Annotated in this window: 45 protein-coding genes and 1 tRNA gene (1 of these 46 cut by a window edge); 21 read left to right on the top strand and 25 right to left on the bottom strand. The window is 74.5% G+C overall.

What is annotated here, in order from left to right:
- Nucleotides 1–830, top strand: partial view of an IclR family transcriptional regulator gene (locus RF644_RS17545; RefSeq protein ID WP_368797465.1) — the 3' portion only. It extends 1 nt beyond the left edge of the window; 830 of the gene's 831 nt are visible here — the last part of the coding sequence; only part of the start codon is in view: it crosses the left edge, with 2 bases visible at nt 1–2; its stop codon occupies nt 828–830.
- A gap of 12 nt (nt 831–842) precedes the next feature.
- On the opposite strand, the gene RF644_RS17540 is transcribed toward RF644_RS17545, so the two are convergent.
- Nucleotides 843–2015: an acyl-CoA dehydrogenase family protein gene (locus RF644_RS17540; RefSeq protein ID WP_368797464.1), complete on the bottom strand. Its 1173-nt coding sequence runs from the start codon at nt 2013–2015 to the stop codon at nt 843–845.
- On the bottom strand, nt 2012–2686 hold the full coding sequence (locus RF644_RS17535) for a TetR/AcrR family transcriptional regulator (RefSeq protein WP_251355590.1): 675 nt from the start codon (nt 2684–2686) through the stop codon (nt 2012–2014). Before RF644_RS17535 ends, RF644_RS17540 begins: the two co-directional genes overlap by 4 nt.
- A gap of 123 nt (nt 2687–2809) precedes the next feature.
- Here RF644_RS17535 and RF644_RS17530 point away from each other — a divergent pair, with 123 nt between their 5' ends.
- The 7 genes from RF644_RS17530 to RF644_RS17500 all read left to right on the top strand — a co-directional run bounded on the left by RF644_RS17530 (nt 2810) and on the right by RF644_RS17500 (nt 11121).
- Complete coding sequence (locus tag RF644_RS17530) at nt 2810–4417, top strand: carboxyl transferase domain-containing protein (RefSeq protein WP_368797463.1); 1608 nt, start codon at nt 2810–2812, stop codon at nt 4415–4417.
- Nucleotides 4414–6567, top strand: coding sequence for a biotin carboxylase N-terminal domain-containing protein (locus tag RF644_RS17525; protein WP_368797462.1), 2154 nt, complete (start codon nt 4414–4416; stop codon nt 6565–6567). Before RF644_RS17530 ends, RF644_RS17525 begins: the two co-directional genes overlap by 4 nt.
- Nucleotides 6564–7724: an acyl-CoA dehydrogenase family protein gene (locus RF644_RS17520; RefSeq protein WP_368797461.1), complete on the top strand. Its 1161-nt coding sequence runs from the start codon at nt 6564–6566 to the stop codon at nt 7722–7724. The genes RF644_RS17525 and RF644_RS17520 overlap by 4 nt, the downstream gene beginning before the upstream one ends.
- 10 nt (nt 7725–7734) lie before the next feature.
- Nucleotides 7735–8223, top strand: coding sequence for a MaoC family dehydratase (locus RF644_RS17515; RefSeq protein ID WP_031282867.1), 489 nt, complete (start codon nt 7735–7737; stop codon nt 8221–8223).
- A gap of 59 nt (nt 8224–8282) precedes the next feature.
- On the top strand, nt 8283–9104 hold the full coding sequence (locus tag RF644_RS17510) for a CoA ester lyase (protein WP_368797460.1): 822 nt from the start codon (nt 8283–8285) through the stop codon (nt 9102–9104).
- 100 nt (nt 9105–9204) lie between these two features.
- A complete protein-coding gene (locus RF644_RS17505) occupies nt 9205–10029 on the top strand; it encodes an electron transfer flavoprotein subunit beta (protein WP_368797459.1) in 825 nt (274 codons plus the stop codon).
- A 66-nt stretch (nt 10030–10095) separates the two neighbouring features.
- The gene (locus tag RF644_RS17500; protein WP_368797458.1) at nt 10096–11121 is read left to right on the top strand and encodes an electron transfer flavoprotein subunit alpha/FixB family protein; all 1026 of its coding nucleotides are present in this window, start codon (nt 10096–10098) and stop codon (nt 11119–11121) included.
- A 36-nt stretch (nt 11122–11157) separates the two neighbouring features.
- Here RF644_RS17500 and selB read toward each other — a convergent pair whose 3' ends face one another.
- From selB to RF644_RS17485, 3 genes are all read right to left on the bottom strand, one after another.
- Nucleotides 11158–12948, bottom strand: coding sequence for a selenocysteine-specific translation elongation factor (selB, locus tag RF644_RS17495; protein ID WP_368797472.1), 1791 nt, complete (start codon nt 12946–12948; stop codon nt 11158–11160).
- A 2-nt stretch (nt 12949–12950) separates the two neighbouring features.
- On the bottom strand, nt 12951–14288 hold the full coding sequence (gene selA / locus RF644_RS17490) for an L-seryl-tRNA(Sec) selenium transferase (RefSeq protein ID WP_368797457.1): 1338 nt from the start codon (nt 14286–14288) through the stop codon (nt 12951–12953).
- 65 nt (nt 14289–14353) lie between these two features.
- Nucleotides 14354–14448 (bottom strand) — tRNA-Sec (locus RF644_RS17485).
- A gap of 41 nt (nt 14449–14489) precedes the next feature.
- On the opposite strand from RF644_RS17485, the gene selD reads away from it, so the two are divergent.
- Nucleotides 14490–15509 (top strand): selenide, water dikinase SelD, encoded by a 1020-nt coding sequence (selD, locus tag RF644_RS17480; protein ID WP_368797456.1) that lies wholly within the window; start codon nt 14490–14492, stop codon nt 15507–15509.
- A 27-nt stretch (nt 15510–15536) separates the two neighbouring features.
- Here the strand turns inward: selD and nrfD are convergent, their stop codons facing one another.
- From nrfD to RF644_RS17460, 4 genes are all read right to left on the bottom strand, one after another.
- Nucleotides 15537–16628, bottom strand: coding sequence for an NrfD/PsrC family molybdoenzyme membrane anchor subunit (gene nrfD / locus RF644_RS17475; RefSeq protein WP_368797455.1), 1092 nt, complete (start codon nt 16626–16628; stop codon nt 15537–15539).
- Nucleotides 16625–17629 (bottom strand): 4Fe-4S dicluster domain-containing protein, encoded by a 1005-nt coding sequence (locus RF644_RS17470; protein ID WP_368797454.1) that lies wholly within the window; start codon nt 17627–17629, stop codon nt 16625–16627. The genes nrfD and RF644_RS17470 overlap by 4 nt, the downstream gene beginning before the upstream one ends.
- Nucleotides 17629–20982, bottom strand: a complete 3354-nt coding sequence (gene fdh / locus RF644_RS17465; protein ID WP_368797453.1) for a formate dehydrogenase — start codon at nt 20980–20982, stop codon at nt 17629–17631. The genes RF644_RS17470 and fdh overlap by 1 nt, the downstream gene beginning before the upstream one ends.
- An 81-nt stretch (nt 20983–21063) precedes the next feature.
- Nucleotides 21064–22305, bottom strand: coding sequence for a heparan-alpha-glucosaminide N-acetyltransferase domain-containing protein (locus tag RF644_RS17460; protein WP_368797452.1), 1242 nt, complete (start codon nt 22303–22305; stop codon nt 21064–21066).
- A gap of 433 nt (nt 22306–22738) precedes the next feature.
- On the opposite strand from RF644_RS17460, the gene RF644_RS17455 reads away from it, so the two are divergent.
- From RF644_RS17455 to RF644_RS17430, 6 genes are all read left to right on the top strand, one after another.
- Complete coding sequence (locus RF644_RS17455; RefSeq protein ID WP_368797451.1) at nt 22739–23194, top strand: hypothetical protein; 456 nt, start codon at nt 22739–22741, stop codon at nt 23192–23194.
- A 279-nt stretch (nt 23195–23473) separates the two neighbouring features.
- A complete protein-coding gene (locus RF644_RS17450; protein WP_368797450.1) occupies nt 23474–25105 on the top strand; it encodes an ABC transporter substrate-binding protein in 1632 nt (543 codons plus the stop codon).
- Between the two features lie 81 nt (nt 25106–25186).
- Nucleotides 25187–26110 carry an ABC transporter permease gene (locus RF644_RS17445; RefSeq protein ID WP_368797449.1) on the top strand — a complete coding sequence of 308 codons (924 nt, stop codon included), beginning with the start codon at nt 25187–25189 and terminating at the stop codon, nt 26108–26110.
- A complete protein-coding gene (locus tag RF644_RS17440) occupies nt 26103–27071 on the top strand; it encodes an ABC transporter permease (RefSeq protein WP_081994050.1) in 969 nt (322 codons plus the stop codon). Before RF644_RS17445 ends, RF644_RS17440 begins: the two co-directional genes overlap by 8 nt.
- Nucleotides 27068–28135 (top strand): ABC transporter ATP-binding protein, encoded by a 1068-nt coding sequence (locus RF644_RS17435; protein ID WP_368797448.1) that lies wholly within the window; start codon nt 27068–27070, stop codon nt 28133–28135. Before RF644_RS17440 ends, RF644_RS17435 begins: the two co-directional genes overlap by 4 nt.
- Nucleotides 28128–29162: an ABC transporter ATP-binding protein gene (locus tag RF644_RS17430; protein ID WP_368797447.1), complete on the top strand. Its 1035-nt coding sequence runs from the start codon at nt 28128–28130 to the stop codon at nt 29160–29162. Before RF644_RS17435 ends, RF644_RS17430 begins: the two co-directional genes overlap by 8 nt.
- 40 nt (nt 29163–29202) lie before the next feature.
- On the opposite strand, the gene RF644_RS17425 is transcribed toward RF644_RS17430, so the two are convergent.
- Complete coding sequence (locus RF644_RS17425) at nt 29203–30192, bottom strand: DNA-3-methyladenine glycosylase (RefSeq protein ID WP_368797446.1); 990 nt, start codon at nt 30190–30192, stop codon at nt 29203–29205.
- 199 nt (nt 30193–30391) lie between these two features.
- Here RF644_RS17425 and RF644_RS17420 point away from each other — a divergent pair, with 199 nt between their 5' ends.
- The gene (locus tag RF644_RS17420) at nt 30392–31645 is read left to right on the top strand and encodes an NRAMP family divalent metal transporter (protein ID WP_368797445.1); all 1254 of its coding nucleotides are present in this window, start codon (nt 30392–30394) and stop codon (nt 31643–31645) included.
- Between the two features lie 71 nt (nt 31646–31716).
- Entirely contained in the window at nt 31717–32460 is a 744-nt protein-coding gene (locus RF644_RS17415) for a putative hydro-lyase (RefSeq protein ID WP_368797471.1), read from the top strand.
- Here the strand turns inward: RF644_RS17415 and RF644_RS17410 are convergent.
- Nucleotides 32423–33157, bottom strand: coding sequence for a GntR family transcriptional regulator (locus RF644_RS17410; RefSeq protein ID WP_368797444.1), 735 nt, complete (start codon nt 33155–33157; stop codon nt 32423–32425). The two genes, RF644_RS17415 and RF644_RS17410, sit on opposite strands and share 38 nt — an antisense overlap.
- Nucleotides 33158–33269: 112 nt before the next feature.
- On the opposite strand from RF644_RS17410, the gene RF644_RS17405 reads away from it, so the two are divergent.
- A complete protein-coding gene (locus RF644_RS17405; protein ID WP_017833158.1) occupies nt 33270–34232 on the top strand; it encodes an ABC transporter substrate-binding protein in 963 nt (320 codons plus the stop codon).
- Nucleotides 34233–34275: 43 nt separating this feature from the next.
- On the opposite strand, the gene RF644_RS17400 is transcribed toward RF644_RS17405, so the two are convergent.
- Genes RF644_RS17400 through RF644_RS17390 form a run of 3 tightly spaced genes read right to left on the bottom strand, consistent with a single transcriptional unit; the run spans nt 34276 to nt 38439 of the window.
- On the bottom strand, nt 34276–36027 hold the full coding sequence (locus RF644_RS17400) for a biotin carboxylase N-terminal domain-containing protein (RefSeq protein WP_368797443.1): 1752 nt from the start codon (nt 36025–36027) through the stop codon (nt 34276–34278).
- 4 nt (nt 36028–36031) lie between these two features.
- A complete protein-coding gene (locus RF644_RS17395; protein WP_368797442.1) occupies nt 36032–37678 on the bottom strand; it encodes a 5-oxoprolinase/urea amidolyase family protein in 1647 nt (548 codons plus the stop codon).
- Nucleotides 37675–38439, bottom strand: a complete 765-nt coding sequence (locus RF644_RS17390; protein ID WP_368797441.1) for a LamB/YcsF family protein — start codon at nt 38437–38439, stop codon at nt 37675–37677. The genes RF644_RS17395 and RF644_RS17390 overlap by 4 nt, the downstream gene beginning before the upstream one ends.
- Nucleotides 38440–38645: 206 nt before the next feature.
- On the opposite strand from RF644_RS17390, the gene RF644_RS17385 reads away from it, so the two are divergent.
- Nucleotides 38646–39152, top strand: a complete 507-nt coding sequence (locus RF644_RS17385) for a PTS sugar transporter subunit IIA (protein WP_368797440.1) — start codon at nt 38646–38648, stop codon at nt 39150–39152.
- A gap of 141 nt (nt 39153–39293) precedes the next feature.
- On the opposite strand, the gene xylB is transcribed toward RF644_RS17385, so the two are convergent.
- Together xylB and xylA are read right to left on the bottom strand one after the other, a co-directional pair.
- Nucleotides 39294–40718 carry a xylulokinase gene (gene xylB, locus RF644_RS17380; RefSeq protein ID WP_368797439.1) on the bottom strand — a complete coding sequence of 475 codons (1425 nt, stop codon included), beginning with the start codon at nt 40716–40718 and terminating at the stop codon, nt 39294–39296.
- A gap of 151 nt (nt 40719–40869) precedes the next feature.
- Nucleotides 40870–42093, bottom strand: coding sequence for a xylose isomerase (xylA, locus tag RF644_RS17375; protein ID WP_368797438.1), 1224 nt, complete (start codon nt 42091–42093; stop codon nt 40870–40872).
- Nucleotides 42094–42241: 148 nt separating this feature from the next.
- On the opposite strand from xylA, the gene RF644_RS17370 reads away from it, so the two are divergent.
- Nucleotides 42242–43408: an ROK family protein gene (locus RF644_RS17370; protein WP_368797437.1), complete on the top strand. Its 1167-nt coding sequence runs from the start codon at nt 42242–42244 to the stop codon at nt 43406–43408.
- 82 nt (nt 43409–43490) lie between these two features.
- Here RF644_RS17370 and RF644_RS17365 read toward each other — a convergent pair whose 3' ends face one another.
- The 5 genes from RF644_RS17365 to RF644_RS17345 all read right to left on the bottom strand — a co-directional run bounded on the left by RF644_RS17365 (nt 43491) and on the right by RF644_RS17345 (nt 50307).
- Nucleotides 43491–44660, bottom strand: a complete 1170-nt coding sequence (locus RF644_RS17365) for an endo-1,4-beta-xylanase (protein ID WP_368797436.1) — start codon at nt 44658–44660, stop codon at nt 43491–43493.
- Between the two features lie 86 nt (nt 44661–44746).
- Nucleotides 44747–47104, bottom strand: coding sequence for a glycoside hydrolase family 3 N-terminal domain-containing protein (locus RF644_RS17360; RefSeq protein ID WP_368797435.1), 2358 nt, complete (start codon nt 47102–47104; stop codon nt 44747–44749).
- A 29-nt stretch (nt 47105–47133) separates the two neighbouring features.
- Complete coding sequence (locus RF644_RS17355; RefSeq protein WP_368797434.1) at nt 47134–48048, bottom strand: carbohydrate ABC transporter permease; 915 nt, start codon at nt 48046–48048, stop codon at nt 47134–47136.
- A 4-nt stretch (nt 48049–48052) separates the two neighbouring features.
- Nucleotides 48053–48958 carry a carbohydrate ABC transporter permease gene (locus RF644_RS17350; RefSeq protein WP_368797433.1) on the bottom strand — a complete coding sequence of 302 codons (906 nt, stop codon included), beginning with the start codon at nt 48956–48958 and terminating at the stop codon, nt 48053–48055.
- Nucleotides 48958–50307, bottom strand: coding sequence for an extracellular solute-binding protein (locus tag RF644_RS17345; protein WP_368797432.1), 1350 nt, complete (start codon nt 50305–50307; stop codon nt 48958–48960). Before RF644_RS17345 ends, RF644_RS17350 begins: the two co-directional genes overlap by 1 nt.
- 193 nt (nt 50308–50500) lie before the next feature.
- Between RF644_RS17345 and RF644_RS17340 the strand changes: the two genes are divergently transcribed.
- Complete coding sequence (locus tag RF644_RS17340; RefSeq protein WP_017834652.1) at nt 50501–51541, top strand: LacI family DNA-binding transcriptional regulator; 1041 nt, start codon at nt 50501–50503, stop codon at nt 51539–51541.
- Here RF644_RS17340 and RF644_RS17335 read toward each other — a convergent pair.
- The 4 genes from RF644_RS17335 to RF644_RS17320 all read right to left on the bottom strand — a co-directional run bounded on the left by RF644_RS17335 (nt 51528) and on the right by RF644_RS17320 (nt 56820).
- Nucleotides 51528–52745 (bottom strand): MFS transporter, encoded by a 1218-nt coding sequence (locus RF644_RS17335; protein ID WP_368797431.1) that lies wholly within the window; start codon nt 52743–52745, stop codon nt 51528–51530. The two genes, RF644_RS17340 and RF644_RS17335, sit on opposite strands and share 14 nt — an antisense overlap.
- Nucleotides 52746–52872: 127 nt before the next feature.
- On the bottom strand, nt 52873–53850 hold the full coding sequence (locus RF644_RS17330; RefSeq protein WP_368797430.1) for an AEC family transporter: 978 nt from the start codon (nt 53848–53850) through the stop codon (nt 52873–52875).
- A gap of 19 nt (nt 53851–53869) precedes the next feature.
- Nucleotides 53870–55198 (bottom strand): enolase C-terminal domain-like protein, encoded by a 1329-nt coding sequence (locus tag RF644_RS17325; RefSeq protein WP_368797429.1) that lies wholly within the window; start codon nt 55196–55198, stop codon nt 53870–53872.
- Nucleotides 55195–56820: an aldehyde dehydrogenase (NADP(+)) gene (locus RF644_RS17320; protein ID WP_368797428.1), complete on the bottom strand. Its 1626-nt coding sequence runs from the start codon at nt 56818–56820 to the stop codon at nt 55195–55197. Before RF644_RS17320 ends, RF644_RS17325 begins: the two co-directional genes overlap by 4 nt.
- Between the last annotated feature and the right edge of the window lie 151 nt (nt 56821–56971).

Below are 56971 nucleotides of genomic sequence, written 5' to 3'. Positions count from 1 at the left end.
TGACTGAATCACCGGCCAGCGCCTCCTCGAGCGAAGCCCGCGCGGCGTCCGTCGTCTCCCACGCCCTGCGGGTGCTGCGGTGCTTCTCCGCGGCCGAGCCCACGCTCGGGGTGACCGAGATCGCGGCGCGCGTGGGCCTGCACAAGAGCACCGTCTCCCGGCTCCTGACCACCCTGGAGCGGGAGGACGTGGTGGAGCGGGACCCGCAGACGCGGCGCTACCGCCTGGGGCTCGGCCTGATCTCCGTGGCCGGCCCGCTGCTTGCGGAACTGGACGAGCGGCGGGTGGCGTACCCCGTGCTGCTCGAGCTGACCGAGCAGACCCAGGAGACCAGCGCGCTGCTGGTCTGGAACGGCGACCAGGCCGTGTGCGTGGAGCAGATCCCCAGCCCGCGGCAGATCAAGCACACCACCCCGCTGGGCACCCGGTACGACACGGCCCTGAGCGCCTCGGTGCAGATCTTCCTCGCCGAGCAGCCGCCGGAGCGGGTCCGGGCGCTGCTGCTGTCCGGGATCGTCGAGCTGCCCGATCCCACCGAGGCGGGCATCGAGCTCTACCTGGAGTCCCTGCGGCAGGTCGCCGAGGACGGGGTGGCCCTCAACTACGGCAAGACCTCCGTGGAGGAGGTCGGGGTCGCCGCCGCCGTCCGTGACCACCGGGACCAGCTGGTGGCGGCCGTCATGGTCGCCGCGCCCCGCTACCGGGTCACGCCGGAACAGGCCGAGCTGCTCGCGGCCGCCGCCGTGGCGGCGGCCCGGGAGGTGTCCCAGCGGCTCGGCGCGGCACCGGCGGCCCGCCGGACCGGGCGGGCGTCCCTGGAGGTGCGCTGACCGGGGCGATCCTCACGCCTCGCCGGCCACGGCCCGCCCGATGGTCTCCCGCAGGATCTCGCTGGTGCCCCCGAAGATCGTCAGCAGCCGGGCCGCGAGATAGGCCTGCGCCACCGGGTAGTCGAGGATGTACCCGTAGCCGCCGTGCAGCTGGAGGCACCGGTCGGTGACGGACCGCGCCCGCTCGCCGGCCCAGTACTTGGCCTTGGAGGCCCCCACCACATCGAGGGTCCCCGCGTTGAACGCGTGCACCGCCCGCTGCACGTAGGCCTCGACGACCTCCACCTCGACCGTCAGCTCCGCGAGCTCGAACCGGGTGTGCTGGAAGTCCAGCACCCGGGAGCCGAAGGCCGTGCGCTCGCCGGTGTACCGGAGGGTGTCCGCCAGGGTCGAGCGGGCGACGGCGCTCGCGGCCACGGCGACCGCCAGCCGCCCCTGCGGCAGCACCTGCTGGATCTGCCGCAGCCCGCCGCCCTCGGCGCCGACGAGGTTCGCCGCCGGGACCCGGACGTCCTCGAAGAACAGCTCGGCGGTGTCCGAGGCCCTGACCCCCATCTTGTCGAGCTGCTTGCCCGTCTCGTAGCCGGGGGAGTCCGCCTTGTGCACCAGGAACAGGCTGAGGGCATCCTCCCCGGCGCGCCCGGTCCCCCCGTCCGTGCGCGCCAGGACGAGGGCGGCGTCCCCGCTGATCCCGTTGCCGATGAACGTCTTCTGACCGGTGAGCACCCACTCCTCGCCGTCGCGCACGGCCCGGGTGCGCACCCCGCGCAGGTCGGAGCCCGCGCCCGGCTCGGTCCAGGCCACGGAGGTGACGAGCTCCCCCGTGAGCATGCGCGGCAGCCACCGCCGCTTCTGCTCGTCGGTGCCGTGGGCGAGCAGGTGGGGCAGCACCCAGTCGTCGTGCAGGTGCAGGGCCAGGGCCACGCCGAGGGCGCCCTGGCGGACCAGCTCCTCGTCGAGCACGGCGCGGAACCGGTAGTCCGTCAAGCCCATGCCGCCGAACTCCTCGGGCACGGCGAGGCCGAGCAGGCCGGCCCCGCCGGCGGCCGTCCACAGGCTGCGGGGCATCATGTGCTGGGCGTCCCACATGGCGTAGTGCGGGGCCACCTCGCGGGTCGTGAACTCGCGGGCCACCTCGCGGAACTCCTCGTGCTCCTCCTCGTAGAACGCCGGGGTCTCGGTCACGGGGTGCCTCCTGTGCTGGTGGGGGTCGGGGCGAACGCGGTGCGCAGCGCGGCCCAAGTCATCTCCTCGAGGGCGGCCCGGGCCGCGTCGAGCCGCCCCGCGTCCTGCGGGGCGCGCAGCCGGTGGGCCGTCCGCAGGGAGTGGGGGGTCGAGTTGATGAGCCCGAAGGCGGCCTGGGCGCGCAAGGTGAGCTCCGCGACGTCGCGCGCCGGGGCCAGCTCCTGCAGGGCGTCCACCCACAGCGTCACGTAGCCGCGCTGCAGGACGCGGACCGCGCGGCGGTCCTCCTCGGTCAGGTTCGGCAGCTCCCGGTCCTGCACCACGATCACTGCGGGACGGTGCAGCGCGAACTCCACCTGGAAGGAGATCAGCGCCCGCAGCCGCCGGGCCGGATCGGGGGAGCGGGCCACCACCTCGCGGCCCCGGTCGAGCAGGTCGTGGCTGACCTCGAGCAGGATCGCGCCCAGGACCGCCTGCTTGCTCGGGAAGTGCCGGTAGACCGCGGGCCCGCTGACCCCCGCGGCGGCGCCGATGTCGTCGATCGAGACGCCGGCGAAGCCGCGCTCGGCGAAGAGCGTGGCGGAGGCGGCCAGGAGGTCCTGGCGCCGCCGAGCCTTGGCCTGCCCGCGCACGGTGGTGGACGGGCCGGGGCCGCGCTGGGTCTGGGTCACGGATCCTGCTCTCGGGGTCGGATTCCTGGACATTCTAGTGAGCCACCACTAACCTGAACCCCAAGTTAGTCGCGATTAACCGAAATGGCATCCCGGACGGCCGGCCCGGAGCGGAGGGAACCCATGCGCGTGCTGAGCACCCAGGTCGATCCGGGCGGCGCGGAGTTCGCCGCCAACGCCGCCGCACAGCAGGGACTCGCCGAGGAGCTGAACCTGCGCCTGGAGCGGGCGGCGCAGGGCGGGCCCGAGGCCTCCCGGCGGCGGCACGTGGCGCGCGGCAAGCTGCCGCCGCGCGAGCGGGTGGATCACCTGCTGGACGAGGGCAGCCCCTTCCTGGAGCTCGGCGCCCTGGCCGCGGAGGGGATGTACGACGACGAGTGCCCGGGGGCCGGCCTGATCGCCGGGATCGGCCTGGTCCACGGCCGGCAGGTGATGGTCGTGTGCAACGACGCCACGGTCAAGGGCGGCACCTACTACCCGATGACGGTCAAGAAGCACCTGCGCGCCCAGGAGATCGCCCTGGAGAACCGGCTGCCCTGCGTCTACCTCGTCGACTCGGGCGGGGCGTACCTGCCGCTGCAGGACGAGGTCTTCCCGGACCGGGAGCACTTCGGGCGGATCTTCTTCAACCAGGCCCACCTCTCGGCGGCGGGCATCGCGCAGATCGCGGCCGTGCTCGGCTCCTGCACCGCGGGCGGGGCCTACGTCCCGGCGATGAGCGACGAGACCGTGATCGTGCGCGGGCAGGGCACGATCTTCCTGGGCGGGCCGCCGCTGGTGAAGGCCGCCACCGGCGAGGAGGTCACCGCGGAGGAGCTCGGCGGCGGGGAGCTGCACGCCCGGACGTCCGGGGTGGTCGACCACCTCGCCGAGAACGACGCCCACGCCCTGCAGATCGTCCGGGACATCGTGGCGACCCTGCCGCCGCCGGGCCCGCGGGCCTGGCCGGTGGGGGAGCCCGCGCCCCCGGCCGTGGCCGAGGACGAGCTCCCCGGGGCGGTGCCGGTCGACCCCAACTCCGGCTACGACGTGCACGAGGTCATCGCCCGGCTCGTGGACGGCAGCCGCTTCGCCGAGTTCAAGGCCGAGTACGGCACCACGCTGGTCACCGGCTTCGCCCACGTCCACGGACACCCCGTGGGCATCGTGGCCAACAACGGGGTGCTCTTCGCGGAGTCGGCGCTGAAGGGCGCCCACTTCGTCGAGCTGTGCGACCAGCGCGGGATCCCCCTGCTGTTCCTGCAGAACATCACCGGCTTCATGGTAGGCCGCGACTACGAGGCCGGAGGCATCGCCAAGCACGGCGCCAAGATGGTCACGGCCGTGGCCACCACCCGGGTGCCCAAGCTCACCGTGGTGATCGGCGGCTCCTTCGGGGCCGGCAACTACTCCATGTGCGGGCGGGCCTACTCCCCGCGCTTCCTGTTCCTCTGGCCCCAGGCGCGGATCTCGGTGATGGGCGGGGCCCAGGCCGCCTCGGTGCTGGCCACAGTGAAGGCCGACCAGGTGGCCGCCCGCGGGCAGGAGTGGGACCCGGCCGAGCGCGAGGCGTTCATGGCGCCCGTCCGGGCCCGGTACGAGGCCCAGGGCAGCCCCTGGTACTCCACCGCCCGGCTCTGGGACGACGGCGTGATCGCCCCCACCGACACCCGGGAGGTGCTCGGGCTGGCCCTCGAGGTCTGCTCCCGGACCCCGCTGCCCGAGCCGGCCTTCGGCCTCTTCAGGATGTGATCCCCGTGACCGCCGGCACGCCGCCGCGCCGCTTCGACGTCGTCCTCGTGGCCAACCGCGGGGAGATCGCCCGCCGGGTCCTGCGCACGCTCCGGGCGCTGGGGATCCGCTCGGTCGCGGTCTACAGCGAGGCCGACCGGGACGCGGTGCACGTGCGGGAGGCCGACACGGCCGTGTGCGTGGGCCCGGCGGCCCCGGCCGCGAGCTATCTGCGCATCGACGCCGTGATCGGGGCGGCGCGGGCCACCGGCGCGCAGGCGATCCACCCCGGCTACGGGTTCCTGTCCGAGAACGCCGCCTTCGCCCGGGCGTGCGCCGACGCGGGGATCGTGTTCATCGGCCCCGGCGTGGAGGCCCTCGAGACGATGGGCGACAAGATCCGCGCCAAGCGGCACGTGTCCGCCGCCGGGGTGCCCACGGTCCCCGGGGTCTCCGAGCCCGGTCTCGACGACGACGCCCTGGCGGCCGCGGCCGCCGGGATGACGTACCCGATCCTGATCAAGCCCTCGGCCGGGGGCGGCGGCAAGGGCATGCACGTGGTGGCGGCCCCGGACGAGCTGCCGGAGGCCCTGGCCACGGCCCGCCGGGTGGCCGCGGCCGCCTTCGGGGACGACACCCTGCTCCTCGAGCAGCTCGTCGAGTCCCCGCGGCACATCGAGGTGCAGGTCCTCGCCGACGCCCACGGGGCCGTGGTCCACCTGGGGGAGCGGGAGTGCTCCCTGCAGCGGCGGCACCAGAAGGTCATCGAGGAGGCGCCCTCGCCGCTGCTGGACCCCGCCACCCGGGAGCGGATCGGGGAGGCCGCCTGCCGGGTGGCCCGCTCCGTGGACTACACCGGTGCGGGCACCGTGGAGTTCCTGGTGCCCGCCGCGCAGCCCGGGACCTTCTACTTCATGGAGATGAACACCCGCCTGCAGGTGGAGCACCCCGTCACCGAGCTGGTCACCGGCACGGACCTCGTGGCGCAGCAGATCCGCGTCGCCGCGGGGGAGCCGCTGGACCTGGTGCAGCAGGACGTGGTGCTCACCGGCCACGCGGTCGAGGCCCGGCTCTACGCCGAGGACCCGGCCCGCGGCTTCCTGCCCACCGCCGGCACCGTGCTGGCCCTGGAGGAGGCCTTCGGCCCGGGGATCCGCGTGGACTCCGCGCTGGCGCCGGGGCTGACCGTGGGCTCGGACTACGACCCGCTGCTCGCCAAGGTCGTCGCCTGGGGCGCCGACCGGGCCCAGGCCCTCGACCGGCTCGACCTGGCCCTGGCGGACACCGTGGTGCTCGGGGTGGGCACCAACACCGAGTACCTGCGCGCCCTGCTGGCCGATCCCGGGGTGCGCGCCGGGGTCATGGACACGACCCTCATCGAGCGGCGCCTGCCGGAGCTGGAGTTCACGGCACCCGACGAGAGCCACTTCGCCGCCGCGGCCGCCCACCTCGCGCGGCACCGGCCCGCTGACCCGCGCCCCGCCGGGGACACGGGCCCCTGGTCCCGCCCGGACGGCTGGCGGGCCGCCGGCCGCGCCCGGCCCGCGGTGGTGCTGGCCCACGGGCTCGAGGAGCCCCGGCGGACCGCCGTGGACCCCGCCGTGCGCCTGACGCCGATGCCTGGCCGCCCGGCCGCGCACCTGCTCGAGAGCGGCGGGGCCGCGCGGGTGGTCCACGTGGCCGCGGGCACGGACAGCGTTTGGGTGGGCGAGGACGGCTGCGCCTACGAGCTCCGGGTGCTGACCCGCGAGGCCCGGCTCGAGCGGTCGCTGGCCGCCCTCGAGCGCACGGCCGGGCCCGCCGCCCCGGAGCTGCACTCGCCCATGCCCGGCACCGTGGTCGCCGTCCCGGCCGCCACCGGGGACCGGGTCGCCGAGGGGCAGACCGTGGTGGTGGTCGAGGCCATGAAGATGGAGCACCGCCTGACCGCCCCCACCGCCGGCACCGCCGAGCTCTCCGTGCGGGCCGGTGACCGCGTGGCGCTGCACCAGCTGCTCGCCCGAGTGGTCCCCGACGTCGTCCCCGAGGGCGTGACCGCACCGGTCCCCGGGGACGCCCGCGACGACGTGCCGGACGGCGCTCTCGACGGGACGCCCGGCGGCGCCCCGGAGGCCCCCGGCACCCGCCCGCAGACCGACCCCCGTCCGACCGACCAGGAGCGCACCCCATGAACTTCGAGCTCGACGAGGAGTACCAGGACCTCTCCGACACCGTCCGCGACTTCGCCGACGAGGTGATCGCCCCGGTCTCCGCGCGGTACGACGCCGCGCACGAGTTCCCCTACGACATCGTGGCGCAGATGGGGGAGATGGGCCTGTTCGGCCTGCCCTTCCCCGAGGAGTACGGGGGGATGGGCGGGGACTACTTCGCCCTGTGCCTGGCGCTGGAGCAGATCGCCCGCGTCGACCAGTCCGTGGCCATCACCCTCGAGGCCGGGGTGTCGCTGGGCGCCATGCCCATCCACCGCTTCGGCACCGAGCAGCAGAAGCAGCGGTGGCTCCCCGACCTCGCCGCGGGCAAGGCGCTCGCCGGGTTCGGGCTCACCGAGCCGGAGGCCGGCTCGGACGCCGGCGGGACCCGCACCACCGCGAAGCGGGAGGACGGGCAGTGGGTGATCGACGGCGCCAAGGAGTTCATCACCAACTCCGGCACGGCGATCACCCGCCTGGTGAACGTCACCGCGGTCACCGGCACCACGGAGCTGCCGGACGGGCGGGTGCGCAAGGAGATCTCCACGATCATCGTCCCCACGGACACCCCCGGCTTCCGCGCCGAGAAGGCCTACGACAAGGTCGGCTGGAACGCCTCGGACACCCACCCGCTGTCCCTCCAGGACGTCCGCGTCCCCGAGGAGAACCTGCTGGGGGAGGAGGGCCGCGGCTACGCCAACTTCCTGTCCATCCTCGACGAGGGCCGCATCGCCATCGCGGCCCTGGCCACGGGCGCGGCCCAGGGCTGCGTCGAGGAGTCCGTGCGCTACGCGCGGGAGCGGCAGTCCTTCGGACGGCCCATCGGGGACAACCAGGCCGTCTCCTTCAAGATCGCCCGGATGCAGGCCCGCGCCCACACCGCCCGGCTGGCCTACTACGACGCCGCGTCCCGGATGCTCGCCGGGCGGCCGTTCAAGACGCAGGCCGCGATCGCCAAGCTCGTGGCCGGGGAGGCCGCGATGGACAACGCCCGGGACGCCACCCAGGTCTTCGGCGGCTACGGGTTCATCAACGATTTCCGGGTGGCCCGCCACTACCGGGACGCCAAGATCCTCGAGGTCGGCGAGGGCACCACCGAGGTGCAGCTCATGCTCATCGCCCGCGAGCTCGGACTCTGAGGGGGCCGTCGTGACCGAGGAGCGCCGGGTGGTCCGCCAGCGCGGGCTGTGGTTCGAGGAGTTCGAGGTCGGCACCGTCTACGAGCACGCCCCGGGCCGGACCGTGACCGAGGCGGACAACGTGCTGTTCACGACCCTCACCATGAACACCCAGTCCCTGCACCTGGACGCCGCGTGGTCCGGGCGCCAGCCCTTCGGCCGGCGGCTCGTGAACTCCATGTTCACCCTCTCGACCATCGTGGGGGCGTCCGTGGCCCAGCTGACCCAGGGCACCATCGTGGCGAACCTGGGCTTCGAGGAGGTCGCCTTCCCGCACCCGCTCTTCCACGGGGACACCCTGTACTCGTCCTCCGAGGTACTCGGCGCCCGCCCCTCGGCCTCCCGGCCCGGGCAGGGCATCGTCCGCGTGAAGCACGTGGGCCGCAACCAGGAGGGGGTCGTGGTGGCCGAGTGCACCCGCTCGGTGCTCGTGTGGTCCCGCGACGCCGCCCCGCAGTGACAGCACACCGTGAAGCCCCACCGCGACACCCCGCCGCGACCCCCGGCCAAGGAGCCCCGATGACCGACCCGTTCACCCTCGGACCCGCCCTGCTGTTCTGCCCGGCCGACCGCCCCGATCGCTACGCCAAGGCGGCCGAGCGCGCCGACGCCGTGATCCTGGACCTCGAAGACGCCGTGGCGCCCTCCGCCAAGCCCGCCGCCCGGGACGCCCTCGTGGCCACGCCCCTGGACCCCGCCCGCACGGTTGTGCGGATCAACGCCGAGGACACCGAGGACTTCGCCCACGACCTCGTCGCCCTGCGGCACACCGGGTACACCACCGTGATGCTGCCCAAGACCGCCTCCGCGGAGCGGCTCGCCGTCGCCGCCGAGCTGGGCCTGCACCGCGTCGTCGCGCTGTGCGAGACCGCGGAGGGCGTGGTCAACGCGGCCGAGATCGCCCGGTCCCCCAACGTGGTCGCGCTGATGTGGGGCGCCGAGGACCTCGTGGCCTCGCTCGGCGGCAGCTCGTCCCGGCGCCGGGACGGCGCCTACCGGGACGTGGCCCGCCACGCCCGCTCCGCCGTCCTGCTCGCGGCCGGCGCCGCCGGCCGGCCCGCGATCGACGCGGTGCACGTCGACCTCGCCGACCACGACGGGCTGCGCGAGGAGGCCCTCGACGCGGTGGCCTCCGGCTTCGCGGCCACCGCCTGCCTCCACCCCGGGCAGGTCGGGACCGTCCGCGCCGCCTACCGGCCCGGCCCCGAGGAGGTCGCCGCGGCCCGGGAGCTGCTCGCCGCCGCCCGCCGCACCCCCGGCGTCTTCGCGTTCCGCGGTCGGATGGTCGACGAACCCCTGATCCGCCACGCCGAGCGCCTCGTGCGCCGCGCGGACGCCTGAGACCCCGTCCGTCCGCGCGGACGCCTGAGACCCCGCCCGTCCGCACGGACCGCCCGTTCCCGCCCCGTCCCGCCCATCCCCGTCCCGTCCGGAGGAGACCATGAGCCAGCCCCTGACGATCGTCGTCCCCGTCAAGCACGTTCCCGACGCGGCGGGGGACCGCGTGCTCGCCGGGAGCCCGCCCCTGCTCGAGCGCGCGTCCGGGATCCTCTCCGAGCTCGACGAGTACGCCCTCGAGGCCGCCGCGCAGATCGTCGAGACGCACGGGGGCGCGGCGGCCGGGCACCGCGTGCTCGCCCTCACCCTGGGACCCGCGGGCGCGACGGACGCGCTCAAGCGCGCCCTGCAGCTGGGCGCCGACGCCGGGTTCCACGTGTTCGACGACGCCCTGGTCGGCTCCGACGCCTGGGTCACCGCGCGGGTGCTCGCCGCGGCGGTGCAGCGGATCGCCGCGGCGGAGGACCGGGCCGTGGACCTCGTGCTCACCGGCATGGCCTCCACCGACGGCGAGACGTCCCTGGTCCCCGGTCAGCTCGCCGAGCGGCTCGGTCTCGCCCACGTCGGCTTCGCGAGCTCCCTGGCGCTGGCCGAGGACGGCGCCTCGCTCACGGCCGTCCGGCACACCGAGACCGAGGCCCTCCGGGTCGCCGCGGAGCTGCCGGCGCTCGTGGCCGTGACGGACCAGGTCAACACCCCGCGCTACCCCAACTTCAAGGCGATCATGGCGGCCAAGAAGAAGCCCGTGCAGACGTGGTCCGTCGCCGACCTCGGCCTGGACGCCGGGGACGTGGGCCTCGCCGGCTCGCTCACCGAGGTGCTCGACGCCGTGCCGCGCCCGCCCCGGACCGCCGGGGAGGTCGTGGCCGACGACGGCGAGGGCGGCATCCGCCTCGCCGAGTTCCTCGTGGCCCGGAAGCTCGTCTGAGCACCCGGCCGACCCCGCCGGACCCCCATTGCACGCGCCCGCCCGCCGGGCAGGAGGAGGACGACCATGACCACGACCACGACCACGACCGTCGCACTGGTGGTGCTGGCCACCACGGACCGGCTGCGCCGCGCCGACCGGGAGCTGCTCGTGCTCGCCGGCACGCTGGGCGAGACGCACGTCGTCGTGCCGGACGCGCCCGGCGACGCCCTGCTCGGCGAGCTCGCCGCCCACGGGGTGGGCACCGTGCACGCCCCGGAGGGCGGGCCCGGCGACCGGCTCACCACGCCGGCGGTCGCGCTCGCGGAGGCCGCCGCCCGGGAGACCGGCGCCACGGCGCTGCTGCTCGCCGCCACCCCCGAGGCCAAGGACGTCGCCGCGCGCCTGGGCGTGCGGCTCGGGGCCGGGGTGGTCACCGACGTGGTCGCCCTCGGCGCCGACCTCGTCGCCACCAAGTCCGTCCTCGCCGGCGGGTGGACCACCCGGTGCCGGGCCACGAGCCCGGTGCTGATCGCGACCGTCCGCCCCAACTCGGTCGAGCTCCCCGCCGACGTCCCCGCCGACGTCCCCGCCGACGTCCCCGCCGACGTCCCCGCCGACGTCGCTGCTGCGGCGCCGGCCGGGGTGCGGCGCCCGCGGGTGCGCACGCACGCGCTCGAGGACACCGTGCCCGCGGCCCGGGTGGTGGGCCGGTCCGCGCTGCCGGCCTCCGGGCGCCCGGCGCTGGGCGAGGCGCGCGTGGTCGTGGCCGGCGGCCGCGGCACGGGCGGGGACTTCGGGCCGCTCGAGGCGCTCGCCGACGTCCTCGGCGGGGCGATCGGGGCCTCCCGCGCGGCGGTGGACGCCGGGTGGATCGGCCCCGAGGCGCAGGTGGGCCAGACCGGGCGCACCGTCTCCCCGCAGCTCTACGTCTCGTGCGGGATCTCCGGGGCCGTCCAGCAGCGCGCCGGGATGCAGACGGCGGGCACGATCGTGGCCGTGAACAAGGACGAGCAGGCGCCGGTCTTCGAGATCGCCGACCTCGGCATCGTGGGCGACCTGCAGAAGGTGCTGCCCCAGGCGGTCGAGCACCTCAGGGCGCTGCGCGGATAGGAACCGGGCGGCGGGGCCCCGTCCCGGGCCGTGGGCTCAGCGCGCCACGGTCCGGTGGCCGGCGTCCAGCCGCCGGGTCCAGCCGCGGGCGTCGAGGTGCTCGAGCAGCGGGATCGCGACGCGCCGGGAGGTGCCGAGCGCCTGGCGCGCCTGGCTCGTGGTGAAGGGCTGCGGCAGCCGGGCGAGCTCGCGCATCGCCAGGGCGGGGGCGGTGGGGAGCAGCACGACGCCGTCCCCCAGCCGGAGCAGCCGGCCGGTGCGCTCGGCCGCGGCGAGCTCGCGGGCGCCGAGCCGCAGCGCCGTCAGGTCGTCGGCCTCCGGGCTCCGGAAGGGCTCGGCCCCGAGCCGCCGCTCCAGCTCGAGCACCGCGGTCTCGTGGGCGCCGAGGCCGCCGCGGTGGTGTGGGGACCGGATGTGCCCGCCGCCCTGCTCCAGGCCGGCGCCGCGGACCACGGGGTCGACCAGCGCGGCGTCGGGCAGCGCGAGCAGATCGCGGGCGGCGCCCCGCGAGAGCCCCGCGGCCAGGGGGTCCCGGGCGTGCAGCTCCTCCACGGCGGTGCGCAGTCGCTGCGTCCAGGACTCGAGCACGGGGGCGTGCACCCACCAGCCGCCGAGCGCGCGCACGTCGCCGGGCGGGGCGGCGTCCGCGGTGGGCACCAGCCCGAGGCGGTGCAGGTGCTGCGCCTGGACCGCGCCGCGGCGGGCCACCTCCGCGCCGACGTCCCCGCGGAGGTCCGTGCCGGCGAGCCGGACGGCGCGGCGCGCCCGGTCGCCGCGCCGCCGCAGCGCGGGCGGGTCGGCGTCGAGGACCTGGGCGCCGCCGAGCACCGAGCGGCTGCCGGGGTCGCGGAGCACCAGGCGGTCCCCGAGGACCAGGGGCAGGGGCCGGTCCAGGACCAGCCGGGCGTGGTCGTCGTCGAACGGGCTCAGCCGGGCGGGCACGGCCGCGGTGCCGGCGTGGACCACGAGGTGCTCGGCCGTGTCGGTGAGGGCGGGGCCGGTGGCCCGGCGGACGTCGAGGACGTCCGTGAGCGGCCACGTGTCCGGGGTGACCAGGGCGTCGCCGCGGTGCACGTCGGAGGCGGAGACCCCCCGCAGGTTGAGCGCCACGCGGGTGCACGGCTCCAGTGCGGTGTGGGCCACGTTTCGGCTGTGCATGCCCCGGACCACGACCGGCACGGCCCCGCCGTGGCCGAGCAGGTGCAGCCGGTCGCCCTGCCGGAGCGATCCCGCGGCCAGCGTGCCGGTCACCACCGTGCCGGCACCGGTGATCGTGAAGGACCGGTCCACCCACAGCCGCAGCCGCCCCTGGGCGGGGGCGGGAGCCCGCGCCAGGACGTCGTCGAGGACGGCGCGCAGCTCGTCGAGGCCCGTGCCCTCGAGGGCCGAGACGGTGACCACGGGCGCGTCGTGCAGACCGGTCCCGGCCAGTTCCGCGCGGACCTGGGCGAGCACCTCGCCGGTGCGCCCGGGGGCCCGGTCGGCGCGGGTGAGCACCACCACGCCGTGCTCGATGCCGAGGGCCGCGACGGCGTCGCGGTGGTCGCCGGACTGGGCCTGCCAGCCCTCGTCGACGGCGACCACGAAGCAGACGACGGGAGCCGGGCCGAGACCGGCGAGCATGTTGCCGAGGAAGCGCTCGTGGCCCGGGACGTCCACGAAGGCCACGTCGCGCCCGGACGGCAGCGCGGTCCAGGCGTAGCCCAGGTCGATGGTCAGCCCGCGGCGGCGCTCCTCCTCCCACCGGTCGGGCTCCATGCCGGTGAGGGCCCGCACCAGGGTGCTCTTGCCGTGGTCGACGTGCCCGGCCGTGGCGACGACGTGCACGCTCACCGGGCCCCTCCCGGGCCGCCGTCCGCACCGGCGAGGGCGGTCAGGGCCGCCTGCACCGCCGCGCGCAGGCGCTCGTCCTCGGACTCGGGCACGCAGCGCAGGTCGAGCAGGCACGCGCGGTCGTGGACCCGGGGGAGCACGGCGGGGCGGCCGGTGCGCAACAGCGGGGCCGCCGCCTCGGGCAGCCGCACCGCCCACCCCGGCAGGGGCACGCCGGGCGCGCCGCCGCCGCCGACACGGCCGTCGTGGGCGACCACGGGTGCGCCGAGGGCCGCGCCGAGCCGTTCGGCCCGGTCGCGGAGCCGGTCCGGGTCCGCGTGCAGCGCGGTCGTGACCGGGGCGGGCCCCCCGGTGAGCGTGGCCTCCAGGGCGGCGAGCGCGAGCTTGTCGGCGCGGACCGCCCGGGCGAGGGGGTGGGCGGCGAGCCGGGCGACGGCGTCCGAGCCGCCGAGCAGCAGCCCGGCCTGCGGGCCGCCGAGCAGCTTGTCGCCGCTCGCGATGACGAGGTCGGCGCCGCCCTCGAGGGCCGAGGCGGCGTCGGGCTCGGACGGCAGCTGCGGGTCCGGGGTGAGGAGCCCGCTGCCGAGGTCCGCCACGAGGGGCAGGCCGTGGGCCCGGGCCAGCGGCCGCAGCTCGCTGGCCTCGACGCCCGCGGTGAACCCCTCCAGCCGGAAGTTGCTCGGGTGCACCTTGAGCAGGCAGCCGGTCTCCGGGCCGATCGCCTCGGCGTAGTCGCGCAGGTGGGTCCGGTTGGTCGTGCCCACCTCGCGCAGCCGGGCGCCGGTCGACTCGATCAGCTCCGGCAGCCGGAAGCCGGCCCCGATCTCGACGAGCTCGCCGCGGCTGATCACCACCTCGCGGCCGGCGGCCAGGGCCGTGGTGGCCAGCACGAGGGCGGCCGCGCCGTTGTTGACGACCAGGGCGTCCTCGGCGGGTGGGCAGGCGGCGAGCAGGGCCGCCCGGGCGGCGGCGCCGCGGCGGGAACGGGTGCCGCTCACCAGGTCGAGCTCCACGTCGACGTACCCACCGGCCGTGACCAGCGCGTCGAGCGCCGCCGCGGACAGCGGGGCGCGGCCCAGGTTGGTGTGCACCACCACGCCGGTGGCGTTGAGCACCGGCGTCAGGCTCGAGGCGGAGCGGGCCCCGAGCGCGGCGAGCACCGCCGGCTCGACCTCGCCGGGGGCGATCTCACCGCGCCGCGCCCGGTCCTGGGTCTCGCGCACCAGCGCGCGGACGACGTCCTCGCTCAGCCGCTCGAGCGCCCGGCGGACGGACGGCAGGGCCAGGAGCTGGTCGGTGCGCGGGATCAGGCGGCGCGGGTCGTCCAGGGCCACAGTCCCTCCTCGTCGGGCGGCACGCGGTGCGGGTGGTCGGTGCGCGGGTGGGCGGCGCAAGAGTTTGGCGGAGGCGGACGGGAATCGAACCCGCCAGGCCGAGGTGCTCGGCCTCACCGGTTTTGAAGACCGGGGGGCCCACCAGGACCCGGACGCCTCCGGCACCCAACCTAGCACCGCCGTCACCAGTAGGCTGACGGCATGGAACAGACCCGGACGCCGACCCCGCCCCTGCCCGCGCCCGGGACGGTCCGCCTGACCGGCTTCGCCCACGGCGGCGGATGCGCGTGCAAGATCCCGCCCGGCGAGCTCGAGGACGCGGTCCGGGGCCTCACCGGCCAGGCGGGGGACGGCGTGCTGGTCGGTCTCGACGACGGCGACGACGCCGCGGCCGTCCTGGTGCGCGAGGACCTCGCGGTGCTGTCCACCGCCGACTTCTTCACCCCGGTGGTCGACGACGCCTACGACTGGGGCCGGATCGCCGCCGCGAACGCGCTCTCGGACGTCTACGCCATGGGCGGGCGCCCGGTCATGGCCATCAACCTCGTGGGCTGGCCCCGCGACGTGCTGCCGATGGAGCTGATGACCGAGGTGCTCCGCGGCGGCCTGGCGGTCGCCTCCGCGGCGGGGTGCCCGGTGATCGGGGGACACTCCATCGACGACCCGGAGCCGAAGTACGGCATGGCCGTGACCGGCGTGGCGCATCCGGATCGGCTGCTGCGCAACGACGCCGCCGCACCGGGGCTGCCCCTGACCCTCACCAAGCCCATCGGCGTGGGACTGCTCAACAACCGGCACAAGGCGACCGGCGAGGTCTTCGCCGAGGCGCTCGCCACGATGACCCGGCTCAACCGGGACGCGGCCGAGGCGGCGCTGGCGGCCGGGGCCCGGGCGGCCACGGACGTCACCGGCTTCGGCCTGCTCGGGCACCTGCACAAGATGTGCCGTGCCTCCGGGGTGGGCGCGGTGCTCGACCGGAGCGCCGTGCCCCTCGTGGAGGGCGCGGCCGAGGCGCTGCGGGACGGCTACGTCTCCGGCGGGACCCGCCGCAACCTGGACTGGGTGCGACCGCACCTGCGGGCGGGGACCGGTGTCACCGAGGACGACCTGCTCCTGCTGGCCGACGCGCAGACCTCGGGCGGCCTGCTCGTGGTCGGCGAGGTGCCGGGGTACCCCGTGGTGGGCCACACCGTGGCCGGGTCCGGACTCCACGTGCGCTGAGCCCCGCCGGGGCACGGCGCCGGGCGCTCAGCCGACGGTCGTGATCGAGTCGTCGGTGATCCCGGCGGCGCGCCGGGCGGCCAGCCGGGCCTTCTGCGGCTCGATCGTGTAGCGGGGGTCCACGGCCGAGTGCAGACCGGCCTCCATCACACCGAACCGGGTGAGCGCCGAGGACGCCAGCAGCGCCAGCCCCGAGACCGCGGCGACGGCCCGGTGCCGCCCGCCCAGCAGCGTGCCGAGACCGCCGGCGACCGCCAGCCGCTCGCTCCACGCCAGCATGGTCCCGGCCTGGCCGTGGTGCAGCGGCTCGGCCGCCACCGGGTCCATCCGGCGCTCCATCAGCTTCGTGGCGATCAGCTCACCGGCCACGCCCAGCACGGCCAGCCGCCGGGCGGGGCCGGCCTCGCCGACCGAGGTGGTGACCATCGCCAGACCGCCCGAGGCGAGGCTCGCCGAGCTCACGAAAACGAACGCCAGGTCCTCGCGGGCGGCGTTCCAGGTGGGCGTCGCCGTGTCGGAGAGCAGCGCCGCGGTGTACGCGGCGAGCGGGCCGGCGAAGACCGCGGCCTCGACGCCGGCCGGGCCCTCCACGGCGCGCAGCACCGGGCGCAGCGGGCCCAGCGGAAGACGGGAGCCGGTCATCCGGTCCACCTCGGCCGCGACCGCGGTCCCCATGCCGGCCCCGAACGCGCTGAGGATCCACGTGCCCATGCTCATCGGCGAGGTCGGCTTGAACGTGCGCAGCATGTGCAGGAAGCGCTCCGGGCGGCCGAGATCCGCGACCAGCGCCGCGCCGCCGAGACCGAGCGCGGTCACCGACCCCAGCCGGGCGTTGCGGCGCAGCTCGGCACGGCCCGTGAGCTGACCGCCGAGCGCGAGCAGCGCGGAGCCGCCGGCCACTCCGCCGAGGAACAGGTACGCGGCGACCTCGTGGCCCCAGGGCGCCGGCTTGACCACCGGGCGGCCGTAGTAGGAGCCGAACTCCGGCTCCGGGACCATCGGCATCTCCCGTGAGCCGTCGCCGCCGCCCTGCCCGGCGCCCCGGCGGCGCGGGCCGTCCCGCCGCCGGCGGCGCGGCGGCTCGGGTGGACGGTAGCCGTCGAACTCGGACAGGCTCACGAGCGGCCCCCCGCGAAGGCCAGGGCGGCGGCGGCGAGCATGCCCGCCGCGGCCAGCCCGGCCCGCTGGTACATCCGGGGCAGGTCCGCGGTCGGCACCCGCGGGTCGGGCGGAAGCCCGTAGACCTCCGGCTCGTCGAGCAGCAGGAACACCGAGCCGGTGCCGCCCACGCCGTCCAGCTCGTTGGCGCCGTAGAGCCGCGCCTCGGTGCGCCCCTCGGCGTGCAGCTCGGCGACCCGGTGCCGGGCCGTCTCGACCATGTCGTCGTGCTCGCCGTACTTGATGGACGTCGTGGGGCACGTCTGCGCGCACGCGGGCGTCTGGTCGTCCACCATGCGGTCGTAGCACAGGGTGCACTTCTGGGCGACGCCCACGTTCTTCACCGCAGGCTTGTCCGGCTTGCCCGGCTGCCCGTCCCGCTCCGTGCGCGGGGCGGCCGTGCCGTCGGTGCGCCGCTCGATCACGCCGAACGGGCAGCCCGCCACGCAGGTGCCGCACCCGTTGCACACGTCGTCCTGGACCACCACGGTGCCGTGCTCGGTGCGGAACAGCGCCCCGGTGGGGCACACGTCGAGGCACCCGGCGTGCGTGCAGTGCTTGCAGACGTCCGAGGACATCAGCCAGCGGAACTCCTCGGTGTTCGGCGGGGTGGTGTCCCCGGCGGCCGGCTGCGGGCGCGCCTCGGGCGGGCCGACGCGCGGCATGCCCAGGCTCACGAGCTTGCGCCCGGACTCGCGGGCCTCCTCGATCCGCTCGCTGTCCTGCTCGACGAACGCCACGTGCCGCCAGGTGCTGGCACCCAGGGCGCCGGTGTTGTCGTAGGAGGACTCGAGCAGCTCGAGGTCCCCGTCCTGGGGGTTCTGGTTCCACTCCTTGCAGGCCACCTCGCAGGCCTTGCACCCGATGCAGATCGAGGTGTCCGTGAAGAAGCCCTTCCGCGCGTGCGCGTGCTCCCAGTGCGCGTCGGCCGTGGGATCGGTCGGTCCGGCCAGCTGGCCCATCAGTGCTCCCTCGTCGGGTCGGTGGTCGGGTCGGTGCCCGGATCGGTGCCGGGGACGTCGATCCGGGTGTTGCCGGTCTCCACGGTGGCGCCCGCGCGCTGCTGGTACTCCAGGACCAGGTCGAGCAGCTCGGGACCCCGCGGCCGGCGGCCCGGGCGGATGTGGCACGAGCCCACCTTGGAGTCCTGGATCTGCACGTTGGGCTCGAGGGTCAGGCCCAGCAGGTCGTTGGCGGAGTCGCCGCTGACCACGGCGTCGTCGCCCACGCCCCAGTGGTACGGGAGGCCGATCTGGTGCACGGTGTGCCCGCGCACCACGAGCGGGGTCATCCGCTCGGTGACGAGCACCCGCACCTCGATCGCCGCGCGGGGCGAGACGATCGTGGCCCAGCCGTACGGCTCCAGCCCGCACTCGGCGGCGAGCTCGGGGGAGACCTCGCAGAACATCTCCGGCTGCAGCTCCGAGAGGTACGGCAGCCACCGGCTCATGCCGCCGGCGGTGTGGTGCTCGGTGAGCCGGTACGTGGTGAACACGTAGGGGTACACGTCCGCCCCCGGCTCCCCGGCGCTCGGGGCGGTGAGGTTGTCCTGGCGGGCGAACAGCACCCGCGAGGGGTTGCGCTGCTGGCTGTACAGGGCGTTGCCGACCGGCGACTCCTGCGGCTCGTAGTGCGTGGGCAGCGGCCCGTCCAGCACGCCCTTGGGCGCGTACAGCCAGCCCTTGCCGTCGGCCTGCATGATGAACGGGTCGTCGCCGGCGAGCGCGGCCGCTCCCCCCGCGTCGGGGTCGGGGCGGGTGCCCGGGGCGAGGTGGAGCGGGAAGTCGGGCACGTCGTCCCCGACCCACTGGTCCTGCTCCTCGTCCCACCACACGAGCTTCTTGCGCTCGCTCCAGGGCCGGCCCTCCGGGTCCGCCGAGGCGCGGTTGTAGAGCAGCCGACGGTTGGCCGGCCACGCCCAGCCCCACTCGAGCGCGGCGGGGCCCTGATCCCCGCCGGGCCTGCGGGCGGCGGCACGGTTGACGCCGCCGGCGTAGACCCCGGTGTAGATCCAGCAGCCGCCGGAGGTCGAGCCGTCCGCCCGCATCTCGGTGTACGAGGACAGCGGCTTCCCGGCGTCCGGGCCGGTGAGGTGCCGGCCGTTGATCTCGGCGAGCACCGCCTCGGGGTCCGGCTCGCCGTGCTCGTCGACGGGGTAGTCCCAGGTGAGGTCGAGCAGCGGGCGGTCGCGCTCGTCCCCGGACCCGGCCAGCCGCTCCCGGATCCGCCGGCCCAGCTCGAAGAAGAACTGCAGCTCGCTCCGGCACTCGCCCGGCGGGGCCACGGCCTGGTGGCGCCACTGCAGCAGCCGCTGGGTCTGGGTGAAGGTGCCCGACTTCTCCACGTGCGTGGCCGCGGGCAGGAAGAACACCTCGGTCTCGATGTCCTCGGTGCGCAGCTCGCCCGAGGCGATCTCCGGGCCGTCCTTCCACCAGGTCGCCGACTCGATGAGGTTGAGGTCCCGCACCACCAGCCACTTGAGGTGGGACATGGCCATCCGCTGCATCCGGCCGTTGGAGGAGCCCACCGCGGGGTTCTGGCCGAGCAGGAAGTAGCCCTCCACCTCGTCGTCGAGCATCTTCGTCAGCGTCTGGAAGGTGCCGTGCGCGCCGGTCAGTCGCGGGAGGTAGTCGTAGGCCCAGTCGTTGTCCGCGGTGGCGGCGTCCCCCCACCAGGCCTTGAGCAGGCTCGTCGTGTAGGCGTCGGCCTCGGCCCAGTAGCCCTTCTGCTTCTTCGACGCGATCGCGGCCAGGTAGTCGTCGAACGTGTCGTGGGTGCCGGCCACCGGCATGGGCAGGTAGCCGGGCAGCAGGTTGAACAGCGTGGGGATGTCGGTCGAGCCCTGGATGCTGGCGTGCCCGCGCAGGGCCATGATCCCGCCGCCGGGGCGGCCCATGTTGCCCAGCAGCAGCTGCAGGATGGACGCGGTGCGGATGTACTGCGCGCCCAGGCTGTGCTGGGTCCAGCCCACGGCGTAGGCGAAGCACGTGGTCCGCTCCCGCCCGGAGTTCTCCGTGATGGAGCGGGCCAGGTACGCGAAGTCCTCGGGGGAGACGCCGCACACCTCCTGCACCATCTCGGGGGTGTAGCGCGCGTAGTGCCGCTTGAGGATCTGGAACACCGTCCGGGGGTCCTGCAGGGTCTCGTCGCGCTGCATGCGGGCGTGCTCCATCGGGGCGCCGCCGCTGCCGAGCTGCTGGCCGGCGGCCTCGTCCACGGCCTCCGCCCCCTCCTCGGCGCCGTGGTCGGGGTCGCCCGCGGGTGCGTCCACCCGGCCGTCGTGGTCCCCGGCGCCGTCCTCGTTCTCGGCGTATGCCCAGGTGGACATGTCGTACTGGCCGGTCTCCGGGTCGAACCCCGAGAACAGCCCGTCGAGGTCCTCGGCGTCGCGGTAGTCCTCGTTCACCAGCGTGGCGGCGTTGGTGTAGGCGCGCACGTACTCCTCGAACCACAGGTCGTGGGTGAGCACGTGGTTGACCAGGGCGCCGAGCAGGACGATGTCCGAGCCGGCCCGGATCGGGACGTGCTTGTCAGCGACCGCCGAGGTGCGGGTGAAGCGCGGGTCGACGTGGATGACCCGGGCGCCGCGGGCCTTGGCCTCGGTCACCCACTGGTAGCCCACGGGGTGGCACTCGGCCATGTTGGAGCCCTGGATGACGATGCAGTCGGCGTTGGCCATGTCCTGCAGGGACTGCGTGGCACCGCCACGTCCGAACGAGGCTCCCAGACCGGGAACCGTGGCGGAGTGTCAAATACGGGCCTGGTTCTCGATCTGGATCGCTCCTGCGGCGGTGAAGAGCTTCTTGATGAGGTAGTTCTCCTCGTTGTCCAGCGTGGCGCCGCCCAGGGCGGCGAAGCCCATCGTGCGGCGCAGCGGACGGCCCTGCTCGTCGGCGTCCTGCCAGCCGTTGCGGCGGGCCTCGAGGACGCGGTCGGCCACCATCTCGAGAGCGGTGTCGAGGTCCAGCCGCTGCCACTCGGTGGCCCGGGGCGCACGGTAGAGCACCTCGGTCTGCCGGCCGGGCGCGTTGACCAGCTGCTCGCTGGCCGCGCCCTTGGGGCACAGGCGGCCGCGGGAGATCGGCGAGTCCGGGTCGCCCTCGATCTGGACGACCTTCTCGTCCTTGACGTACACCCGCTGGCCGCAGCCGACCGCGCAGTACGGGCAGACGCTCTGCACGACCCGGTCCGCGGTGGTCGTGCGCGGGCTCGTCGTCCGGGTGCGCTCCGAGGTCACCGCCGGGCCGCGACCGAGCAGGTCGCCCGAACGGATCTGCCGGAGGACCGGCCACTCCAGGGGACTGAATCGTGACATGTCAGGAGCATAGCCCGCCGGTGTGTCAGGAGCCACACCGGCGGGCGGCGCGGCGCGGACCCCGCCGGTGAGCGGGACCCGCTAGCCCCGCGGGGACTCCGCCGTCCGGGAAGGGGTGCCCAGGACCAGGCGGCGGGTGCCCCGGACGGCGGCCGCGATCACCCGCTCGAGCGGTCCCTGACCGAACGTCGCCTGCCAGAGCACGGCGAAGCCGGCGGCCACGGCCACGTGCACGGCGAACCAGAGCGCGCGGTCCTCGTAGTGGAGCGTCGTGGCCAGGGCGAGCAGGTGGGCCGAGTACAGGGTCAGGGTGCGGGCCCCCATGGCACCCAGGGTGGTCCACAGCCGGTTCGGGCGCGCGACGAGCAGGAAGAGCCCCAGCACGGCCAGGCCGGTGCCCAGGTCCATGAGCAGCGTCACCGGGGTGTTGCTGTGCGGTCCGGGGGTGAGCAGCCACCACCACGTGGAGGTGGGCAGGTCCGGGCTCGGGCCCCAGACGAGGATCTCGTCGACCTGGTCCTCGCTCAGCCACGGGGTGTGCCGCAGCAGCTGGTCGTAGCCGCCGGCCTGCAGGACCAGCACCCAGTAGACGAACCAGGCGCCGAGCGCCAGGACCACGCCGGCCACGACGATCCGGACCCGCACCACGACCTCGTGCAGGTCGGTCCGGCCGAGGAGCAGACCGGCGCAGAGGTACGTCAGGTAGGGCACGGCCGGGTAGGTCCCGGTCAGCAGCACCTGGGCCAGGGTGGCGCCCGGGTCCGCGAGCGCGCTGCCGAGGGTGGGGTTGACGGCCCCGGCCTGGGGCAGGGCGGGGCCGAGGACGTGCACGAGCACGGGGCCCAGGACCGCTGCGAGCGCCGCGACGGCGGCCAGCGTGCGGCGCCGCAGGCCGAGCAGCGGGACGGCGAGCAGGAAGAACGCGCCGTAGTAGACGAGGATGCCCAGCGCGGGCGCCGGGGACGGCATGACCTGGTTGATCGCCAGCCCGGCGGCGGCGATGAGCAGGGCCCGGACCACCAGGCCGGCGCGGGTGGCCGTCAGCGCGCGGCCACGGTGCGGGGTGCGCCCGCCCGAGGAGAACGCCAGGCTCAGCCCGGCCAGCAGGGCGAACAGCGCCGCGGCGCGCCCGCCGAACAGGCTCCACTGGAGGGTGGGCTCGAAGGTCCCGGGGTCGTGGGCGGGCAGGATGTGGACCGCGATCATGCCGATCAGCGCCAGGCCGCGGGCGGCGTCCACGGCGATGAGGCGGGGTCTGCGGGCGGGGGCCGCAGCGGTCGTGCTGATGGTGCCGGTCGTGGGGGCTTCGGACGTTCGGCTCATGGGATCTCCGGGGGGCGGGGGCGCGCAGGGGATCGTGGCCGCTGCCGGCGGGGACCGGTGCGGCCCGTGCGCGGGGGTGCGCAGGGGGTGCGCGCGGACGGGGCGGCTCGCGGGGGTCCGGGCGGCCGGCCGGTGGGACGTCCGGCCGGCCGCCGGGGGAGGGGCCGGTGCGGACGTCGGTGCGCCCGGGCGGGGGCCCGGTGCGGCGGCGGTCCCGAATCCCCCTCGGGCCGCCTCCGACCCTAGGAGCCGGATCCTCTTCTGTCCACTTGGCGCGTTTGCATTGTCGCAGGTCACAAGGCGTTTGTGACGTGTTCACCGGCGCCCCTCTGGAAGTCCGCCGGGGTCGCTGGTTCCATGGGAGCAGGCCTCTCCGGCCTGCGCCGGGCGCCGGGCGGGGGGCGCGGTCGCAGGTCCTGAGGAAGGTTTGATGATGAGCAGTGCACTGTCCCCCCGGCCGGCGTTCCGGTCGGTCGACCCCGTCCACGTCCCGCTGCTCCCGGAGCACCCCGACGACGCTGCCCCCGACCGCCAGGACGACGGCCTCGGTCTGCACCCCGCCGGGCTCCTCCAGCGGGCCTTCACCGCGGCGGGAGAGGTGGAGGCCGCGGAGTGGGCGCTCGACCACGTCCTCGACGCCGTGGCCTCCGGCGAGGAGGTGGGCATCGGTCTCGACGTCGCCCCCCTCGACGGCGCCCTCGAGTCGGCGCGCTGGGCACTGGACCGGGCGGTGGTGGCCCTGCACGCCGAGATCCGCTGGGCGGCGCGGCACGGCGTCCCGCTCTGCCTCCTCGCCGAGGCCTCCGCGACGGAGCTGGACGAGGTGCGCTCCGTGCTGCGCTCCGCAGCTCCCGGGGCGGGGACAGGGGGACTGGCCGTCGCCGGCTGAGCCGACCTCAGCCCCGCTGGGGCTCGGAGCCCGTCCTTGTTGTTACGAATGGGTAACTGATACCGGCGGTTCCTGTTTCTTCTGGCGTGTCTGCTGTCGTCCCCCGAACGGACCACATAGATTTCTTCTGGGTGCGGCGGACGGTGATCTCCGTCACGTCGGACCCGGAGCCCCGTGCTCCACGACGCGAGCCCCGTGCTCGCCCCGGCGTGGCCCCGTCCCCCTCGGACTGCGAACCCAGCACTCCTGGCGGGCCCGTATCGACCCATGGAGGAAACGATGAGAACGAAGCGGATCGCGGGCACGTCAGTGGCGCTCTCCGGAGCCCTGCTGCTCACCGCGTGCGGCGGGGGAGACGGCGGGGGCACCTCCGCCGAGGGCGGCGGCGACGGCACCTTCAGCGTGTACATCGGCGAGCCCGAGAACCCGCTGCTGCCCGGCAACACCGGCGAGACCGAGGGCGGCCAGGTCGTCGACGCGCTTTGGACCGGCCTGGTCGAGTACGACCGGGAGTCCAACGAGGCCGTCTACACCGGCGTCGCGGAGTCGATCGAGTCCGAGGACCAGACGACGTGGACGGTCAGCCTCAAGGACGGCTGGACCTTCCACGACGGGTCCCCGGTGACCGCCCAGAGCTACGTGGACTCGTGGAACTACGTGGCCAACAGCGAGAACGCGCAGGGCAACTCCTACTTCTTCTCCAACGTCGAGGGCTACGACGCCCTCCAGGGCGAGGAGGGCGCGAGCCCCACCGCCACCGAGATGTCCGGCCTGCGCGTCGTCGACGAGCAGACCTTCGAGGTCACCCTCAGCGAGCCCTACGCGCAGTGGCCGACCACCGTCGGCTACACCGCGTTCTTCCCGATGCCGGAGGCGTTCTTCGAGGACCCCGAGGGCTTCGGCGAGCAGCCGATCGGCAACGGCCCGTTCAAGGCGGACGAGGCCTTCCAGGAGGGCCAGGGCATCACGCTGACCCGCTACGACGAGTTCGGCGGCGACGAGCCGGCCCAGGCTGCGGCCGTGGAGTTCCGCGTCTACACCGAGATCAACACCGCCTACAACGACCTCCAGGCCGGCTCGCTCGACGTGGTCGACATGATCCCGCCGGACGCCATCGCCTCCGCCGAGGACCAGTTCGGCGAGCGGTTCAAGACCACCCCGCGCGGCGACATCACCGCGCTCGGCTTCCCGACCTACGACGAGCGCTTCACCGACCCGGAGGTCCGCCGCGCCTTCTCCATGGCCATCGACCGGCAGGCGATCACCGACGCGATCTTCCAGGGCTCCCGCACCCCGGCCGCATCCTTCGTCTCGCCCGTGATCGACGGCCACCGTGAGGACGCCTGCGACGCGTGCGAGCTGAACGTCGAGGAGGCCAACCGGATGCTCGAGGAGGCGGGCTTCGACAAGTCCGAGCCCGTGGACCTGTGGTTCAACGCCGGCGCCGGCCACGAGGAGTGGATGCAGGCCGTCGGCAACCAGCTCCGCGAGAACCTGGGCGTCGAGTACCAGCTGCGCGGCGACCTCCAGTTCGCGGAGTACCTGCCCAAGCAGGACGAGAAGGGCATGACCGGCCCGTTCCGCTCCGGCTGGATCATGGACTACCCGGTCATGGAGAACATGCTCGGCCCGACGTACTCCACAGCGGCCCTGCCGCCGGCCGGCTCGAACGTGACGTTCTACTCGAACGAGGAGTTCGACGCCAAGCTGCAGGAGGGCAACGCCGCCGACTCGATCGACGCGGCGATCCAGGCCTACCAGGAGGCCGAGGACCTGCTCGTGGCCGACATGCCGGCCACGCCGCTGTTCTTCGGGCTCGTGCAGTACGCCCACTCGGAGAACGTGGACGAGGTCTACGTCAACAGCTTCGGCCGCGTCGAGGTCGAGGACGTCGTCGTCACCTCGGAGTGATCCGACCCTGACCCGGGGCGCCCCGCACGGGGCGCCCCGGGCCCACCTGTCCGCGCAACACCTCCACACACAAGGAGACCCATGGGGCGGTACGTCCTCCGCCGTCTGCTGCTGACCGTCCCGGTGCTGCTGGGCGCGTCCCTGCTCATCTTCTCGATGGTCTACGCGCTGCCCGGCGATCCCATCCGGGCGCTGGCCGGCGACCGGCCGCTGTCCGAGGCCGTACAGGCGCAGCTGCGCGCCGAGTACAACCTCGACGACCCGCTGCTGATCCAGTACGCCAAGTACCTGGGCGGCCTGGTGCGGGGCGACTTCGGCACCGACTTCTCGGGCCGTCCCGTCCTCGACACGATCGTGGACCGGCTGCCGGTGACGGCCCGGCTGGCCCTCGTGGCCGTGGCCTTCGAGATCCTCATCGGCATCCTCGCCGGCGTGCTGGCGGGCCTGCGGCGCGGATCCTTCTTCGACAACCTCGTGCTGGTCTCCACCACGGTGGTCGTGTCCATCCCCGTCTTCGTCCTCGGCTTCCTCGCCCAGTACGTCTTCGGCGTGCGGCTCGGCTGGTTCCCCATCGCCGGCATCTCGGACGGCTGGTACAGCTACGTCCTGCCCGGCTTCGTGCTCGCGGCGCTCTCGCTCGCCTACGTGGCCCGGCTGACCCGCACGAGCCTCGCGGAGAACCTGCAGAGCGACTACGTGCGCACGGCGCGCGCCAAGGGCCTCAGCGAGGTGTCGGTGGTCGGCAAGCACACCCTGCGCAACAGCCTCATCCCGGTGGTCACCTTCATCGGCGCCGACCTCGGCGCCCTCATGGGCGGGGCCATCGTCACCGAGTCGGTGTTCAACATCCCCGGTCTCGGCCGGGCGGTCTACGACGCGGTGCTGCGGCAGGAGGGCGCCGTCGTCGTCGGGATCGTCACCCTGTTCGTCTTCTTCTACATCTTCTTCAACCTGGTGGTCGATGTCCTCTACGCCGCCCTCGACCCGAGGATCCGCTATGAATGAGCCGCGTCCGGAGAGCGTCCGCGAGGAGCGGGACGCCCGCCACGAGACCTTCTCCGACCGCGTGGACGACCGCGCCGACGAGATCGCCTCGGCGGCGGCCGCCGGGGACATCGAGCAGGTCAGCCTGTGGCGGGACGCCTGGAAGGGCCTGCTCCGCAACCCCTTCTTCCTGGTGGGGGCCCTGCTCTTCGTCGTGTTCGCGGTGATGGCCCTCGCCCCGCAGGCGTTCACCTCGGTGGACCCGCGGGCCTGCAGCCTCGGCCGCTCGGGGGAGGGCCCGCAGCCCGGGGCGCCGTTCGGCTACGATGTCCAGGGCTGCGACTACTACTCGAACGTGGTGCACGGCGCGCGCATCTCCCTGGCCATCGGCTTCCTCGCCGTCCTGGGCACCCTGGCCATCGGCGTGGTGGTGGGCGCGCTCGCCGGCTACTACGGCGGCTGGCTCGACTCGCTGCTCGCCCGGATCACCGACATCTTCTACGGCCTGCCGCTCATCCTGGGCGCCATCATCCTGCTCTCCGTGCTGCCCGAGCGCGGGGTGCTCGAGGTCTCCCTCGCGCTGATCGCGTTCGGCTGGATGACGGCCATGCGCCTGGTCCGCTCCAACGTGATCGGGGTCAAGGAGGCCGACTACGTCCAGGCGGCCCGGGCGCTGGGCGCGCGGACCGGCCGGATCCTCACCAAGCACATCCTGCCCAACGCCGTGGCGCCCGTCCTGGTCTACTCCACCATCGCGGTCGGCACGATCATCGCCTCCGAGGCGACGCTCACCTTCCTGGGCGTGGGCCTGCAGCTGCCCGAGATCTCCTGGGGCCTGCAGATCAACGCGGCGCAGAACAGGCTGCGCGACGCCCCGCACCTGATCCTCTTCCCGTCGCTGTTCCTGTCCCTGACCGTGCTCTCGTTCATCCTCATGGGCGACGCGCTGCGCGACGCCCTCGACCCGAAGTTGCGCCGATGACACCCTCCTCCGTCCCCGCTCCCACCCCCGCCCCCGTGCCCGCGCCGCAGGGCGGCGCGGCGGACCCCGTGCTCGAGGTCGACGACCTCGCGGTGGAGTTCCGCTCCCGCCGGCGCACCGTCCGGGCCGTCAACGGGATCAGCTACACCGTCCGGGCCGGCGAGACCCTCGCGATCGTCGGGGAGTCCGGCTCCGGCAAGAGCGTCAGCGCCCAGGCCGTCATGGGCATCCTCGACATCCCGCCCGCCCGCATCACGCACGGCGCGATCCGCTTCCACGGCGAGGACCTGCTGGGCATGAGCCGCCGGGACCAGCGGGCGGTGCGGGGGCCGGGCATCGCCATGGTCTTCCAGGACGCCCTCTCCGCCCTGAACCCGGTCTTCTCCGTGGGCCACCAGATCGGCGAGCTGTTCCGCGCCCACCGGGGCGCCTCCCGGCAGGAGGCGAAGGCCCGGGCGATCGAGCTCATGGAGCGCGTGGGGATCCCCGCGGCCCGGGAGCGCGTGGGCGACTTCCCGCACCAGTTCTCCGGCGGCATGCGCCAGCGCGTGATGATCGCGATGGCCATCGCCCTGGACCCGGACATCCTGATCGCCGACGAGCCGACCACCGCGCTCGACGTCACCGTCCAGGCCCAGATCATGGACCTGCTCACCGAGCTCCGCACGCAGGCCGGGATGGGCGTCATCCTCATCACCCACGACCTGGGGGTGGTCAACGAGGTCGCCGACCGGGTCGCGGTGATGTACGCGGGCAGCATCGTGGAGAACGGCACGGTCGACGAGGTGCTCTCGGCGCCCCTGCACCCCTACACCCGGGGGCTGATGTCCTCGATGCCCAGCCTCGAGTCCCAGGGCGAGCGGCTCCTGCCCATCGCCGGGACCCCACCGGACCTCTCCGCCATTCCCGCCGGCTGCGCGTTCCACCCGCGCTGCCCCATGGCGCGGTTCGGGCGGACGGCGGCGCCGGGCAAGGACTGCGCCGCGGACGTCCCGGTGCTGCGCGAGGTCGTGCCGGGCCGGACGGCCGCGTGCCACTACAGCGAGGAGCTCGAGCATGAGTGACACCCGGCCGACGACGACGGCGGACGCGCCCCTCCTGGAGCTGCGCGGGCTCACCAAGCACTTCCCCCTCACCCAGGGGGTGCTGCTGCGGCGGACCGTGGGCCAGGTCCAGGCGGTGGACGGCGTGAGCATGACCCTCGGCCCGGGGGAGACCCTGGGGCTCGTGGGCGAGTCCGGCTCCGGCAAGTCCACGGTGGCGAAGCTCATCATGGCGCTGCAGCAGCCCACCGCGGGCCAGGTCCTGTACAAGGGCCGGGACGTGGCCGCGATGTCCTCGCGGCAGCTGCGGGAGTACCGCCGCAACGTGCAGATCATCTTCCAGGACCCCTACTCGTCCCTCAACCCGCGGATGACGGTGGGGGACATCGTGGCCGAGGCCTGGGAGGTGCACCCCAACGCGGTGGCGCGGCAGGACCGCGCGGCCACGGTCCGTGAGCTGCTGGAGCGGGTGGGGCTGCGGCCCGACTACGCCAACCGGTACCCGCACCAGTTCTCCGGGGGCCAGCGGCAGCGCATCGGGATCGCGCGGGCCCTGGCCCTGCGCCCCGAGGTGATCATCTGCGACGAGCCGGTCTCGGCCCTGGACGTCTCCGTCCAGGCGCAGGTCATCAATCTGCTACAGGACCTGCAGGACGAGTTCGGCCTGTCCTTCCTCTTCATCGCCCACGACCTCTCGGTGGTGCGCCACCTCAGCGACCGGGTCGCGGTGATGTACCTCGGCAAGGTGGTGGAGACGGGCGACCGGGACGCGATCTACCACCGGGCCGCCCACCCGTACACGCAGGCCCTGCTCTCCGCGGTGCCGGTCCACGAACCGGCCCTGCGCGGGGGGCGCGAGCGGATCATGCTCAGCGGCGACCTGCCCAGTCCCGCGAACCCGCCCTCCGGGTGCCGGTTCCGGACGCGGTGCTGGAAGGCGCAGGACGTGTGCGCCGAGCAGGAGCCGGAGCTCGTCGACCGCGGCCAGGGCCACCCGGCGGCCTGCCACTTCGCCGAGAGCCGGGACCTCGTGCCCGGCTCGGGGTAGCCGCCGGCCGACGCGGCAGGCCCGCGCCGGGCGGCCGGGCTCAGCGGGCCCCGGACCCTCCGGGGGCCGCCGCGGGGCCGGGTCCGCCGGGCGCCTCGCGGTCCCCGCCGGCGGGCAGGGCGGCCGAGTCCGGGAACGCCGCGCGGGCCCACAGCCGCATCACGGCGTAGCTGCGCCAGGGGCTCCAGGCGGACGCCGTCGCGGCGGCGGCGGCCGCCCCGTCCGCCCCGAGCGCGCGCCGCAGGACCAGGTCCTGGGGCAGGAAGACGTCGGGGTCGCCCAGGACGCGCAGCGAGATCGACCCGGCCGTCCACGGGCCGATGCCGGGCAGGGCCAGCAGGCGCTCGCGCAGCGCGGCGGCGTCCTCCCCGGCCGGCGCGCCGGCACGTCCCGGCGGGGCGTCGAGGACGAGTCCGTCGCGGACCGCCACGGCGAGCGCGTGCACGGTCGCGGCCCGGCGGGTGGTGACGCCCACCTCCCGCTGCAGCCGGGCCGGGTCCGTCCCGGCGATCCGGCGGGCCGTCGGGAAGGCGGTGGCGCCGCCGGCCACGGGCGTGCCGTGGTGGCGGACCAGGCGCCCGGCGAAGGTGCGGGCCGCGGCGAGGGAGACCTGCTGCCCCAGCACGGTCAGGACCGCCGTCTCGAAGCCGTCCGGTGCACCGGGCAGCCGGATCAGGGGCCAGGCGCGCACGTCCGCGGCGAGCACGGGGTCGGCCGCCAGGGCGCGGTCCGCCGCGGAGGACTCCGTGCCCTCGCCGAGCCAGCGGCGCACCCGCTCCAGCACGGGCTCCAGGGTCTCCGCCGCCCCGGGCCCCACGCGCACCGGCAGGCCGGCCGGAGTGAGGCCCCTCCAGTCGACCGTCACCGTGCGGACCGCTCCGTCCACCACGACAGGGCGCCGCTGGGCGCCGCCCGCGAGGTCGTCGCACCCGGGCACGGCCTGGGAGGCCAGGAAGTCCCGGAGGAACCCGGGGGACGCCGGCGCCGGGAGCAGGAGGTCCACGGCACCCGCGGACCCGTCGTCGTGCATGCGCTGCTCCCGGTCGTCGAGTGCGGGGATCCGGACCCAGCCTGTCCCGGGGGCCGCCGCGTGTCCAGGCGGAGAAGCGGCGGAGGCCCTGTTCAGATTGTTCAACAATCACTACACTGGCACGAAAGTGACCGCGGCCACGTCCAGGGTGGCCGGCGCCGTGCCCCGGCGCAGGTCGCTCCCGTCCCGAGGAGGCCGCATGTCCAGCTCCGCCCCCGTCCCGCCCGTCCCGGAGGGTCGCGGCGCCGTCAGCAGCCCCGCGGCGATGCGGGCCGTGAACCGCTCCGCCCTGCTCGGGGCCCTCTTCCTGATGGCCACCAGCGCCATCGGTCCCGGGTTCATCACCCAGACCGCGAACTTCACCGTGCAGCTGGGCGCCGCCTTCGCGTTCGCCATCGTCATCTCCATCGTCGTCGACATCGCGGTGCAGCTGAACGTGTGGCGGATCATCGGCGTCTCCGGGCTCAAGGCGCACGAGCTCGGCAACCGCGTGCTGCCGGGCCTCGGCTGGTTCATCGCCGCGCTCGTGGCCACCGGCGGGCTCGTCTTCAACATCGGCAACACCGCCGGCGGCGGGCTCGGCCTCGACGCGCTGCTCGGCCTCGACCCCACGTGGGGCGGCATCATCACGGCGCTGATCGCGGTGGGCGTGTTCGTCAGCAAGCGCGCGGGCGTGGCCCTGGACCGGATCGTGGTGGTCCTCGGCGTGCTCATGATCCTCGTGACGAGCTACGTCGCGTTCGTCTCGCGGCCCCCGGTGGGGGAGGCGCTGCGCAACGTGGTGCTGCCCGAGAACGTGGACTTCCTGATCATCACGACCCTCATCGGCGGGACCGTGGGCGGGTACATCACCTACGCGGGCGCCCACCGCATCGTCGACGCCGGGATCACCGGCGTGGAGAGCGTCAAGCAGATCTCCCGCAGCTCCGTGGTGAGCATCGTGCTCACCGGGGTCATGCGCTTCCTGCTGTTCCTGGCGATCCTCGGGGTGGTCGCCGGCGGCGCCCAGCTCACGGGCGAGAACCTCGCCGCCCAGGCGTTCCGCTCCGCCGCCGGGGAGGTCGGCCTGCGCCTGTTCGGGGTCATCCTGTGGGCCGCGTCCATCTCCTCGGTCATCGGCGCCGCCTACACCTCGGTGTCCTTCCTCACCACCTCCCGGACGAGGCCGCGCACCCGGAACCTGATGACCATCGCCTTCATCCTGGTCTCGGCCACCGTGTTCGTCCTGCTCGGCCAGGCGCCGTCCACGCTGCTCATCGTGGCGGGCGCCGTCAACGGGCTCATCCTGCCGCTGGGCTTCGCGGTGCTGCTGTGGGTGGCCTGGCGCCGGCGGGACCTGCTGGGCGGCTACGAGTACCCGAAGTGGCTCGCTCTGATCGGCACCGTGGTGTGGCTGCTCACCATCTTCCTGGGCTACCAGTCCCTCAGCGGCATCGCCGCGCTGTGGGCGTGATCGCCGTGGGACCGGACAGCACGCAGGCCCGGCGGGACCGGGCCGCCCTGGCCCCGGGCGCCGCCCGGGCGATGTTCCGCAGCGGCCTGGTCACGCCCACGTCGGGCTGGTGCGACGGCTTCGCGCAGGCCAACCTGATCGTCGTCCCCGCGGACTGGGCCTTCGACGTCCTGCTCTTCGCCCAGCGCAACCCCAAGCCGTGCCCGGTGCTCGGCGTGCTCGAGGCCGGCGAGGTGACCGGGCCGCTGCTGGGCGGCGGCGACGTCCGCACCGACGTCCCGCTCTACACCGTCTACCGGGACGGCGAGGCGGCGGGCACCCGCACCGACCTGCTGGACGTGTGGCGCGAGGACCTCGTGACCTTCGCCCTCGGCTGCAGCTTCACCTTCGAGGCGGCCCTGCAGGAGGCCGGGATCCCGATCGCCCACATCGACCAGGGCGTCAACGTCCCGATGTACCGCACGAACGTCCCGTGCGTGCCCGCCGGGCGGCTGTCCGGCCCGCTGGTCGTGTCCATGCGGGCGATCCCCGCCTCCCGGGTGGCCGACGCGGTGCGCATCACCTCCCGCTATCCCGCCGTGCACGGCGCCCCGGTGCACGTCGGCGCCCCGCAGGAGCTGGGCATCCGGGACCTCGGGGCCCCCGACTACGGGGACGCGGTGGAGATCCCGGACGGCCACGTCCCCGTGTTCTGGGCCTGCGGGGTGACGCCCCAGGCGGCGGTGCTCGAGTCCGGGGTGCCGTTCGCCCTCGGGCACGCCCCGGGCCACATGCTGGTCACCGACCTGCCCGACTGGCAGTACCAGGTCCCCTGAGCGCGGCCGGCGCGGGGCCCTCCAGGACGTCCAGCAGCTGCTGCCGGGAGGCCTCCAGGTAGTCGTGCATCTGCACGGCGGCCTCCTCGCGCCGGCCCTGCTCGAAGAGCTCGAGGATCCGGGCGTTGCGCTCGATCCAGGGCGCGTGGAAGGACGGGTCCTGGCGCATGGAGTAGAACACCAGCCGCATCTCCGCGAGGGTCCGGGACATCAGCTCGTCCTGGCGCGGCGAGCCGGCCAGCTCCACCACGCCGCGGTGGAACCGCTGGTTCGCGTCGGCCATGCCGGTGACGTCCCGGCGGTCGCGGGCGGCGCGGCCGTCCTCGACGGCGGCGTGCAGGCCCGGCTGCGGGACCGGGTCCGACCAGCGCAGCGCCGAGGTCTCCAGGGCGAGCCGCACCCGGTGGATCTCCCGCACGTCGTCCGCGCCGGGCCGGGCCACCGAGACGCCGCGGTTGGGCACCCGCACCAGCAGGTTCTCCCCGACCAGGATCGTGAACGCCTCGCGCAGGGTGTTGCGGGAGACCCGCAGCGCCTCGCTGACCCGGGCCTCCGAGAGCCGGGTCCCGGGCGGCAGCCGGCCGGCCACGACGCCCTGGCGCAGCACGTCCACCGCCCACGGGATGGCCTCGCCCTGCGGGGCGGGCCCGGCCTGGGCGACGGCCGTCGTCAGGATCTCGTTCTGCACGGTGTTCATCGATCCCCATCCTGACATCCCGGGGGCGCCCGGCCGTGCGGCGGCACCCTGGTGGCGGACCGGGCCGTCCTCTACGCTGTCAGGACGTCCGACCCACTCCCTGGAGGCTTCGATGCAGAAGACCGGTGCAGCACTCGCCACGGCGGCCGTCCTGACGGTGACCGCGTGCGGGGGAGGGGAGTCCGGCGGCGGAGCGGCCGGGGACGGCGAGCTGACCAGGGTCGGCGTGGGCGTCATCGCGAGCACCGACGTGGCGCCCCTCTACCTCGGGATCGAGCAGGGCTTCTTCGAGGAGGAGGGCCTGGAGCTCGACATCACCCAGGCCCAGGGCGGTGCGGCCATCGTCCCGTCCGTGGTCAGCGGGGAGATGGACTTCGGCTTCAGCAACGTGACGTCGCTGATCGTCGCCCGGTCCCAGGGTCTGCCGCTGCAGATCATCGCCAACGCCAACAACTCCACCGGGGTGCAGGGCGAGGACTTCGCCGACGTCCTGGTGCGCGAGGACAGCGACATCCAGGACGCCGCGGACCTGCAGGGCAGGACCGTCGGGGTGAACACCCTGAACAACATCAGCGACACCACCATCCGCGCGGCCATCGAGGCGCAGGGCGGGGACCCCGGGGACGTCGAGTTCGTCGAGGTCCCGCTCCCCGACATGCCGGCGGCCCTGGAGCGGGGCGAGGTGGACGCGATCGGCTCGATCGAGCCGTTCCGGACCATCGCCATGCAGGACGGGGCGCGCTCGGCGGTCTCCAACTACGCGTTCCCGATCGAGGACCTGACGGTGGCCGTGTACTTCACCACCGAGGACGTGCTGGCCCAGGAGCCCGAGACCGTCGAGGCTTTCCGGGCCGCCATCGAGAAGTCGCTGCAGTTCGCGCAGGACAACCCCGACGAGGTCCGGGCCGTGCTGCCCAGCTACACGCAGCTCGACGAGGAGCTGATCGACCAGCTCGTCCTGCCCGCCTACCCCACCGAGGTGAACCGGCAGTCCGTGCAGGAGCTCGCGGACCTCGCCGTCCAGCACGGGCTCATCGAGGAGGCCCCGCCCCTCGAGGAGCTGCTCCCCGAGTGACCGGCGGCCGCGCGGCCGCCGGCCGAGCCGCGGTGGAGCCCGGTCAGGAGAGGCGGGCCAGCACCTGGTCGGCGGTCACCGCGTCCCCCGGTCCCACCGCGAGCTCCCGGACCGTGCCGGCCCGCGGCGCGGACACCCGGGTCTCGGTCTTCATGGCCTCCAGCACGGCGACGTCCTGGCCTGCGGCCACGTCCTCCTGCTCGGCCACCAGCCACGAGACGAGCGTGCCCGCGAAGGGCGCGGTGACGGCGCCGTCGTCGGCGGGCTGCGCCTCCGCGGGGGCGGCCTCCGACGCCGCGGGGGCGGCCTCCGACGCCGCGGGGGCGGAGCCCAGGGCCGCGGCGAGGGCGTCGGGGATCCCGATGCTCAGGCGCCGCCCGTCCACGTCCACGGTGAAGCGGGTGCGGCCCGGCTGGTCCGCGCGGGCGTACTCGGCGTCCGGGGCGAGCCGGCCGGCGAACTCGTCCTCGATCCACGTGGTCCACACCCCGAGCCCCTCGCCCCCCGTGAAGGCGGGGGCGTCCAGCACGGCGCGGTGGAACGGGACCGTGGTGGCCACGCCGTGCACCCGCAGCTCGCGCAGGGCGGTGCGGGCCCGCACGAGCGCCTGCTCGCGGGTGGGTGCGCTGACCACGAGCTTGAGCAGCAGCGAGTCGAAGGTCGTGGCCACCCGGGTGCCGCGGTGCACCCCGGAGTCCACGCGCACGCCCGGGCCGGTCGGGGTGTCGACGGCCTCGACCGTGCCCCCGGAGGGCAGGAAGCCGCGGCCGGGGTCCTCGGCGTTGATCCGGAACTCGAACGCGTGCCCGCGCGGGACCGGGGTCTCGAGCACCGGCAGCGGGTCCCCGGCGGCCACGCTCAGCTGGGCCCGGACCAGGTCCACGCCGTAGACCTCCTCGGTGATCGGGTGCTCCACCTGGAGCCGGGTGTTGACCTCCAGGAAGGAGATCAGCCCGTCCGGGGCCACGAGGAACTCGGCGGTGCCCACCCCCACGTACCCGGCCTCCCGGAAGATGCCCTCGGCGGCGGCGGCGATCCGCTCGCGCTGGTCGTCCGAGAGGAACGGCGCGGGGGCCTCCTCGACGAGCTTCTGGTGGCGGCGCTGCAGGGAGCAGTCCCGGGTCCCGAGCACGACGACGTGGCCGTGGGCGTCGGCCACGACCTGCGCCTCCACGTGCCGCGGGCGGTCCAGGAAGCGCTCCACGAAGCACTCGCCGCGGCCGAACGCGCTCTGCGCCTCGCGGGCGGCCGAGCGGAAGGCGTCCTCGACCTCGTCGAGCTCCCGGACCACGCGCATGCCGCGGCCCCCGCCGCCGTGGGCGGCCTTCACGATCACCGGCAGGCCGTGCTCCTGCGCGAAGGCCCGGGCGTCCTCCGGCGACTCGACCGGGCCGTCGCTGCCCGGCACGAGCGGGGCGCCGGCGCGCCGGGCGATCTCGCGGGCGGCGACCTTGTCCCCCAGCAGCACGATCGTCTCCGGGGAGGGGCCGATCCAGGTGAGGCCGGCCTCGATCACCGCCCGGGCGAACCCGGCGTTCTCGGAGAGGAACCCGTAGCCCGGGTGCACGGCGTCGGCGCCGCACCGGCGGGCGATCGCGAGCACCTCGTCCCCGTCCAGGTAGGTCTCGGCGGCCGAGGTGCCCTCCAGGGCGTACGCCTCGTCGGCAAGGAGGACGTGCGGGGCGTCGGCGTCGGGGTCGGCGTAGACGGCCACGGACTCGAGGCCGGCCTCGGCGCAGGCGTGGACGACGCGGACGGCGATCTCCCCGCGGTTGGCGATCAGGATCTTGCGCACGGTGCTACTCCCGGGAGGTGTCGGTGGACGTGCTGGTGGCGGTGCTGGCGGGTTCGGTCTGCGCGGTGGCGGGCTCGGGGTCCTCCGCGGGCGGCGGGCCGAGATCGGGCGCCGGCAGCCGGATGAAGCGCAGGCGCCCGCCGGGGCGCAGCTGGGCGAGCACGGCGAGGTCCTCCGGTTGGACCACCCCGAGCACGGGGTAGCCGCCGGTGGTGGGCGCGTCCTGCAGCAGGACGACCGGCAGGCCCGCGGGCGGGACCTGGATGCAGCCGGGCACGGTCCCCTCGCTGGGCAGTTCGTCCGTGCGCACCCGCTCCAGCGGCTCGCCGGAGAGCCGGGCGCCCACGCGGTCGGAGGACGCGGTCAGCTCCCACTCCTGCGCGAAGAAGGAGGCCACGGCGGCGGGGGTGAACCAGTCGTCGCGGGGGCCCGGGACCACGCGGACCGTGGGCACCGCGGCCGGGGTGGGCGCCGGCTCGGGGGGCTGGACGGCGGTGCCCGGGTCCGGTCCGACCGGCAGGGCGTCGCCGGCGGCCAGGGGGTCCGGGCCCAGCCCCGCGAGCGTGTCCGCGGAGCGGCTGCCCAGCACCGGCGGGACCGCGATCCCGCCGCGGACGCCGACGTAGACCCGCGCCCCGGCCGTCACGGTGCCGACGGCCAGCCGTTCGCCGTCGCGCAGGGCGAAGGGGGTGCCGGGCGGGGGTCGCCACGGGGCCGGGCCCGTGACCGTCAGCGCCGCCCGCGCGCCGGTGACCGCCAGGACGTGCTCCCCGTGGGCGGTCAGCTCGAGCCCGCCGAGCAGGTGCTCCAGCACCGCCGCCCCCGGGCCGTTGCCCACGAGCCGGTTGGCCGAACCGGCGGCGGCGGCGTCGAGCGCGCCGGAGGGGGACACGCCCAGCGCGGCGGAGCCCGCCCGGCCGCCGTCCTGGACGAGGGTCTGCAGCCCGGGGGCGCCGACCGTCAGGTGGGGCCCCCGTGCCGGGGCGGTCCGGGCGGGGGCCGCGGCGACCTCCACGAGCTCGCGCACGGGCCGGTAGCGCACCCGGTCCCCGGGGCGCAGCAGGGCGGGGTCCTCGCGGTCGAGGTCGAACATCCGGGCCGCGGAGCGGCCGATGAGCTGCCAGCCGCCGGGGGAGCTGCGGGGATAGACGGCGGAGAACCGTCCGGCCAGGGCCACCGAGCCGGCGGGGACGGCAGTGCGCGGCGTGCCCCGGCGCGGGACGTCGGGACCGTTCTCGCCCACGCAGTAGAAGAAGCCGGGCGCGAAGCCGGCGAAGGCGGCCGTCCACGCCTGCCCGGTGTGGAACCGGACCACCCCGTCCGCGCCGAGGCCCGTGAGCTCGCCGACCGCCTCGAGGTCCTCGCCGTCGTAGACGACGTCGATGGTCACGGTGCGGGCCCCGCCGGCCCCGGCGCTCCCGCGGGGGACGGCGCGGGCGGCGTGGACGACTCCCCGCAGCGCCGCGGTGGTGCTCGCGCGCACCACCACGGTCTCCGCGCCGGCCACGCAGTCCACGAGCCCGGGCAGGTCCGCGGCGGCGAGCCGGGCGTGCACCGCCACGGCGTCGTGCAGGTCGGCGCACTCGACCAGCGCCGCCCGCGGGCCGAGCGGCCGCACCCGGCGGGGCCCCGCGGGGGCCGGCCCGCTCACAGGAAGCTCCCGACCCGCAGGCCGGCCTCCTCGAGGGCGCGGCGCACGCGCTCGGCGATGGCCAGCGCCCCGGGGGTGTCCCCGTGCACGCAGATGCTCTGGGCGTCCACCGCCACGAGGGAGCCGTCGACGGCCTCGACCACGCCCTCGACGGCCATCCGCACCACGCGGGCGGCGATCTCGTCGGCGTCGTGCAGGACGGCGCCGGCCTCGGTGCGGGGCACGAGCGTGGCCTGCGGCGTGTAGCCGCGGTCGGCGAAGGCCTCGCGGACCGTGCGCAGCCCGGCCGCCCGCGCCTGGCGCTCGATCTCGGAGCCGGGCAGCACCAGCAGGGGCAGGGCGTCGTCGACGTCGCGCACGGCGTCCACCACCGCTCCTGCGTGCTCCTCGTGGTGGACGATCGCGTTGTACAGGGCGCCGTGCGGCTTGACGTAGCTCACCCCGGTGCCCGAGGCACGGGCCAGGGCCTGGAGGGCGCCGACCTGGTACACCAGCTGGTCGGTCAGCTCCGCCCGGGGCACGGCGATGAAGCGGCGGCCGAAGCCCTTGAGGTCGTCGTAGGAGACCTGCGCGCCCACGGCCACGCCCTGCTCGGCGGCCACGGTGCAGGTCCGGCGGGCGACCGTCGGGTCCCCCGCGTGGAAGCCGCAGGCCACGTTGGCGCTGGTGACCACGTGCAGGACGGCCTCGTCGCCGGCCATGGCCCAGGCGCTGAGCGACTCGCCGCAGTCCGCGTTGAGGTCGATGTCGGAGGGGGGCATGCTGTGCTCCTTGTCACGTCGGTCCCTCCAGCATGCCCTGTCCCCCAGGATTGTTCAACAATATTTGCCGTCGGGATCGGAATCCGCGCGGACCGGTGGACGCCGGGGCCCGGCCGCCGTAGGTTGGCCCGCACGAGGGCGCAGCGGTGCCGCGGGCGGCGCGGTGGGACCGCGCCGCCCGTCCACCTCCACCGATGGGACAGCACATGAGCGACAGGACCTCCCGCGCTACGGACGACTCCCCGGGGCGCTCCGGCTCCGTCCTGGCCCACCTGAGCGAGTCGACCGTGCTCCTGGACGTCCACGGGGCGGACCGGGACGGCGTGATCCGGCAGCTCGCCGAGCTCGGCGCGCACACGGGGCGGGCGTACGACGCCGACAGCACCGTCGCGGCGGCCCTGGCCAGGGAGGAGGAGGGGTCCACCGGGGTGGGCAACGGCGTGGCCCTGCCGCACGCCAAGTCCGCCGGTGCCGAGCGGCCGATGATCGCGTTCGCCCGCAGCCGGGACGGCGTGGAGTGGAACGCGCTCGACGGCGAACCGGTCCACCTGGTCTTCCTGATCTCCCTCCCGGAGGAGCGCTCCGGGGAGGAGCACCTGGAGCTGCTGGCCGAGCTCTCCGAGGCCCTGGCCGGGGAGCCCTGCCGGCGGGCCCTCCTCGACGCCGGGAGCGCGTCCGAGGTGCTGGCCGCGCTGGAGGAGGCGCTGGGCTGACCGGTCCGGCCGGGCAGGTGCGGGGCCCGGACCGCGGCGCCGAGGTCGAGCAGGCGCGGGCTCAGACCGCCCGGGGCTGCCGGGGTGCGGACGGCGGCCTCCCGCCCGTCGGGCGGCGCCCCGCCGGACCGCGGGCCGGTCTCACCGCTCGGGACGGGCGCCGGCCGGGGGCCGGGACCAGCCGGCGGTCCGGTCGCGCAGCGTGCGGTAGGCCTCCAGGACCTCGGGCGTCGGCTCCGCCTCGTACTGCCGGGCGCCGGCGAGCGCCCAGGCCGGGGGCTCGTCCCCGCCCGAGAGGGCCCAGGCGGCCTGCCGGGCGGCGCCGAGGGCCACGTACTCCGCCGGGGCGGGGACGAGCACGGGACGGCCGAGCACGGCCGGGGCGAGCCGGCGCACCGCCTCGGACTGCGCGCCGCCGCCGATCAGGAGGATCCGCTCCGCGGCGGTGCCGGTGGCCCGCTCGAGCGCGGCCACGCCGTCGGCGAGGGAGCAGAGCAGGCCCTCCACGCAGGCCCGGGCGATGTCCTCCCGGTCGGTGCGCGAGGACATCCCGTGCAGGGTGGCGCGGGCCTCGGGCCGGTCGGGCGTGCGCTCCCCGTCGAGGTAGGGGAGCAGGGTGACGCCGCCCGCCCCGGGGCGGCCCGCGAGGGCGAGCTCGGCGAGGCCCGCGTGGTCGACGCCCAGCACCCGGGCCCCGAACTCCAGGATCCGGGCGGCGTTGAGGGTCGTGGCCATGGGCAGGTACCGGCCGGTGGCGTCGGCGAAGCCGGTCACCAGCCCGCTGGGGTCCGCGGTGCGGGTCTCCGAGACCATGGCCGCGACCCCGGAGGTGCCGATCGACAGGGACACGTCGCCGGGGCCGAGCGTGACGCCCAGCGCGGCGGCCATGTTGTCGCCCGTGCCGGCCGCGAGCACCGCCCCCGCGGCCGTGCGGCCCATGACCGCGTTCGGGGCGGCGGCCACCTGGGGGAGCTCGAGGTCGTGGCCGAGCGCCTGCTCCACGAGGGCGTGGTCCCAGGCGCCGGTGCGCGTGGAGAAGTAGCCGGTCCCGGAGGCGTCGCCGCGGTCGGTGAAGAAGGACGACCGGTCGGCGTCGAGGTGGTGGGACAGGTAGTCGTGGGGCAGCAGCACCCGGTGGGTGCGGGCCGCGTGCTCCGGCTCGTGCTCCGCCATCCAGCGCAGCTTGGTGGACGTCATGGACGCGACCAGCACGCTGCCGAGCTCCTCGGCGCAGGCGGCCGCACCGCCCATCTCCTCGACGAGCCGGCGGGCCTGCGGCGCCGAGCGGGTGTCGTTCCACAGCAGGGCGTCGCGCACCACGGCGTCGTGCTCGTCGAGGGCGACCATCCCGTGCTGCTGGCCCCCGACGGAGACCGCGGCGGCCTCCGCGAGGAAGGGCCCGGCGGCGTCGTCGAGCGCGGCGAGCCAGGCCCGGGGGTCCACCTCGGTCCCGTCCGGGTGGGGGGCGCGGCGCTGCGCGAGGACCTCGCCGGTGCCGGCGTCGACGAGGAGCGCCTTGGTGGACTGGGTGGAGGAGTCGATGCCCAGGACGGTGGTGCGTGCCATGAAGAACCTCGGTGCAGGGTCGGGACGGAGCGGCGAGGGCGCCGCGGGACGGGACGCGCAGTGCCCGGCCCGGCGCAGGGGGGACGTGCGCCGGACCGGGCCGGGACGGGGCCGGCACCTCGGAGGGGGGTGGGTGCCGGCCCCGGGTGTCTCAGCCCCGGGCGCCCATGAGGTGCTCGACGGCGAGCTGGTGCAGGCGCACGAAGCCGTAGTTGCGCTCCGAGGGGCCCGTCAGGTCGAGGTCCTCGTAGGCGCTGCGGTCGGCGAGGAACGCCTCGAGGTCCTCGCCCTCGGCGAGGGTCGGCTCGCCGAGCTCGAGGATGCCGGACTGCTCCATGGCCTCCTGGACGTCGGGGTCCTGGCGGAAGGCCACGGCCCGCTCCTTCAGCAGCAGGTACATCCGCATGTTCGCCGCGGCCGAGTCCCAGACGCCGTCGAGGTGCTCGGTGCGGGAGGGCTTGTAGTCGAAGTGGCGGGCCCCCTGGTAGGCGCCCGGCAGGGACGGGAACCCGTTCTCCAGCAGGTCCACCGTGAAGAAGGCGCTGATCAGGTTGCCGTGGCCGAACACCAGGTCCTGGTCGTACATCGGGCCGTTCTGGCCGTTGAGGTCGATGTGGAACAGCTTCTCGCACCACAGCGCCTCGGCGAGGCCGTGCGTGTAGTTCAGCGTGGCCATCTGCTCGTGCCCGGTCTCCGGGTTCACGCCCACGACGTCCCCGTTCTCGAGCCGGTCGATGAACGCGAGGGCGTGCCCGATGGTGGGCAGGAAGATGTTGCCGCGGGGCTCATTGGGCTTCGGCTCGAGGCCGATGCGCATGTCGTAGCCCTGGGACTTGATGTACCCGGCCACGGTGTCGATGCCCTCGGCGTAGCGGTCCAGGGCGGCGTGGAGGTCCTTGGAGGAGTCGTACTCGGTGCCCTCGCGCCCGCCCCACATCACGAAGGTCGTGGCGCCGAGCTCGGCGGCGAGGTCCACGTTGCGGAGCACCTTGCGCAGGCCGTAGCGCCGGACCCGCCGGTCGTTGGACGTGAACGCGCCGTCCTTGAAGATCGGCTCCGCGAAGGTGTCCGTGGTGACCATCTCGCAGACCATGCCGGTCTCGTCCATGGTCTGCTTCAGCTGCCCGATCAGCTTCTCGCGCTGGGCCTCGGTGGCGTCGAAGGGGACCAGGTCGTTGTCGTGGAAGGTGAAGCCCCAGGCGCCGAGCTCCTTGAGCTTGCGCACGGACTCGAGGGGGTCGAGCTCGGGCCGGGAGGCGGTGCCGAACTGGTCGCGGGCGGCCCAGCCCACGGTCCACAGGCCGAAGGAGAACTTGTCCGCGGGGGACGGGGTGAGTGACGAGGCGAGGGAGGTCGCGGGGGAAGCGGTGGGCATCGGAGGTCCTTTCCCAGTTGGTTAGTTTCCGTTACTTACTATAAGAGCTGGGATACCGTGGGGGAAGACCGCCGGCGGATTTTCTGCCGTCCGGTCGGCCGGGATCCGCGCCGGACCCGGTCCCGTCGGCACCAGAGGAGAGTCGTCCGTGCAGTCGAGCCACCTGCGGGAGCACAACCTCTCCACCGTGCTGCGCGCCGTCGCCGGGGCGGACGCGCCGGTCTCGCGCGCCGCGCTCGCCAAGCTCACCGGGCTCACGAAGCCCACCGTGTCCAAACTGGTGCAGGAGCTGCTCGAGGCGGGCCTGCTCGTCGAGGGTCGGCAGACGGCCGCGCGGGTGTCCGGGCGGCCGACGATCCCCCTGACCGTGGCCCGGGGGACCGTGCTGGGCGTGGGCCTGGAGATCGCCGCCGACCACCTCGCGTGCCTCGTCACGGATCTCGGCGGCCGCGTCCTGCACGAGGAGTCCCGCTTCGGGGCCTTCGCCGGGGCGTCCGTGGACGAGGTCGCCTCCGTGCTGGCCGGTCTGCTGGACACCGCCCTGGCGCCCCGCCGGGACGTGCCCGTGGCCGGGATCTGCGTCTCGGTCCCCGGCCGGCTCTCCACGGACCGCGCCACCGTGCTCTCCGCCCCCAACCTCGCCTGGCAGGACGTCCCGCTGGTCGAGCGGCTCCGGGAGCACCCGGCGTTCCGGGGCCCGGCGCTCACCGCCGGCAACGACAGCATGCTCGCCGCGCGCACCGAGGTCCTGCACCGGCCCGGCGCGTCCTTCCTGTTCCTGCACGGCCAGACCGGCATCGGCGGCGCCGTGGTCCTGGAGGGGCGCATCCACCGCGGCGAGCACGGCTGGGCGGGGGAACTGGGCCACGTCACGATCACCCCCGGCGGGGAGCTGTGCCGGTGCGGGCGGCGCGGCTGCCTCGAGGCCTACGCCAGCTACCACGCGCTGCGGGGCCGGACCGGCCTGCCGGAGGACGTCCGGATCGAGGACCTCGTGGCGGCCACGGCGGAGCGGCTGCAGAGCCGGGAGGCGGTCATGGAGATGATCGGGCGGCCCCTGGGCGTGGTGCTCGCGAACTCGATGAACGTCCTGGACCTGTCGACGGTCGTGCTCTCCGGGTACTTCGCCCCGATCGCCCCGGAGCTGGAGCCCGTGCTGCGCGAGGTCCTGGAGGCGCACGCGCTCACGGCGGAGGTGGGGCCCGTCGAGATCCAGCGCTCCGCCGCGGACGCCCATCCCGCCCTGACCGGCGCGGCCGCCACGGCCCTCGAGGCCATTTACGACTCGCCGGCCCGCTGGATCGACCGGCGCTGACCCGCCCCCGTCCGGGGACGACGACGGGGCCCGCTCGCACGAGCGGGCCCCGTCGCGCTCCGGCCGGGGCCGGGCGATCGGCTCAGCGGAACGCGGGGTGGTGCTCCCACTTCGCGTCGCCGCCGGGCTGCGAGCGGACCAGGGTCTCCTGGAGGGCGTCGTAGGCCGGCTTGCGCTCGTAGTCGCCCTCCATGGTCAGGGCGTCCCCGTAGCCGGGGAAGGTGTTCGGCACCCAGGAGTGCTCGTCGAGCACGCCCCACACGGTGAAGGAGTTGCAGTCCTCCACGGCCAGGCACGCCTCGAGGGCCATGCGGTACCAGTCGGCCTGCTTCCGGCGCAGCTCGTCGGTCATCCGGTCGTCGCCGTCGACCGGTCCGCGGACGTCGATCTCGGTGACGGCCGTCTCCAGCCCCAGGTCGTCGAAGCGCTGGAGGTTCTGCTGCATGCGCCCGTCGAAGCCGTACTGGAGGCCGAGGTGGGTCTGCATCCCGAAGCCGTGGACCGGCACGCCCTGCGCGAGCAGGTCCTGGATCAGCGCGTAGTAGGCGTCGGACTTCGCGTTGAGGCCCTCCACGCTGTAGTCGTTGAAGAACAGCTGGGCGTTCGGGTCGGCCTCGTGGGCCCAGCGGAAGATGTCGGCGATGATCTCCGGGCCCAGCTCCCGCAGCCAGATGTTCTCCTGCAGGCGCAGGTTCCCGCTGTCGTCGAAGATCTCGTTGGCGACCTCCCACTGCTGGATGCGCCCCTCGTAGTGGCCGACCACCGTGTGGATGTGCTCCTTGAGGATGGCGCGCAGCTCGTCGGGGGTGTAGTCCCCTTCCTCGAGCCAGTCGGGGTTCTGGCTGTGCCAGAACAGGGTGTGGCCGCGCACGACCTGCCCGTTGGCCTCGGCGAAGTCGACGATGTCGTCCGCGGGGCCGAACTCGTAGACCCCCTCCTCGGGGTGGATGAACTCCCACTTCATCTGGTTCTCGGGGGTCAGGGAGCTGAACTCCCGCGCCAGGACGAAGCGGTACTCGGGGTCGGAGGGGAAGGGCTCCGGGTAGTCGGCGCTGGTGTGGTGGCCTCCGCCGGCCACGGCGCTGCCGATGTGGAAGTCCTTCGGGGTGTTCCAGCGCAGGGTGTCCTGCTGGGCCAGGCCGGGGGGCCGGGTCCCGGGGGCGGCGCTCGCGGCCTGGGGGACCGCGGTGAGGCACAGGACGGCGACGGCGGTGGCCGCTCCGGCGCGGAGGAGGGGGGCTCGTCTGCTCATGTCGGGGGTTCCTTCATCGGGGGGTGGGGGATTCGCGGGGACGGGTGGAACGGGGCGCGGTCCGCACGGCGGCCCGCGCCCCGGGCTCAGGAGGCGTCGGCGGACGCGGCGAGCGCGCGGTCGGCGACGCGGACCTCGACGGGGGTCGTGAGGACGCGGTCGGCGTCCTCCACGTCCCGGACCGTGCCGGTGACCGTGAACCGGCCCTCGAGGGGCAGGTCCTCGCTGGAGGTGCCGGCGCGCAGGACGAACTCGCCCGGCTCCACGATCCGGCGCACGGCCCGGCCCGTGAACGAGGTGCGGTCGGCGTGGACGGAGAAGACCACGCGGGCGCTCTGCCCGGCCTCCAACGCGATCTTGGCGAAGCCGACGAGCATCTTCAGCGGCCGCACGACCTGGGCGACGGGGTCGCTCAGGTACAGCTGGACGACCTCCTGGCCGGCCCGGCCGGAGGTGTTGGTCACGGTGACCGCGGCCTCCACGGTGCCGTCGGTGCCGATCTCGGCCGCGGACAGCTCGAGCGCGTCGTAGGAGAAGCTCGAGTAGCCGATGCCGTGGCCGAACGGGTACAGCGGCCGGGGGTCCAGGTTGGAGACGCCCTCCGAGTACCCGCCCAGGGCGGGGGTCAGGTAGGTGCCGGGCTGCCCGCCCACGTGCCGGGGGATCCCCACGGGCAGCCGCCCGGAGGGGTTCACCCGCCCGGAGAGCACTCCGGCGACGGCGTGCCCGCCCTCCTCGCCGGGCATGAAGGCCTGCACCACGGCCGCGCAGCGGTCGTCGAACGCGCCGAGGCTGTAGGGGCGGCCCGTCACGAGCACGAGGACCACCGGGGTGCCCGTGGCGAGCACGGCCTCGACGAGCTCGGCCTGCCGGCCGGGCAGGGACAGGTCCACGACGTCGCAGCCCTCGCCGGAGGTGCCCGTGCCGAAGAGCCCGGCGAGGTCGCCCACGGTGACGACCGCGAGGTCGGCCTCCTCGGCCGCGGCCACGGCCTCGGCGATGCCGCTGGTGTCGGGGTCGGTGAAGTCGACGCCGCGGGCGTGCCGGAAGGTGGTCCCCCCCTCCGCGAACTCCTCGGCGAGGGCGTCGACGATCGAGGTGATCTCGATGCCGGTGCCGGACTCCCCGAAGCGGGACAGGACGTGGTTGGTGAAGCTGTAGCAGCCGAGGAACGCGCGGGGCTGCCCGGCGCTGGGGCCGATGACCGCGACCTTCCGGGCGGTGTCGCGGGCCAGCGGCAGGACGCCCTCGTTCTTGAGCAGGACGACGGACTCCTCGGCCATGCGGCGGGCGAGTCGCCGGTTGGCCGGGGAATCGAGGTCGACGGCCCCGCCCGCGGTGCTGGGGTCGAAGCCCGGATCCAGCAGCCCGAGCTCGACCTTCTGCGTCAGCACCCGTCGCACCGCGCGGTCGAGCAGGGACTCGTCGAGCGCGCCGTCGCGCACGGCGCCGGCGAGGTCCGCGAAGCAGCCGGTCTCGGGCAGCTCCACGTCCATCCCGGCCGCGAGCGACTGGACGCCGGCGTCGCGGGGGTCCGCGGCGACATGGTGCATGGACTCCAGGAAGCTCACGGCCCAGTAGTCGGAGACGACCGTGCCCTCGAAGCCCCAGGTCTCCCGCAGGAGGGTGGTGAGCAGCTCGGGGTCGGCGACGGGCGGGACGCCGTCGACGTCCGCGTAGGAGTTCATCACCGCGCCGGCCTGCCCGAGCTTGACGGCCATCTCGAAGGGCACGAGGACGACGTCGCGGAACTCGCGCGGTCCGATCGAGACGGGGGCGTGGTTGCGCCCGGCGCGGGAGGTGGAGTAGCCCGCGAAGTGCTTCAGGGTGGCGATCACGCCGGCCTCCTGCAGCCCCCGGACGTACTCGGTGGTCAGGGTGCCCACGAGGTAGGGGTCCTCGCCGACGGTCTCCTCGACGCGGCCCCAGCGGTAGTCGCGGACGACGTCGAGCACGGGGGACAGGCCGAGGTGGACGCCCACGCCCTTCATGTCGGCGCCGATGTGCCGGGCCATGGTGCGGACCAGCTCGGGGTCGAAGGCGGCGCCCCAGGCGATCGCGGCCGGGTAGCAGGTGGCCCCCAGGGTGGTGAACCCGGTGAGGCACTCCTCGTGGGCGATGGCCGGGATCCCGAGCCGGGAGGTCTCCACGACCTGGCGCTGCAGGGTGCGCAGGTGCTCCACCCCGTCCGCGGCGGAGATCGGCGCGCTGCCGAAGGCCCGGGTGATGTGGCCGAGACCGTGCGCGATCGCGGCCTCGAAGGTCGAGCGGTCGTCGGCGAAGGCGGACTCCATGGGGGCCGCGCCGCCCGTGGCCTCCTCCGGGTCAGGGCGCAGCCAGTAGCTGCCGAGCTGACCGGCCTTCTCCTCGAGGCTCAGCTCCTGCAGCAGGGCGTCGACGCGCTCGGCGACGGGGCGGGCGGGGTCGTTCCAGGGTGCTGTCATGGGGGTGTTCTTTCTGCTCGGTGGGCGCGTCACTTGCCGAAGCCGGCGGTGAGCCCGGCGACGAGGTGCCGGCGCCCGAAGACGTAGAGGACGAGGATCGGCAGCGCCGAGAGGACGACGGCGGCCAGGACGGCGGGGATGTCGGCCTGGAACTCCCCCTGGTAGGTCCACAGGGACAGGGGCAGCGTGCGCTTCGCGGAGCTCTGCGTGAGGATCAGCGGGAACAGGAAGTTGTTCCAGCTGTTGAGGGCGTTGTAGACGCCCACGGTGGTGATGGCGGGCAGGCTCAGCGGCAGCACGAGCGTGCGGAAGACCTTCCAGTCGCCGGCGCCGTCGAGGGTCATGGACTCGTAGAGCTCGTTGGGGATGTCCCGCATGAAGTTCGTCAGGATCAGGACCGTGATCGGGATCCCGGACGCGATCCCGGGCAGGATCAGGGCGGCCAGGGTGTCGTAGAGGCCGAGCTGGACGATGATCAGGTAGATCGGGATGATCGTCGCCTGGATCGGGATGGCGATGCCCAGCAGGAACAGCCGGTTCGAGAACACGGCCAGCCCGCTCCGGCTGCGCACGATCACGTAGGACGCGAGCAGGGACAGGAACACGATCCCGGCCACGGTGAACACGACCACGACCACGCTGTTGAGGAAGTACTGGACGAACTGGTTCTGCAGGACCGTGGCGTACGGCGCGAACGTCGGGGACGAGGGCAGCAGCGGGTTCGTGGAGTAGTAGTCCTCGCGGGGCTTCAGGCTCGTGATGGCGATGTAGTAGATCGGGATGATGATCGCGCCCAGCCACAGCCAGCCGCCGACGGCCGCCGGGATGTTCGGGAGCCCCCGGCGCCGGCGGGCGGGACGGGCGGCCGCCGGCCGGGCGTCCGGGCGGGGCGCGCCCTCGGGTCGCGTGCGCACGGGAGGGGTGTCCGTGGTTCGTGTGCTCATGGGACTACGCACCTTCCGCCTGGCTCTCCATCTTTTCGGCCCCGGTGAGCCGTTGCAGGCCGAGGGCGAGGGTGAGCCCCACGGCGACGAGGATGACCGCCAGGACACTGGCCTCGCCCATCTGGTTGCTGCGGAATCCGGTCAGGTACATGTCCAGGGGCAGGATCCGGGTCGCGGTGCCGGGCCCGCCCCCGGTGAGGGCGAAGACGAGGTCGAAGTAGGTCAGGGAGCCGACCAGCATCAGCGTGGAGGACGTCACGATCGTGTACTTCAGCTGCGGCAGCGTGATCGAGAAGAACTGCCGCACCGTGCCCGCGCCGTCGATCGTGGCGGCCTCGTACATGCTCTGCGGGATCTGCCGCACCCCCGCCTGGTAGAGCAGCGAGTGGAAGGGGATGAAGGACCACGAGATGACGAAGACGACGACGTAGAACGCCAGGCTCCCGTCGCCCAGCCAGTCCTGCCGCAGCAGCGCCGCGTCGAACGCCCGCGAGAGCCCGAAGTTCGGGTCGAGCAGGGCCTTGAAGGCGATGCCGATCGCCGCGGCCGAGAAGAGCATCGGCAGGAAGTACAGGACGGAGAGGAACTCCCGGTACCGCTGGCGGCCGGCCATGAACACGCCGAGCAGCAGGCTCAGCGGGAGCTGCACGGCGTAGCTCAGCAGCGTGAGCTGGACGGTCAGCACCATCGCCTGCCGCGAGACCGGGTTCTCGAGCACGGACGCCCAGTTCTCGCCCCCGGTCCACTGCGGGGTGCCCAGGCCGTCCCACTCCATGAAGGACAGCACCAGGACGCCCAGCAGCGGACCGATCGCGAAGATGCCGAAGAAGACCAGGGCGGGCGCCAGCATCCAGTTGCTGGGGCCGGCGCCCACCCGGGCCCTCCGCCGGGTGGAGGAGCGCACGAGCATCAGAGCGTCCCGTTCATCGCGGTCTGGAACTCCTCGGGGCTCATCTCGCCGGCGAAGACCTGGCTGAGGTTGGTCAGCAGGGCCTGTCCCTGGTCGGCCGGGAGCGCCTGGTCCCAGGAGAGCTGGAAGTTCGGCGCGTCCTGCACCATCGAGTAGGCGAAGTCGAGGTACTCCGGGTGCTCGGTCTCGGTGATCCTGTCCTCCACGCCGTCCACGGCGGGGATCAGCCCGGCGTCGAAGAGCGTGTCGACCGCGGCGTCGTCGAGGTTCATGTCGTTGAGGTACTCGAGGGCCGTGGCCTGCTCCTCCTCGGACGCGTCCGCGGACACGGCCCAGAAGTTCGCCGGGTTGCCCACGATGTTCTGCGGGTCGCCCTGTCCGCCCTCGATCTCGGGGAACGTGGTGTAGCCCAGGTTGCCCTCGGCGGTCCACTCGGGGGCGTCGGTGAGGAAGCTGGAGTAGACCCAGCTGCCGTGCAGCATCATGGCCGCCTGGTCGGTGTGCACGAGCGCCACGTCGGCGCCCGCGTCGGCCACCACGGATCCGTAGGCGTCGCCGAAGCCGCCGGCCTCGACCAGCTCCTGGATCTTCTCCAGGGCCTCGGTGATCGCCGGGTGCGACCACGCGTCCTCCTCGCCGTCCACGACGGCCTGGAACACCTCGGGCCCGCCGATCCGGTCGGTGAGGTACTGGATCCACATGAGGTACGGCCACTGGCTGGAGCCGGCCACGGAGATCGGCGTGACGCCCTCGGCCTTGAAGGCCTCCACGGCGTCCAGCATCTCCTCCCACGTGGTGGGGACCTCGACGCCGGCCTCCTCGAAGAGCTTGGTGTTGTAGTACAGGATGACGGGCTGGGTGTTGTTGTTCGGGACGGCGTAGAGCTTCCCGTCCACCTTGCCGGTCTCCAGCACGGAGTCGAGGGCGCGCTCCTCCATCTCGGGGATCTCCCCGGTCAGCTCCACCACGCTGCCGTTCTCGACGTAGCTCTCCAGGGTGTCGCCGCCCCAGTTGTAGATCAGGGTGGGCGCGTTGCCGGAGCCGACGCTGGTGCGGATCTTCTCCTTGAAGGCGTCGTTCGCGAAGTACTCGGCGGTGATGGGGGTGTCGCCGTTGGCGTCGTTCCACGCCTGGAAGGAGCTGCGGAACGTCTCCTCGGCGCCGCCGGTCAGCGTCCAGGCGCTGGCGCCGCCCTCGCCGCCCCCGCCGCCGGGCTGGGCCCCGGCGCTGCACCCGGCCAGGGTCAGGGCCGCGGCGCCGACGAGCGCGATGCGGGACATCGAGCGGGGGGAGAAGGGGCCCCGGTGCGCGCCGGCGGGCGCGGGGCGGAGGCTGCGGTGGGTGGTCATGGCGTTCTCCTCGTCGTTGAGCAATACGTTGCGCCTACGAAACTTTTCGTATAGCGTTTCGTTGCGAGAAGGGTAAGTGGCCTGTTTCACACCCGTCAACCCCCTGGTGTGACCCGGGCCACTGCGGCGAAGTGCGTCGAAACGTTTCGCCGTCCGCCCGTGACCCGTCCGCCGTCCGAGGAGATCGTCCCGCATGAAGAGAACCACGCTGAGCCAGGTGGCCGCCCAGGCCGGCGTCTCCAAGGGCACGGTCTCCAAGGTGCTCAACGGACGCCCCGACGTGGGGGAGGACACGCGGGAGCGGGTCCGGGCCGCGGTCGCCGACCTCGGCTACACGGGCTCGGCCGCCCGCCGGCCCCGGACGGCCATCGTGCTCGTCTTCGACACCCTCGAGAGCAACTACTCCCTCCAGGTGATGGCCGGCGCCGTGGACGCCTGCGGCCGCGCCGAGGCCGACCTCATGCTGAGCACGCTGCCGAGCCTGGAGCAGGGCGACGTCCCCCCGTTCTCCGAGGACTGGTTCGCCCGCTGCGGCCGCACGGGCGAGACCGCGGTCATCGCCGTGACCACCCCGCTGACCGCGGAGCAGGTGGCCGCCGCGGCCCACGCGCAGGTCCCGCTGGTGGCCATCGACCCCGTGAACAGCCTGCCGTCCACGGTCCCCAGCATCGGCTCCACCAACTGGGCCGGCGGGCACGAGGCCACCACCCACCTCCTGGGGCTCGGGCACCGCCGGATCGGCCACCTCAGCGGCGCCGGGGGCTCGGTCCCGGCGCGCGAGCGCCTGGCCGGATACCGCAGCGCCCTGGAGGACGCCGGGGTGCCGCACGACCCCGGGCTCGTGACGGGCGGCGGGTTCAGCTACGAGGCGGGCTTCGCCGGCGCCCAGGAGCTGCTCGAGCTCGAGGACCCGCCCACGGCCCTGTTCGCGGCCTCCGACGAGGCCGCCCTCGGCGCCTTCGAGGCCGCCCGGCAGGCGGGGCTGCGGGTGCCCGAGGACCTCAGCGTGGTCGGCTTCGACGACACGCTGCTCGCGCGCTGGGCCTCGCCCAAGCTGACCACCGTGCGCCAGCCCCTGCACGCCATGGGCGAGATGGCCGTCGAGCGCGCGATCACCCTGCTGGCCGGCGGGTCCCGCCGGGTCCACCCGCTCCAGCTGCAGACCTCGCTCGTCGAGCGCTCCTCCACCGCCGCGCCCCGGGGCGCGGCGGACGGGGTGGTCACTCCCGGATGAGGCGGGCCCGGCCGGCCTGCCAGCCGAAGACCGCCGCGAGCGTGCCGACCGCCGCGAACATGACGCCCGCCGCGGCGAAGCCCCCGGTCCAGTGCAGCAGCTGCCCCACCAGGAAGGTGCCCGAGGAGCCCACGCCGTAGCCGACGCCCTGCATCATGCCCGAGAGCCGCACCGCCATGTGGCTGCTGCGGGTCCGCAGCGCGATCATCGTCAGGGCCACGGCGGTGAGGCTGCCCTGGCCCAGCCCCAGCAGCCCGGTCCAGACCCAGATCAGCTGGAGGGGCCCGAAGATCGAGAGCACGAAGCCGCCGCCGGCCATGAGGGCCACCGCGGCGTTGAGCACCCGCTGGTCGGCCATCCGCGCGGCCAGGACCGGGGCGAAGAGCGAGCCCGTCATCTGGAGCAGGATGGACACGGCCACGATCAGCCCGGCGGTGGCGCCGTCGATCCCGCGGTCCCGCAGGATGGGGGCGAGCCACGCGAAGACGCTGAAGGACATCATCGCCTGGAAGACCATGAACAGGGTGATCTGCCAGGCCACCGGCGAGCGCCAGGGGCCGGGCCCGTCGGTCCCGGGCGGCGGGGGGCCGGGCGCCCGGCGGCGGAGCGCCACCGGCACGAGCAGCGCCACCACCACGGCCGCGGGCACCGCCCACACCGCGAGGGAGCCCCGCCAGGAGCCCGTGGCCTGGAAGACCGGGTAGGTGAGGCCCGCGCCGAGGGCGGCGGACGCGCAGATCGCGGTGGTGTAGAGCCCGCTCATCAGGCCGATCCGGTGGGCGAAGTCCCGCTTGACGATGGACGGCAGCAGCACGTTGCCCAGGGCGATCGCGGCGCCGCACGCGACCGTCCCCGCGAGCAGCAGCGGCAGGGCGCTCGCCCCGGGCAGGGGCAGCCCGCGGGCCACCAGGCCCAGGGTCAGGACCACCATCGCGCCCAGCAGCACGTTCTCGGACCCGAACCGGCGGGCCAGGCGCGGCGCGAACGGCGCGAAGACGCCGAGCAGCGTCACCGGGGCGGTGGTCAGCACGGTGACCGCCCACCCGGGGAGGCCGGCGGCCGTGGTGATCTCCGGGAGGATCGCGGAGAAGCTGGAGAAGACCGTGCGCAGGTTCAGGCCCACCAGGACCACGCACACGGCGAGGTAGACGAGCGCCCGGCGGGACGTGGGGGCGCTCGGCGGATCGGCGCGCGGGCTCGGCACGGGGAGGTCTCCTCGGGGCTGGCGGGCAGGCCGGCCCCGCGAGGGGCGGCCCGGACAGGCTCCACGGTACTGCGACAGCGCTCCGACCCCGTGCAGCACTGGTGCCGTGCACGCGGGGTGCCCCGGATCAGTGCAGGAGCAGGCCGGCGAGGAGGACGGCCGGGAAGGAGAGGAACGAGCTGAGGAGGATGATGTCGCGGGCGGCGTTGGCCGGCATCCGGAACTGGGACGAGAACAGGAACACGTTCTGGGCCGTGGGCAGGGCCGCCATGACGACCACGCCCAGCAGCTCGGTGCCGCCCAGGCCGAACCCGAACCTGCCGATCGCCCACGCCAGCACGGGCATCGCGACCACCTTGACCAGCGTCCCGCCGAGCACGTCCGGCACGAGCACGCGGTTCCGGAACGGGCGCTGACCGTGCAGTCCCATCCCGAACAGCAGGAGCAGCAGGGGGACGGACGCCTGGCCGAGCATCTCGAGGGGGACCCACAGCACCTCGGGCACCTCCAGGCCGGTCGCGGAGAGCAGCACTCCGGCCGCGGTGCCGACCGTGACGGGGTTCGCCACCGACCGCACGATCGTGCGGCCGGTCGAGGTGCTCGTCCGCCCGGGTGCCGCCGTCCGGGTCGCCGCTCCCGGACCGGCACGGCGCGACGGGCGGGTGGCCCAGGAGAACACGAGCAGATAGAGCGGGGCGATCACCAGCAGCTGGGCCAGCAGCACGGAGACCACGGGCGCGGCGCTGCCCACCGCGTAGAGCGCGATGGGCAGCCCGATGTTCCCGGCGTTCACGTAGGAGGAGGCCATGGCGCCGACCGCCGTGCGGGCCGCTCCCCGGCGCAGCACCAGGCCGCTGTACAGGGCGAAGAGCGCACCCGCCACCGCGGCGGCGGCGAGGGCGATCGGGGTGTAGACCCCGAGCACGGCCCCGAGGTCGGTGCCCGCCACGAGCACCACCATCAGCGCCGGATTGGTGAGGTAGTAGATGACGGGGGTGAGGCCCGCACGCATCGTGCGGGCCTCACCGGGCAGCAGCGCGGCGGTGGCGAAACCGACGGCCGTGAGCACGGCCACCACGCCGAAGCCCAGCAGCACCCCCGTCATCCGGCCGCTTCCCTCCGGCTCAGCGGACCAGGCAGGGGCGCTTCGGGTCGAAGCTCCAGCCCTCGATGAGGTACTGCATGGCCGCGGCGTCGTCGCGGGCGCCCAGCCCGTGCTCGAGGTAGAGCTCGTGCGCCTCCGCCAGGCGCTCGCGGTCCAGCTCCACGCCGAGGCCCGGGCTCGCGGGCACCCGGATCTCGCCGTCGCAGATGCGCAGCGGCTCCCGGGTGAGGCCCTGGCCGTCCTGCCAGATCCAGTGCGTGTCCAGCGCGGTGATCTCGCCCGGTGCCGCCGCACCCACGTGGGTGAACATGGCCAGGGAGATGTCGAAGTGGTTGTTGGAGTGGGAGCCCCACGTCAGCCCGAACTCGTGGCACAGCTGGGCCACGCGCACGGAGCCGGCCATCGTCCAGAAGTGCGGGTCCGCCAGCGGGATGTCCACGGCGCCGGCGCGCACCGCGTGGGACATCTCGCGCCAGTCGGTCGCGATCATGTTCGTCGCCGTCGGCAGGCCGGTGGCCCGCCGGAACTCCGCCATCACCTCGCGGCCGGAGAACCGGCCCTCGGCACCGCACGGGTCCTCGGCGTAGGCGACCACGCCCTGCATCCGCCGGCCCAGCCGGACGGCCTCCTCGAGCAGCCAGCCGCCGTTGGGGTCGAGGGTGACCCGGGCCTCGGGGAACCGCTCCTTGATCGCGGTGACGGCGTCGACCTCGAGATCGCCGGCCTGGACGCCGCCCTTGAGCTTGAAGTCCTTGAAGCCGTACCGCTCGCGGGAGGCCTCGGCCAGGCGCACGATGCCCTCCGGGGTCATCGCCTCCTCACGGCGCACCCGCTCCCACTCGTCCGCGCCGTGGGGCTCGCGCAGGTACGGCAGGCCGGTGCTGTCCGGGTCGCCCACGAAGAACAGGTAGCCCAGCATGGGCACCGAGGCGCGCTGCTGACCGTCGCCGAGCAGCTCGGCCACCGGCACGCCCAGGAACTGCCCGTGCAGGTCCAGGAGGGCGGACTCGATGCCGGTCACGGCGTGCACCGCGGTGCGCAGGTCGAAGGTCTGCAGGCCGCGCCCGCCGGCGTCCCGGTCCGCGAAGGCCGCGGCGACCCGGCGCAGCAGGGTGCGGAACAGCGCCACGGGCTGCCCCGCCAGCAGCCCGGCAGCCTCCTCGATCGTGGCGCGGATCGCCTCCCCGCCCGGGACCTCGCCCAGGCCGGTCCGGCCGTCGGAGTCCGTCACGATCACCACGTTGCGGGTGAAGAACGGCCCGTGGGCACCGGAGAGGTTGAGCAGCATGGAGTCGTGCCCCGCGACGGGCACGACCTCGAGCCGGGCGACGGTGGGCTGGGCGCTCATGCGCGGTCTCCTTCCCGGGGGCCGGCCAGCTGGATGCGGCCGTCGACCCGGCGGTTGAGGTGCCACGGGTTGTCGTCCTGCACCGGCGCGGGCAGCAGGGCGCCGGGGATGTTCTGGTAGGCCACGGGGCGGAGGAACCGTTCGATCGCGAGCGTGCCCACCGAGGTGGTCCGCGAGTCGGAGGTCGCCGGGAACGGGCCGCCGTGGACCATCGCCTCGCCCACGTCCACGCCGGTCGGCCAGCCGTTGGCGAGGATCCGGCCCACCTTGCGCTCCAGCACCGGCAGCAGCGGGGCCGCGGTGGGGACGTCCTCCTCGGACAGGAACAGGCTCGCCGTCAGCTGGCCCTCCATCCGGGCCGCCGCGGCCACCAGCTCCTCCGCGGAGCCATAGCGGATGGCCAGGGACGAGGCGCCGAAGATCTCCTCCTGCAGCACCGGGTTGGTGAGGAAGGTGGGGACCTGGGCGCCGAAGACCACGGGGGCGGGGGCGTTCTCGGTGGAGCCCTCCCTGCCGCGGGCAAGGATCTCGACGTCCTCCTGGGAGCCCAGGGCGTCGATGCCCTCCCGGCAGGAGCGGGCGATGCCCGGGGTGAGCATGGTCGCGCCCTCGGCGTCGGCCAGCACGCGCGCGACGGCGGCCAGGAACGCGTCGCCGGCCTCTCCCTCGGGCACGAACAGCAGACCCGGGTTGGTGCACAGCTGCCCGGAGGAGCCCGTCAGGGAGGTGACGTAGGCGCGCGCGAACTCCTCGGCGTCACCGCGCAGGGCGGAGTCGAAGAGGAAGACGGGGTTGATGGAGCTCATCTCGGCGTACACGGGAATGGGCTCGGGACGGGCCGCGGCCGTGGCCATCAGCGCCGTGCCGGCGCCGCGGGACCCGGTGAACCCCACGGCCTTGACGGCCGGGTCCCTGACCAGGGCCTGGCCGATGCTCGCGCCGGGACCGTAGATCAGCGAGAACACCCCCGGGTGCAGGCCGCTCTCGCGGACCGCGTCCGTGAGGGCGCGGCCCACGATCTCTCCCGTGCCGGGGTGGGCGTTGTGCGCCTTGAAGACCACCGGGCAGCCGGCTGCCAGCGCGGAGGCGGTGTCGCCGCCGGCGGTGGAGAAGGCGAACGGGAAGTTGCTGGCCCCGAACACGGCCACCGGGCCCAGCGGGACCTTGCGCTGGCGCAGGTCCGGGCGGGGCAGGGGGGTGCGCTCCGGCAGGGGCGGCTCGATGCGCACGCCGCGGTGGTCGCCCTGCCGCACCACACGGGCGAACAGCCGCAGCTGCCCGGTGGTGCGCGCCAGCTCGCCCTGCAGGCGGGGCTTCGGCAGCCCGGTCTCGGTCGAGGCGCGGTCCACCAGCTCGGGGCCGGCGGCCTCGATGTTGGCGGCGATCTTCTCGAGGAAGCCCGCGTGGGTCTCGGGGGCGAGGCTGCTGAAGGACTCGAAGGCCTCTTCGGCGGCCGCGGTGGCCTCGGCGAGCTGGGCCTCGTCGACCAGGGAGTACGCGGGCTCGAGCTCGGCGTTGGTCGCCGGGTCGATGCCGTGGGTGGTGCCGCCGGTGCCGACGACCTGGCGGCCGGCGATGATCGAGTGGCCGGAGAGGGTGGTGGTCTGGGTGCTCACGGACATGGGTTTCCTTCGCTGTCTGTGCGTGCGGTCTCTTGGGGAGAGGGGGGTGTCAGGCCCGCTGCAGGGTGTCCGCCGGGGTGCCGGTGGGGAGGGCGTCGATGAGGGCGGTGAGGTCGGCGAGGTCTGCCTCGGTGAGGTCCTGGAGCGGGGG

It is taken from the genome of Kocuria sp. CPCC 205258, assembly GCF_040981005.1.
GTDB lineage: Bacteria > Actinomycetota > Actinomycetes > Actinomycetales > Micrococcaceae > Kocuria > Kocuria rosea.
This window is presented reverse-complemented; position numbering and strand designations above follow the sequence as displayed.

What these genes read in the sequence shown, in the direction of transcription:
- RF644_RS17325 (WP_368797429.1), bottom strand. Translation starts at nt 55,198, where the DNA reads ATGAGCGCCCAGCCCACCGTCGCCCGGCTCGAGGTCGTGCCCGTCGCG.
- xylA (WP_368797438.1), bottom strand. Translation starts at nt 42,093, where the DNA reads ATGCCCACCGCTTCCCCCGCGACCTCCCTCGCCTCGTCACTCACCCCG.
- RF644_RS17520 (WP_368797461.1), top strand. Translation starts at nt 6,564, where the DNA reads ATGAACTTCGAGCTCGACGAGGAGTACCAGGACCTCTCCGACACCGTC.
- selD (WP_368797456.1), top strand. Translation starts at nt 14,490, where the DNA reads ATGGAACAGACCCGGACGCCGACCCCGCCCCTGCCCGCGCCCGGGACG.
- RF644_RS17385 (WP_368797440.1), top strand. Translation starts at nt 38,646, where the DNA reads ATGAGCGACAGGACCTCCCGCGCTACGGACGACTCCCCGGGGCGCTCC.
- RF644_RS17420 (WP_368797445.1), top strand. Translation starts at nt 30,392, where the DNA reads ATGTCCAGCTCCGCCCCCGTCCCGCCCGTCCCGGAGGGTCGCGGCGCC.
- RF644_RS17390 (WP_368797441.1), bottom strand. Translation starts at nt 38,439, where the DNA reads ATGCCCCCCTCCGACATCGACCTCAACGCGGACTGCGGCGAGTCGCTC.
- xylB (WP_368797439.1), bottom strand. Translation starts at nt 40,718, where the DNA reads ATGGCACGCACCACCGTCCTGGGCATCGACTCCTCCACCCAGTCCACC.
- RF644_RS17505 (WP_368797459.1), top strand. Translation starts at nt 9,205, where the DNA reads ATGAGCCAGCCCCTGACGATCGTCGTCCCCGTCAAGCACGTTCCCGAC.
- RF644_RS17365 (WP_368797436.1), bottom strand. Translation starts at nt 44,660, where the DNA reads ATGAGCAGACGAGCCCCCCTCCTCCGCGCCGGAGCGGCCACCGCCGTC.
- RF644_RS17415 (WP_368797471.1), top strand. Translation starts at nt 31,717, where the DNA reads ATGTTCCGCAGCGGCCTGGTCACGCCCACGTCGGGCTGGTGCGACGGC.
- RF644_RS17500 (WP_368797458.1), top strand. Translation starts at nt 10,096, where the DNA reads ATGACCACGACCACGACCACGACCGTCGCACTGGTGGTGCTGGCCACC.
- RF644_RS17410 (WP_368797444.1), bottom strand. Translation starts at nt 33,157, where the DNA reads ATGAACACCGTGCAGAACGAGATCCTGACGACGGCCGTCGCCCAGGCC.
- RF644_RS17345 (WP_368797432.1), bottom strand. Translation starts at nt 50,307, where the DNA reads ATGACCACCCACCGCAGCCTCCGCCCCGCGCCCGCCGGCGCGCACCGG.
- RF644_RS17450 (WP_368797450.1), top strand. Translation starts at nt 23,474, where the DNA reads ATGAGAACGAAGCGGATCGCGGGCACGTCAGTGGCGCTCTCCGGAGCC.
- RF644_RS17360 (WP_368797435.1), bottom strand. Translation starts at nt 47,104, where the DNA reads ATGACAGCACCCTGGAACGACCCCGCCCGCCCCGTCGCCGAGCGCGTC.
- RF644_RS17430 (WP_368797447.1), top strand. Translation starts at nt 28,128, where the DNA reads ATGAGTGACACCCGGCCGACGACGACGGCGGACGCGCCCCTCCTGGAG.
- RF644_RS17435 (WP_368797448.1), top strand. Translation starts at nt 27,068, where the DNA reads ATGACACCCTCCTCCGTCCCCGCTCCCACCCCCGCCCCCGTGCCCGCG.
- RF644_RS17340 (WP_017834652.1), top strand. Translation starts at nt 50,501, where the DNA reads ATGAAGAGAACCACGCTGAGCCAGGTGGCCGCCCAGGCCGGCGTCTCC.
- RF644_RS17510 (WP_368797460.1), top strand. Translation starts at nt 8,283, where the DNA reads ATGACCGACCCGTTCACCCTCGGACCCGCCCTGCTGTTCTGCCCGGCC.
- RF644_RS17470 (WP_368797454.1), bottom strand. Translation starts at nt 17,629, where the DNA reads ATGGGCCAGCTGGCCGGACCGACCGATCCCACGGCCGACGCGCACTGG.
- RF644_RS17530 (WP_368797463.1), top strand. Translation starts at nt 2,810, where the DNA reads ATGCGCGTGCTGAGCACCCAGGTCGATCCGGGCGGCGCGGAGTTCGCC.
- RF644_RS17355 (WP_368797434.1), bottom strand. Translation starts at nt 48,048, where the DNA reads ATGAGCACACGAACCACGGACACCCCTCCCGTGCGCACGCGACCCGAG.
- RF644_RS17425 (WP_368797446.1), bottom strand. Translation starts at nt 30,192, where the DNA reads ATGCACGACGACGGGTCCGCGGGTGCCGTGGACCTCCTGCTCCCGGCG.
- RF644_RS17350 (WP_368797433.1), bottom strand. Translation starts at nt 48,958, where the DNA reads ATGCTCGTGCGCTCCTCCACCCGGCGGAGGGCCCGGGTGGGCGCCGGC.
- RF644_RS17440 (WP_081994050.1), top strand. Translation starts at nt 26,103, where the DNA reads ATGAATGAGCCGCGTCCGGAGAGCGTCCGCGAGGAGCGGGACGCCCGC.
- RF644_RS17405 (WP_017833158.1), top strand. Translation starts at nt 33,270, where the DNA reads ATGCAGAAGACCGGTGCAGCACTCGCCACGGCGGCCGTCCTGACGGTG.
- RF644_RS17455 (WP_368797451.1), top strand. Translation starts at nt 22,739, where the DNA reads ATGAGCAGTGCACTGTCCCCCCGGCCGGCGTTCCGGTCGGTCGACCCC.
- RF644_RS17460 (WP_368797452.1), bottom strand. Translation starts at nt 22,305, where the DNA reads ATGAGCCGAACGTCCGAAGCCCCCACGACCGGCACCATCAGCACGACC.
- RF644_RS17330 (WP_368797430.1), bottom strand. Translation starts at nt 53,850, where the DNA reads ATGACGGGGGTGCTGCTGGGCTTCGGCGTGGTGGCCGTGCTCACGGCC.
- RF644_RS17320 (WP_368797428.1), bottom strand. Translation starts at nt 56,820, where the DNA reads ATGTCCGTGAGCACCCAGACCACCACCCTCTCCGGCCACTCGATCATC.
- RF644_RS17445 (WP_368797449.1), top strand. Translation starts at nt 25,187, where the DNA reads ATGGGGCGGTACGTCCTCCGCCGTCTGCTGCTGACCGTCCCGGTGCTG.